The organism is Pseudovibrio sp. FO-BEG1 (genome assembly GCF_000236645.1).
Lineage (GTDB): Bacteria > Pseudomonadota > Alphaproteobacteria > Rhizobiales > Stappiaceae > Pseudovibrio.
The window spans coordinates 1,552,495-1,610,165 of the sequence record NC_016642.1 but is presented as its reverse complement, the minus strand read 5'-3'; the positions used below and the strand labels follow the sequence as shown (position 1 = coordinate 1,610,165).

At 51.6% G+C, this 57,671-nt stretch carries 47 protein-coding genes and 1 riboswitch (2 of these 48 only partly in view); of the genes, 31 read left to right on the top strand and 16 right to left on the bottom strand.

What is annotated here, in order from left to right; translation table 11 throughout:
* Positions 1 to 684, top strand: partial view of a DMT family transporter gene (locus PSE_RS07355; RefSeq protein ID WP_014284280.1) — the 3' portion only. The gene continues 207 nt to the left of window position 1, outside the view; 684 of the gene's 891 nt are visible here — the last part of the coding sequence; the start codon falls outside the window, past its left edge; it ends in the stop codon at positions 682 to 684.
* Here PSE_RS07355 and PSE_RS07350 read toward each other — a convergent pair.
* Positions 681 to 2,021, bottom strand: coding sequence for an MATE family efflux transporter (locus PSE_RS07350; protein WP_014284279.1), 1,341 nt, complete (start codon positions 2,019 to 2,021; stop codon positions 681 to 683). The genes PSE_RS07355 and PSE_RS07350 overlap by 4 nt on opposite strands.
* A gap of 193 nt (positions 2,022 to 2,214) precedes the next feature.
* Between PSE_RS07350 and PSE_RS07345 the strand changes: the two genes are divergently transcribed.
* Positions 2,215 to 3,075, top strand: coding sequence for a hypothetical protein (locus PSE_RS07345; protein ID WP_083841555.1), 861 nt, complete (start codon positions 2,215 to 2,217; stop codon positions 3,073 to 3,075).
* On the opposite strand, the gene PSE_RS07340 is transcribed toward PSE_RS07345, so the two are convergent.
* A complete protein-coding gene (locus tag PSE_RS07340) occupies positions 3,057 to 3,518 on the bottom strand; it encodes a nucleoside deaminase (RefSeq protein ID WP_244421366.1) in 462 nt (153 codons plus the stop codon). The genes PSE_RS07345 and PSE_RS07340 overlap by 19 nt on opposite strands.
* Positions 3,519 to 3,882: 364 nt before the next feature.
* On the opposite strand from PSE_RS07340, the gene PSE_RS07335 reads away from it, so the two are divergent.
* The 5 genes from PSE_RS07335 (at position 3,883) to PSE_RS07320 (ending at position 10,271) form a co-directional block, all read left to right on the top strand.
* Positions 3,883 to 5,085 (top strand): leucine-rich repeat domain-containing protein, encoded by a 1,203-nt coding sequence (locus PSE_RS07335; protein WP_014284275.1) that lies wholly within the window; start codon positions 3,883 to 3,885, stop codon positions 5,083 to 5,085.
* A gap of 430 nt (positions 5,086 to 5,515) precedes the next feature.
* Positions 5,516 to 7,543 carry a pseudouridine synthase gene (locus PSE_RS07330; protein WP_014284274.1) on the top strand — a complete coding sequence of 676 codons (2,028 nt, stop codon included), beginning with the start codon at positions 5,516 to 5,518 and terminating at the stop codon, positions 7,541 to 7,543.
* Positions 7,540 to 8,100: a 16S rRNA (guanine(966)-N(2))-methyltransferase RsmD gene (gene rsmD / locus PSE_RS07325; protein WP_041768104.1), complete on the top strand. Its 561-nt coding sequence runs from the start codon at positions 7,540 to 7,542 to the stop codon at positions 8,098 to 8,100. The genes PSE_RS07330 and rsmD overlap by 4 nt, the downstream gene beginning before the upstream one ends.
* A gap of 169 nt (positions 8,101 to 8,269) precedes the next feature.
* Positions 8,270 to 8,542, top strand: a complete 273-nt coding sequence (locus PSE_RS27175) for a hypothetical protein (protein ID WP_148266105.1) — start codon at positions 8,270 to 8,272, stop codon at positions 8,540 to 8,542.
* 427 nt (positions 8,543 to 8,969) lie between these two features.
* A complete protein-coding gene (locus PSE_RS07320) occupies positions 8,970 to 10,271 on the top strand; it encodes a porin (protein ID WP_041768102.1) in 1,302 nt (433 codons plus the stop codon).
* Positions 10,272 to 10,363: 92 nt separating this feature from the next.
* Here the strand turns inward: PSE_RS07320 and mutL are convergent, their stop codons facing one another.
* Positions 10,364 to 12,325, bottom strand: a complete 1,962-nt coding sequence (gene mutL / locus PSE_RS07315; RefSeq protein ID WP_041768913.1) for a DNA mismatch repair endonuclease MutL — start codon at positions 12,323 to 12,325, stop codon at positions 10,364 to 10,366.
* Between the two features lie 234 nt (positions 12,326 to 12,559).
* On the opposite strand from mutL, the gene PSE_RS07310 reads away from it, so the two are divergent.
* A complete protein-coding gene (locus PSE_RS07310) occupies positions 12,560 to 13,414 on the top strand; it encodes a TIGR01459 family HAD-type hydrolase (RefSeq protein WP_014284270.1) in 855 nt (284 codons plus the stop codon).
* 94 nt (positions 13,415 to 13,508) lie between these two features.
* On the opposite strand, the gene PSE_RS07305 is transcribed toward PSE_RS07310, so the two are convergent.
* Complete coding sequence (locus PSE_RS07305) at positions 13,509 to 14,183, bottom strand: protein phosphatase CheZ (RefSeq protein WP_014284269.1); 675 nt, start codon at positions 14,181 to 14,183, stop codon at positions 13,509 to 13,511.
* A 178-nt stretch (positions 14,184 to 14,361) separates the two neighbouring features.
* Positions 14,362 to 14,745, bottom strand: coding sequence for a response regulator (locus PSE_RS07300; protein ID WP_008552155.1), 384 nt, complete (start codon positions 14,743 to 14,745; stop codon positions 14,362 to 14,364).
* A 280-nt stretch (positions 14,746 to 15,025) separates the two neighbouring features.
* Here PSE_RS07300 and PSE_RS07295 point away from each other — a divergent pair, with 280 nt between their 5' ends.
* The 9 genes from PSE_RS07295 (at position 15,026) to PSE_RS07255 (ending at position 26,515) form a co-directional block, all read left to right on the top strand.
* Complete coding sequence (locus PSE_RS07295) at positions 15,026 to 15,472, top strand: MaoC family dehydratase (protein WP_037037988.1); 447 nt, start codon at positions 15,026 to 15,028, stop codon at positions 15,470 to 15,472.
* A 233-nt stretch (positions 15,473 to 15,705) separates the two neighbouring features.
* On the top strand, positions 15,706 to 16,707 hold the full coding sequence (locus PSE_RS07290; RefSeq protein ID WP_014284267.1) for a bifunctional riboflavin kinase/FAD synthetase: 1,002 nt from the start codon (positions 15,706 to 15,708) through the stop codon (positions 16,705 to 16,707).
* A gap of 24 nt (positions 16,708 to 16,731) precedes the next feature.
* Entirely contained in the window at positions 16,732 to 17,670 is a 939-nt protein-coding gene (locus tag PSE_RS07285; RefSeq protein WP_014284266.1) for a DMT family transporter, read from the top strand.
* A gap of 163 nt (positions 17,671 to 17,833) precedes the next feature.
* Positions 17,834 to 18,808 (top strand): DMT family transporter, encoded by a 975-nt coding sequence (locus tag PSE_RS07280; RefSeq protein WP_014284265.1) that lies wholly within the window; start codon positions 17,834 to 17,836, stop codon positions 18,806 to 18,808.
* 338 nt (positions 18,809 to 19,146) lie between these two features.
* On the top strand, positions 19,147 to 22,080 hold the full coding sequence (ileS, locus tag PSE_RS07275) for an isoleucine--tRNA ligase (RefSeq protein ID WP_014284263.1): 2,934 nt from the start codon (positions 19,147 to 19,149) through the stop codon (positions 22,078 to 22,080).
* Positions 22,081 to 22,106: 26 nt separating this feature from the next.
* Complete coding sequence (gene lspA / locus PSE_RS07270; protein ID WP_008552123.1) at positions 22,107 to 22,613, top strand: signal peptidase II; 507 nt, start codon at positions 22,107 to 22,109, stop codon at positions 22,611 to 22,613.
* A gap of 198 nt (positions 22,614 to 22,811) precedes the next feature.
* Entirely contained in the window at positions 22,812 to 23,549 is a 738-nt protein-coding gene (locus tag PSE_RS07265; protein WP_148266103.1) for a hypothetical protein, read from the top strand.
* A 187-nt stretch (positions 23,550 to 23,736) separates the two neighbouring features.
* A complete protein-coding gene (locus tag PSE_RS07260; protein ID WP_041768099.1) occupies positions 23,737 to 25,146 on the top strand; it encodes a pitrilysin family protein in 1,410 nt (469 codons plus the stop codon).
* 13 nt (positions 25,147 to 25,159) lie between these two features.
* Positions 25,160 to 26,515 carry a pitrilysin family protein gene (locus PSE_RS07255; protein ID WP_014284260.1) on the top strand — a complete coding sequence of 452 codons (1,356 nt, stop codon included), beginning with the start codon at positions 25,160 to 25,162 and terminating at the stop codon, positions 26,513 to 26,515.
* 44 nt (positions 26,516 to 26,559) lie between these two features.
* Here PSE_RS07255 and PSE_RS07250 read toward each other — a convergent pair whose 3' ends face one another.
* Positions 26,560 to 27,987 carry an EAL domain-containing protein gene (locus PSE_RS07250; protein WP_014284259.1) on the bottom strand — a complete coding sequence of 476 codons (1,428 nt, stop codon included), beginning with the start codon at positions 27,985 to 27,987 and terminating at the stop codon, positions 26,560 to 26,562.
* A gap of 425 nt (positions 27,988 to 28,412) precedes the next feature.
* On the opposite strand from PSE_RS07250, the gene PSE_RS07245 reads away from it, so the two are divergent.
* The 5 genes from PSE_RS07245 (at position 28,413) to PSE_RS07225 (ending at position 33,781) form a co-directional block, all read left to right on the top strand.
* Complete coding sequence (locus PSE_RS07245) at positions 28,413 to 29,819, top strand: sigma-54 dependent transcriptional regulator (RefSeq protein ID WP_014284258.1); 1,407 nt, start codon at positions 28,413 to 28,415, stop codon at positions 29,817 to 29,819.
* A 174-nt stretch (positions 29,820 to 29,993) separates the two neighbouring features.
* Entirely contained in the window at positions 29,994 to 30,566 is a 573-nt protein-coding gene (locus PSE_RS07240) for a hypothetical protein (RefSeq protein WP_041768097.1), read from the top strand.
* Positions 30,567 to 30,944: 378 nt separating this feature from the next.
* Positions 30,945 to 31,232: a co-chaperone GroES gene (groES, locus tag PSE_RS07235; RefSeq protein WP_008552275.1), complete on the top strand. Its 288-nt coding sequence runs from the start codon at positions 30,945 to 30,947 to the stop codon at positions 31,230 to 31,232.
* Positions 31,233 to 31,295: 63 nt separating this feature from the next.
* Positions 31,296 to 32,948: a chaperonin GroEL gene (gene groL / locus PSE_RS07230; protein WP_008552213.1), complete on the top strand. Its 1,653-nt coding sequence runs from the start codon at positions 31,296 to 31,298 to the stop codon at positions 32,946 to 32,948.
* 422 nt (positions 32,949 to 33,370) lie between these two features.
* The gene (locus tag PSE_RS07225; RefSeq protein WP_041768096.1) at positions 33,371 to 33,781 is read left to right on the top strand and encodes a hypothetical protein; all 411 of its coding nucleotides are present in this window, start codon (positions 33,371 to 33,373) and stop codon (positions 33,779 to 33,781) included.
* 1,206 nt (positions 33,782 to 34,987) lie between these two features.
* Here PSE_RS07225 and PSE_RS07215 read toward each other — a convergent pair.
* Entirely contained in the window at positions 34,988 to 36,376 is a 1,389-nt protein-coding gene (locus PSE_RS07215) for a sugar porter family MFS transporter (protein ID WP_014284254.1), read from the bottom strand.
* Positions 36,377 to 36,659: 283 nt separating this feature from the next.
* Here PSE_RS07215 and PSE_RS07210 point away from each other — a divergent pair, with 283 nt between their 5' ends.
* On the top strand, positions 36,660 to 37,127 hold the full coding sequence (locus tag PSE_RS07210) for an N-acetyltransferase (protein ID WP_014284253.1): 468 nt from the start codon (positions 36,660 to 36,662) through the stop codon (positions 37,125 to 37,127).
* A gap of 107 nt (positions 37,128 to 37,234) precedes the next feature.
* Positions 37,235 to 37,864 carry a peptide-methionine (S)-S-oxide reductase MsrA gene (gene msrA / locus PSE_RS07205; protein ID WP_014284252.1) on the top strand — a complete coding sequence of 210 codons (630 nt, stop codon included), beginning with the start codon at positions 37,235 to 37,237 and terminating at the stop codon, positions 37,862 to 37,864.
* 59 nt (positions 37,865 to 37,923) lie between these two features.
* Here msrA and PSE_RS07200 read toward each other — a convergent pair whose 3' ends face one another.
* Positions 37,924 to 39,168, bottom strand: coding sequence for a sorbosone dehydrogenase family protein (locus PSE_RS07200; protein WP_051125889.1), 1,245 nt, complete (start codon positions 39,166 to 39,168; stop codon positions 37,924 to 37,926).
* 284 nt (positions 39,169 to 39,452) lie between these two features.
* A riboswitch (SAM-I-IV-variant riboswitch) is annotated at positions 39,453 to 39,583 on the top strand.
* Positions 39,584 to 39,630: 47 nt separating this feature from the next.
* On the opposite strand from PSE_RS07200, the gene PSE_RS07195 reads away from it, so the two are divergent.
* A complete protein-coding gene (locus PSE_RS07195; protein WP_148266102.1) occupies positions 39,631 to 40,011 on the top strand; it encodes a hypothetical protein in 381 nt (126 codons plus the stop codon).
* 30 nt (positions 40,012 to 40,041) lie between these two features.
* On the opposite strand, the gene PSE_RS07190 is transcribed toward PSE_RS07195, so the two are convergent.
* From PSE_RS07190 to PSE_RS07160, 7 genes are all read right to left on the bottom strand, one after another.
* The gene (locus PSE_RS07190) at positions 40,042 to 40,491 is read right to left on the bottom strand and encodes a group III truncated hemoglobin (protein ID WP_244421365.1); all 450 of its coding nucleotides are present in this window, start codon (positions 40,489 to 40,491) and stop codon (positions 40,042 to 40,044) included.
* Positions 40,492 to 40,523: 32 nt separating this feature from the next.
* On the bottom strand, positions 40,524 to 40,952 hold the full coding sequence (locus PSE_RS07185) for an acyl-CoA thioesterase (protein ID WP_014284248.1): 429 nt from the start codon (positions 40,950 to 40,952) through the stop codon (positions 40,524 to 40,526).
* A 59-nt stretch (positions 40,953 to 41,011) separates the two neighbouring features.
* On the bottom strand, positions 41,012 to 41,425 hold the full coding sequence (locus PSE_RS07180; protein WP_008552085.1) for a group III truncated hemoglobin: 414 nt from the start codon (positions 41,423 to 41,425) through the stop codon (positions 41,012 to 41,014).
* A gap of 80 nt (positions 41,426 to 41,505) precedes the next feature.
* Positions 41,506 to 42,195, bottom strand: coding sequence for a Crp/Fnr family transcriptional regulator (locus PSE_RS07175; protein WP_014284247.1), 690 nt, complete (start codon positions 42,193 to 42,195; stop codon positions 41,506 to 41,508).
* Between the two features lie 219 nt (positions 42,196 to 42,414).
* Entirely contained in the window at positions 42,415 to 43,212 is a 798-nt protein-coding gene (locus PSE_RS07170) for a ChbG/HpnK family deacetylase (protein ID WP_208982433.1), read from the bottom strand.
* Positions 43,213 to 43,293: 81 nt separating this feature from the next.
* Positions 43,294 to 44,799, bottom strand: a complete 1,506-nt coding sequence (locus tag PSE_RS07165; protein ID WP_014284246.1) for a glycosyltransferase family 39 protein — start codon at positions 44,797 to 44,799, stop codon at positions 43,294 to 43,296.
* Positions 44,800 to 44,883: 84 nt separating this feature from the next.
* Positions 44,884 to 46,032 carry a glycosyltransferase family 2 protein gene (locus PSE_RS07160; RefSeq protein WP_014284245.1) on the bottom strand — a complete coding sequence of 383 codons (1,149 nt, stop codon included), beginning with the start codon at positions 46,030 to 46,032 and terminating at the stop codon, positions 44,884 to 44,886.
* A 260-nt stretch (positions 46,033 to 46,292) separates the two neighbouring features.
* Here PSE_RS07160 and hisS point away from each other — a divergent pair, with 260 nt between their 5' ends.
* The 6 genes from hisS (at position 46,293) to PSE_RS07130 (ending at position 57,074) form a co-directional block, all read left to right on the top strand.
* Entirely contained in the window at positions 46,293 to 47,813 is a 1,521-nt protein-coding gene (gene hisS, locus PSE_RS07155; RefSeq protein WP_008552122.1) for a histidine--tRNA ligase, read from the top strand.
* 1 nt (position 47,814) lies between these two features.
* Entirely contained in the window at positions 47,815 to 48,936 is a 1,122-nt protein-coding gene (locus tag PSE_RS07150; RefSeq protein ID WP_083841554.1) for an ATP phosphoribosyltransferase regulatory subunit, read from the top strand.
* The gene (hisG, locus tag PSE_RS07145; RefSeq protein WP_014284243.1) at positions 48,936 to 49,901 is read left to right on the top strand and encodes an ATP phosphoribosyltransferase; all 966 of its coding nucleotides are present in this window, start codon (positions 48,936 to 48,938) and stop codon (positions 49,899 to 49,901) included. Before PSE_RS07150 ends, hisG begins: the two co-directional genes overlap by 1 nt.
* A gap of 257 nt (positions 49,902 to 50,158) precedes the next feature.
* Positions 50,159 to 53,926 carry a calcium-binding protein gene (locus PSE_RS07140; RefSeq protein ID WP_014284242.1) on the top strand — a complete coding sequence of 1,256 codons (3,768 nt, stop codon included), beginning with the start codon at positions 50,159 to 50,161 and terminating at the stop codon, positions 53,924 to 53,926.
* Positions 53,927 to 54,208: 282 nt separating this feature from the next.
* Positions 54,209 to 56,029, top strand: a complete 1,821-nt coding sequence (locus tag PSE_RS07135) for a calcium-binding protein (protein ID WP_014284241.1) — start codon at positions 54,209 to 54,211, stop codon at positions 56,027 to 56,029.
* A gap of 196 nt (positions 56,030 to 56,225) precedes the next feature.
* A complete protein-coding gene (locus tag PSE_RS07130) occupies positions 56,226 to 57,074 on the top strand; it encodes a GNAT family N-acetyltransferase (RefSeq protein WP_208998107.1) in 849 nt (282 codons plus the stop codon).
* A 60-nt stretch (positions 57,075 to 57,134) separates the two neighbouring features.
* Here the strand turns inward: PSE_RS07130 and PSE_RS07125 are convergent, their stop codons facing one another.
* Positions 57,135 to 57,671, bottom strand: the 3' portion of a protein-coding gene (locus PSE_RS07125; RefSeq protein WP_014284238.1) for a DNA-3-methyladenine glycosylase I. The gene runs 120 nt beyond the window's last position; only the last 537 of its 657 coding nucleotides appear in the window; its start codon lies off the right edge, out of view — the gene reads right to left on this strand; it ends in the stop codon at positions 57,135 to 57,137.

The window sequence follows — 57,671 nt, the reverse complement described above, 5'->3', positions numbered from 1 at the left end:
TTCAAGCTGCCTTTGTCCGGTTGGTTGCTCGGAGTTGGTGGATTGTTTGGTTTCCATGCGCTTTACTTCGTGGCCCTGCAGAATGCGCCTGCAGTTGAGGCGGGGCTGATTGCTTACATCTGGCCGCTGCTCATCGTGCTATTTTCTGCGCTGTTGCCGGGGGAGACCATCACGCGGTGGCATGTTTCTGGCGCGCTTGTGGCGCTGGCTGGATACTGGGTGTTGCTTGGATGGAAGGATACTGCTGGCAACTTGCAGTGGGAGTATCTCATCGGCTATCTGGCCGCTGCGGGCTGCGCGCTTATCTGGTCTAGCTATTCCGTGCTGAGCCGCCTGATCAAGAACACCTCTTCGGATGCGGTGATCGGCTATTGTGCGCTGACCGCTGCGTTTGGCTGGCTCTCACATTTTCTCTGGGAGACCACAGCAGTTCCAGCTGACCCGCTGCAGATCTTTGCTGTTCTCGGCCTCGGTTTAGGGCCCGTTGGTGTTGCCTTTTATACCTGGGATTTTGGCGTGAAACACGGCAACGTTCAGCTTCTCGGCGTACTCGCCTACGGCGCCCCGCTGATCTCGACGCTGCTGTTGATCCTGTTCGGCGAAGGCACTCTGGAAGCCAACGTGATTATTGCTGCATTGGCAATTGCAGGCGGTTCCTTGATTGCGGCGAAGAGAGTGGCTTAAGCCTGCAACTTTCCCGGTGTCCTCTGCCAGAATAGATACAAACATATGGTTAGGCTCACGATTTCAGCCAATGGCAGTGCAAGAATGACCATTCCACCGTCAAACAGCATATGGAAAACAATCATGAATATCACTGGGAACACCAAGGACCGTGACAAGGCAACAATGGCAGCCCGAGATGCACTCTGGATGGCAACAAAATAGCAGGAAAGGGTGATATTGATGCCATTGAAAATGAAGATGGGCCACAAGTAGTTGGAGAACTCTTCTGTCAGATCAACAACCATCATTGACGCCATATTCAGGAAAACCGTGCTGATGAACACAGGGAACAGAAGAATGAAGATCGCAAGCCCACCACCGACTAAAAGGTTTGCAGACAACGCATAGAAGAGGAAGGTTTTAATTCGGTCGTAGCGGTGAGCGCCCAGATTTATCGAGATGAGCGGGCCCAGGGCCTCCCCAAATCCATAGAAGATCATGATGGACAGGAAAACCAGATAGTTCAGCATTCCAAACGCGACGATACTGTCAGTGCCCAGCTCCAAGATCAAAATCCAATTGCTTACAAAGACAATCACCCCCGTAGAGATCTCGTTTATGAACTCGGCAAGTCCGGTGTAAGCAGCGCGCAACATGACACGCCATTTCCCATCAGGACGGAGCAAGCGCATAATCCCTGCCCCTCTTAACAGGTGCGGTAGTAACACAAGCACCACCACCACCTGAGAGCTTCCTGTCGCGATGGCAGCACCTGTTACGCCCATCTCAAGTTCAGCAACGAGTACATGATCAAGTGGCACGTTAAGCGCTGTCCCTAAAACGATTGCCAGCAGCACCAGAGCAGGCCGCCCATCAATCCGCCCAAAGGTGGTAAGAACGATGGCACACCCTATGAGCGGAAATGCCCAGGCAAACACTTTCAGATAGTCTGCGATGTAATCTGATGCTTCAGGGTCGAATGCGACGAGTTCGACAATATCCTTGATAAACACGAGAATAAGAATAGTCAGCGCAAACCCAAGGAGAATGGTCGTCAGCAAGGTCTTGATAAAGACCTGGCAGGCGGCTTCCTCTTTACCTTCTCCAACGTACTTGCCGGTGATGACAGATGCGCCGACAGCTATCATCAACATGAGACCATAGATGGCAGTAATGATTGGAAGGGAGAAATTTACAGCTTCAAGCGCATGAGGGCCAACATAGTTTCCCAAGAAGTAGGCATCAACAATTTCAGCTATCGCCAATGCCAGTAAACCGAATGTCGACGGGATCGCATAAAGCAGAAACTGCCTGAGAGGTGCACCCGTTAAGACCTGTTTTTGGCTGACTAGCATAAATTCTTAGACCATGACGCGTTCACAATCATTTTGGAAAGTTTACGTCACAGGCGCTAAGCGATGCATAACAAGGGAGGTAAAGCCGATGTTACTTTTTAAAGAATTAGATGCCGTTATTTCGGGCATTTGCTGATAGCTTGTTTGAGTTATCTTCTCATTTCATACAAAGCTCGTCTCACCTCGGAGAAGCATGGAAACACCCGTAATAACGGCATCGCACCTTAAGCCAATTGGACGACTTTCCCGGGCTGACGAGCATGGGGTATTGCCGCGTATTGGGAGAGCTCCTGAAGAGCCTTTGTTTTCTGAGCTTTCTCAGTTTGCGGAAAAGCTCAAGCTAGAGCTTGGGGAACACTTTCATTGTCTGGCAGTTCGAGGATCAGCATCCCGAGGAACGTTCGTTAAAGGGGCTTCTGATATCGATCTGATTGTCTTCGCTTATGGTCCTGCTTTGCAGACCTTGTCTCCAGAGCACTGCATTACTCAGGCAACCGACATAGATCTTGAATGGTTTGAGCCCGAGGACTTCCTGCAATCTTCCAGATACCAGTGGCTCAAGTTCTCGCTCAGCTACTCGGGATATTGCTTCGGGCCTCAAAACCTTCTTACGGAGTTACCAGCTCCAACACTTGGCTCTCGTGCGATTGCTCATTTGCATCGCGTGGATCGGTGGGCAAAGGCTTGGCCGACACACCTTGCCGACGCGAAGACAGATGGTGAGCGGAAACGGGCCTGTAGTTGGCTGATGAAACGTATTGTCCGCTCGCTCTTTGAAGCAGAAATGCTGAAAAGGAACGTCTATTCCCGAGACATCTACCCGTGTGCTGAGATCGCCTCAGAGGCGTTTCCTTCTCATGCGCCTATGATTTGGCGTGCAGCTGAACTTGCTGTGGCGCCAACCTCAGAACTATCTCTCATCAGGGAAGTCGCAGATTGCCTGCTTCCTGAACTCTTAAATCTTCAGTCACGCCTTAGGAGAGACATGGAGCACGTACACTCCGAAACCCCTCAGTTGCCACTGCTCTTTACCACTCAATCCCGCTTCACTTGAAAGAACGTCTTCAGCATGGCGGCGGAGTCGGTTTCGGCTAGGCCGGAGTAGACGTCGGGGGTGTGGTGGCAGGTTGGGGAGGAGTAGAAGCGAACGCCGTGGTCTACGCCGCCGCCTTTTGCATCCCCTGCCCCATAATAGAGCCTGCGAATGCGGGCGAAGGAGATCGCAGCCGCGCACATTGGGCATGGTTCCAGCGTGACGTACAGATCGCAGCCTTCCAGACGTTGGGAGTTCAGCTGCTTGCCAGCTTCGCGAATGGCCAGCACCTCGGCATGGGCGGTTGGGTCATTCAGCTCCAGCGTGCGGTTACCTGCGGCGGAAAGCACCTTGCCATCTTTGACCACAACACAGCCGATGGGCACTTCCCCTCGTGCTTCTGCCGCGCGGGCTTCGTTCAATGCCATATCCATAAAGGTTGAGTTCAATGTGGGCGTCTTCATGTGCGCCAAGCTAGTGCCATTTGCAGAAAAGGGGAAGCTGATTTGCGGACAAAGATATGCAAAACAAGAGATAAAGCAGCTCCTCCTGACTTGCCTGAGCAAGAGTTGCTTCTACTCTGAATGCTAAAGTGCCCTCATTTATGAAAGTGATCAAAGAGCCCATTCCGCTCAATGCTGCGCTCTGGATGCATGACCGCATTCAGCTACATTGGCGATTTTCTTTGGACCTTGTTGTCGCCGCATTGAATTCACATTTTCGCCACAAAGCGCTGCAAAATTGAAAAAGTGGAAGTTTCGTAGGTGCGCTTCAATATGGTCTGCCAGCTCGAAATCACACATTCTCTTTGCTTGAAGGATACGTGCGATGAGGCTGTTGGTTCATTGTATTTTGTGGACTATGCTGATTGCGCACCAAGCCGTCGCGCAATCGGATAATTGTGTTCAGATAGGGTCCCAATGCCAAAAGCGCACAGATCATAGTCTGATCATACGAAAAGCAGCCGATCTTGCGGATTTGAGTGCAGTCGCAGATGCGCCATGGATCAGACTTCTGTCCATTTCCGGTCGTGAAAGCACAGAGAATCAAATTGATCTCAGCGTCATTGCGCACCTCACGCAACTCGAACGGTTGGATTTGACAGATCTTGGGGCCTTTGATGCGTCGGGAATCCAAAATGAGTCCCTGACCTCGCTGTCTATCCGAAACAGTCGGCCCCTGAGTTATGACTTCGCAGCATCGCTTGAGAAGCTCCAAACTCTTCAAATCAACAATGCAATAGATTCGATTTCTGAACTTCCCCTCAACAAATTGGGGGCTCTTGAACAGCTTTCGATCATCAATTCGGGTGTATCGTCGCTCGAAGGCATAGAAGCATTGCAAAACCTTGAGGCGATTGCACTTACTAACAATCCCGTGCGTGATCTTGGCCCCCTTGCGCAGCTGAAGTTGCGACGTGTCACACTTGTCAGCAATCAGATAACGGACCTTTCGCCACTTGCCCGAAGCACAGAAATCACACATCTCCGTATTGGTGGTCCGAGCATTGCCAGTCTAAATGGCCTGCGGCTTGGTCCATCTTTGGTTCATTTTGATGGCTCAAAAAGTGGCCTCCGTGACATCTCGGCGTTGGCCCCGGCAACAAACGTGAAACGGGTGCTGCTTGAACAGGCAAACGTTACAAATGTCGCGGCACTTCGGGGCAAATTCCGGCTTGAGCAAATTGACCTGCGCAAAAACCCGATCTCAGATCTCTCTCCATTGGTTGACCTGCCAAACCTGACAGTTCTTGACCTGAGCGATACAATGGTCTTTGATCTTGCACCCTTACGACACCTCAAAAGCGTTAAAAGTGTGAGCCTTTCGCGCATACCTGCCGAGGACATAAGCCCGCTTGTCGGTATGATCCGCGTTGAGGGGTTGTGGTTGAATGATACTTTGGCTTCAGACCTATCTCCGCTTCTGGAGATGCCTTCGTTGGACACCTTTGTCGTGGACGATCAAAAGATGTTAACCAAGGACAACCTACCAACCTACATGGAAACGCGGCTCAAGCCGAAAAAGGAATAGACCTTTTGCGGTATGCTGAAGAGAGCAGCCAAGGCTGAAGCGAAAGACCGTTCCGTCCCGCGTTTAAGCCCTCGCCATATTAGACTTCATTACTCTCCTACAGGTACGCTGTAACCCAACAAAAGCAGAAAAAATGGCATGAGTCTGCTTTTGCCCCTTTGCCAACGGGCTCCGCTTAGGTTATGACCGGTTTCAGAGTATGTTCGCGTCCCGAAAACATCCACGCAGCACGCTCCGACTTCTTTTTTTGAGCGAGTTCCTGTCTTCTGATTGAATCAATCAAACGGAATGCGCTTTGACGACATTCGAATATTGTGTGGCATCTGACAGACTGCTGGGCAGCCAAGGCGGTGACGCCTATGCGAGCTCATCCAGTGTATCTGTACAGAGTGTAGAAAGTTAAAGGCCCCGGTTCGCCGGGCAAGAGCCAATGAAAAACAGCGGTAAAACCCCCAAAAGCTCCCCCCGCAAATCCGGCGAGCAGACCAAGAAATCCTCCGGCAAAAAGAAACAGGAACAGACAGTAACCGTTACTGGTGAGCGTATCGCGAAGGCGATGGCACGTGCTGGCCTGTGTTCACGCCGTGAAGCAGAAACATGGATTGAAGCCGGCCGCGTGAGCGTGAACGGCAATGTGCTGGACACACCAGCTTTTACCGTGACCCAGAAAGACAAGGTGTACGTGGATGGCAAACCTCTGCCAACCCGTGAACGCACCCGTCTGTGGCTCTTCCATAAACCTCGGGGCACTGTTACCACCAACAAAGACCCTGAAGGCCGTAAGACTGTTTTTGACATTCTGCCAAAAGACATGCCACGCGTAGTGACTGTTGGCCGTCTGGACATCAACACAGAAGGCCTTTTGCTGCTGACCAACGATGGCGGCCTTTCCCGCGTGATTGAACTGCCTGCAACCGGCTGGCTGCGCCGCTATCGCGTGCGCGCGTTTGGTAAAGTGACACAAGAGCAGCTGGATGCCCTGAAAGATGGTGTTGCCATTGACGGTGTTCTGTACGGCGCTATTGAAGCGACGCTGGACACTGAAAAAGGCGACAACGTTTGGCTGACCATTGGCCTGCGTGAAGGCAAGAACCGCGAAGTGAAGCGCATTCTTGAGCACCTGGACCTTTCCGTGAACCGTCTGATCCGCATCTCCTTTGGTCCGTTCCAGCTGGGCGACCTTGGTGAAGGTGAGCTGCAGGAAATCCGTGGTCGCGTGCTGCGTGACCAGCTGGGCGAGCGCCTGGTTTCTGAAGCCGATCTCGATTTTGATGCGCCAATCATCAACCAGATGGATGCCCGCACCAGCAAAAAAGCCGAGATGAAGAAGAAAAAGAAATCTTCCGGTGGTGCTGGTGGCGGCTGGATCAGCGCGAAAGATGCAGCGGCTGTTCTTGCCAAGCACAACAAGAAGCCAATGCGCCATGGCGAAGACAAGCGCGATGGTGACGGTGAAAGTTCTGAGCGCAACCCATTTGGTGATCGTAAGCGCGTTGGCGTGAAGCCAACCTTTGGTGATCGCGATGGCGGAGAACGCAAGTCGTTCGGTGATCGCGGTGAACGCAAATCCTTTGGAGACCGCGACCGTGGTGACCGCAAGCCATTTGGCGATCGCGGCGAGCGTAAATCCTTTGGCGACCGCGACCGTGGTGATCGTAAGCCGTTTGGCGATCGTGACCGCAAGGCGGGCCCTTCCCGCTATGGCAGCAATGAGCGTGGTGGCGACAGCAAGCCGCGCCGCGTGTTCAGCGCTGACGGCACCGTAGACACCTACACACCTTCCTTCGAGGACGGCGACAACCGTCGTAACGACGAAAAGCGCAAGCCAGAAGAGCGCCGCTTCGGCACCCGCACCAAGCGTGGTGGTTTCGATCTGGCACATGGTGGCACCAAGCGTTCTGCAGAAGATGCGCCAAGCCGTGAAGATCGTCGTGGTGGCCGCTTCAACCCGGCAGAAAACGCGAAGTACACCGGCGATACTGGTCCAACTGAGGGCGAGCGCCGCTTCTCTAATCGTCGCTCCCGCGATGATGCCCCATCTGATGAAAAGCGCGGCGGCTTTAACAAAGGCCCACGCGGTGGTCGTGATGGTGAGAAGCGCGGCTTTAGCAAAGGCCCTCGTGAGGGTGGCCGCGATGGCGAAAAGCGTGGCTTCAGCAAAGGCCCTCGTGAAGGCGGTCGTGATGGCGAAAAGCGTGGCTTTAGCAAAGGTCCACGCGATGGCGGCCGTGATGGCGAAAAGCGCGGCTTCAGCAAAGGCCCTCGTGAGGGTGGCCGTGATGGCGAAAAGCGTGGCTTCAGCAAAGGTCCTCGTGACGGTGGCCGTGATGGCGACAAGCGCGGTTTCAGCAAAGGCCCTCGTTCTGGCAAGAGCTTTGGCGGAGATAAAGCACGTGGTGGTCGCCCAGGCGGTGATCGTGGCGCGCCTCGCGGACATAAAGGTGGCAGAAACTCGTGAGAATTGTTGCTGGACGATTTCGGGGAACAGCGCTCGCTACACCCAAGACGCAGAATACGCGGCCAACCACTGACCGGATGAGAGAGACCATCTTTAATGTGCTCGCTCATGCCTATGGCAATCCGGTTCAGGATGCCCGTGTACTGGACCTGTTTGCAGGCACTGGCGCTTTGGGTTTGGAAGCGATGAGCCGCGGCGGCAAATACTGCGTGTTCGTTGAGGACGCCGTGGAGCCACGCGGTCTGATCCGCCGGAATGTGGAGACCACCGGTCTGATGGGCGCCACGAAGATCCTGCGCCGCGATGCGACTTCTCTGGGACATGCCGGCACCATGATGCCGTTTGATCTGGTGTTTCTGGATCCACCCTACCGGCAGGAGCTGGGCGAAAAGGCTCTGGCAAGTGCCGCAGCCGGTGGCTGGCTCAATGAAGGCGCGCTGTGCATCTGGGAAGAAGATGCGAGCGTTTCGCCGGTGATCCCTGATGGGTTCGAGGGGCTGGACGTGCGCCACGCTGGTGACAGCCAGATCCTGATTGTGCGGTACATAGGTCTGTAGAGCGACCTTTCGGCATGCGGTTCCGGTCACAGGTTCGGGTCTGAGCTTGAAGCGAAGATTCTGAGCCTGCTGCGGACATAGAGCTGAGCGCGGTGCGTGCTCGTTCAGACCGTCCTTATATATAAAGAGTAGAAGAAGGCCTTCCCGACGTGGTTCGGGAGGGCCTTTTTTGTTTGGACTGGGTGATGTGGCGTGGGGTGAAGCTTCACGGTGGTGGGTGGATTGCTGGGGCGCGGCTGAGTGGGGTGGCAGCGGAGGCTGTCTGACACGGGGTGTCGAGGTGGTTTCGGCGGTGGTGGTTGTAGGAGTTATCCTCGCGGCATGGTTGGGGCCGAGATCTCCGGGATTTGAGGGGATCGGGTTCACAGTTCACATAGCAACGCGTCACACCTCAAAAGAACGCAGAATTCCCCAAACCAACGCAAAACACGAATACTTGTAATTACTATCACTATACTTATGAGGGAAAGCCTGAATTTTCCAGATTTGGCGCTCAGCGAGTCTTTGATTCGAATGACGCAGATTGCATATAAAAAGGCTAAGGAATCTGCGAAACAAACTTTTAATAAACAATAACAAGCACTTAATTCACGGAGATCGACCCCGATTTCGTCTTTGTTACATCTACCTAGTTTTGGATAAAAGCGTTGCAGGAATGAAACAGCGGTTTCGATTACTTTGATAACTCTAGGTTATTTTTAGAGTTATTATTGCATCAACAAGGATGTGCTGGCATCAATTGCTGCAGGGAATTCGCGTACACAAAAATAAAATCAGTTTTGCTTAGGCAGCATTTGGGCCGCCTTAAGTAGTTTTGTCAATTAACCTTGTTTGAGGAGTGGGTTTCAACCCGATTTAGGAGTCGAATTATGCGCCACTTTACAACTAGCGCCGCAGCAGCGCTTATGATGAGTGCCACTCCGGTCCTTGCAGCCGATCTTCCCGTTGCACCGGAGCCCGTAGAATACGTCCAGATCTGTGACGCCTACGGTACTGGATATTTTTATATTCCAGGCACTGATACCTGTTTGAGAATTCGCGGTCGTGTTCGTGCTGAATACCGCTTCAACAACTTTGGAGCTGGCCCAAGCGACTGGTCCGAGCGGACAAGAAATTCAACCTCCACTCGTGCACGTGGCTACCTCCGCATGGACGCACGAACTCAAACAGAATACGGTCTGCTTCGCGCTTACATCGATTTGTTTGGAACAGTTGACACTCCTGGCTTTATTCAGGATGACAGCTCCGTTCCTAACGTGAACAACCCAGTCGGCTCGTTTGGGGTTGAGCAGGACAACACTGTTATGACGCTTGATTATGCGTTCGTACAGTTTGGCGGTATGACCATTGGTCGTGCGCAGTCCTTCTATGACTTCTGGACCGGTTATGCATATGGTGCGATCACCACCGTTGCATACTCTGACCAAAACCTCTGGCTTGCCGGTTACACATTTGACCTTGGCAATGGCCTTTCAACCAGCTGGTCTGTAGAAGACAGAACCGCTCGCCAGCAGAACCTCTTTACTGGTGAGTATCTTAACTCTACAGGATTTAACCAGGGCTACGGCGGTATGCGCTTCCCGGATCTGGTCGCAAACATCCGTTTGGACCAAGGTTGGGGTTCTGCCCAGATCATGGGTGCTCTGACAGAAGTTCGCTATCTTGAATCTTATCCTTCCGGCCTTCTCGGTTGGGCCGTCGGTGGTGGTGTAGAATTTAATCTACCATTCTTCACCAATTATCTCTCCGGCTTCCAGGGTGTGGTTCAGGCAACCTTCTCTCAAGGCGCACTCGGTTACGTGAACAGTGACTGGCAGAACGTCATCTGGGATGCAACTTCTCTTACAGATGGTGAAGACGGTATTGCTACCGGTTGGTCCATTGCTTGGGGTTTCCAGGCAGACTTCTCACCTGAATGGAACGCAGCTATCCAGGCTTCCTTCGCCAACGCTCGCTCTAAGTTCCTTTGGAACCAGAATCAGTGGGATGTTGTCGGTAAGATCGGCTGGACACCAGTTAGCGGTTTCGAAATCGGTACGGAAGTTGCCTACCGTAACGTTGGATTGGGTGATCTGTATCCAGACACAGCCGTTAACGGTGGTAACCCAACTCGTCCGCTCGGTCAGCAGGATATCATCTCTATCCTACTCCGTGTTCAGAGGGACTTCTGAGGCCACATGTCAGAACCCATCGATTACTTAGCGTAGTCGAGAATACGAACCGGAAGGGGCGGATCATTGATCCGCCTCTTTTGGTTGTGAGATCAATGACGCCCAAAAAGGCGTTCAATGTCGTGAAGTTTTAACTCGATCCATGTTGGGCGGCCGTGGTTGCACTGGCCGGACTTTGGTGTCGCTTCCATATCTCTGAGCAGATTGTCCATCTCTTCAGGGCGCATGCGGCGGCCTGCTCTGATTGAGCCATGACATGCCATCGTGGCAGCCACCAGATCCAGCTTCTCTCTGATGCGTGTTGAACTGTCGTACTCAGCAAAGTCATCCGCCAGATCCTGCACCAACGCTTTGATATTCAAACGCTTCAGCATGGACGGGGTTTCTCTGACAGCGATTGCTCCGGGGCCAAAGCGTTCCAGAACGAGGCCGACTTCCTCCAGTTCAGAAGCACGCTCTTCCAGACGGGCGACGTCATCTTCTGGGAGATCGACGATCTCAGGAATTAAGAGCATTTGTCTTGGGACATCCCGCTTTGCGAGGTCTTCCTTGAGCTGCTCATAGACAAGGCGTTCGTGCGCGGCGTGCTGGTCCACGATAACGAGACCGTCTTTCGTCTGCGATACGATGTAGGTTTCGTGGATTTGCGCTCGCGCTGCTCCGAGCGGGAAGTTTTCTCTGTCTTCTGGCAGTTCATGCGCATGCGCGCGCGAATCCGCTGATGGTGCGTCGACGAGATTGTAGGCTTGTTGTCCTTGCGTAGCGGCAGAATCTTGCCTCATGGAGGGCTCTGGCGAAGCCGTATATGGTGCCGTTGCTTCCATTAGGCCCAGTTGTGTTTCCTGAGTTCCTGCTTCCGGGATATCTGCAGCGCTCCAGACTGAGGGAGAGCTTTCTTCAGGGCGATAGGCTGATTGTTGCCAGGAGTAGTTTTGCGCTGCTTCTCCGTGACCTTGTTGGGTATGTGCCGAAGCGCCTGAATGGACGTTGAAACCTGTCCCCTGCCCCATTGGGCGGATGGCATTGATAGCAGATTGCGTATTTGCCGTAGACGCACGGAAACCAGATTGAACAAACGCGTTCTTAAGTGCGCCGATCAGCAACCCTCGAACGAGCTGCCCATCGCGGAAGCGAACATCTGCTTTTGCGGGGTGTACGTTCACGTCTACCTGATGCGGATCCAGGTCGATGTTCAGCACAACGATTGGATGGCGGTCTCTTGAGAGAACGTCTGAGTATGCGGCTTTAAGTGAACCGAGTAGGAGCTTATCACGCACAGGGCGGCCATTTACGAAGAAGAACTGGTGCTGAGAGTTGGCGCGATGGAATGTAGGGAGGCCAGCATATCCATAAAGATGTACCCCCTCCCTCAAAGCCTCGATTTCCATTGCGTTCTTTGTGAACTCTGCACCGAGGATTTGGCCGATGCGCGCGAGATCTGCATCGTCGCCAGTGCACGCCGGCAGTTCAAGTTGTCTACGATCGGAGCCAGAAAGAGTGAAGCGGATGGTTGGATTTGCGAGTGCAATACGTTTGATGATTTCGGTAATCGCTGTGGCTTCAGCGCGGTCTGATTTCAGAAACTTCAGGCGAGCTGGAACAGAGAAGAAGATATCTTTGACTTCAACACGTGTTCCTGCATTCAAGGCTGCTGGTTCAACTTCGCTATTCTGACCACCTTCTACTTCGATTTTCCAAGCGTGTGGTTCCGATGCATGGCGGGTTGTGATTTCCAATCTGGAGATCGCGCCAATGGATGGCAGCGCTTCTCCGCGGAAGCCCATGGTTCGGATGTCCATGAGGTCATCTTCAGGCAGCTTGGATGTGCAGTGACGGCGGACAGCGAGTTGCAAGTCTTCCTTGGTCATACCTGCGCCATTGTCGGTTATGCGCAGGAGACTCTTGCCGCCAGTTGCAGTCACGATCTCGATGCGCGTGGCGCCAGCATCAACCGCGTTTTCAACCAACTCTTTGACGACGCTTGCAGGCCTCTCGATTACTTCACCCGCGGCAATTCTGTTGATCGTCGTATCGCTAAGTTGTCTTACCGCCATAACCGCTCCGTTGTTCATTTGCCCTGCTTTCACCATCGAAAACCCGCCGAGTTTCGGGAGTGCATTTACATGGCGCATCCGATCTGCATTTGTGACAGTGATTTACGCTCATAATGATACAGGGTGAGCAGTGATAGTAACTACTTGTCGTCGCCAGCTGCTCAGGCTATGAGGATTTGGCTCAAGTCTGCTCTTTTTTCAAGAGACTATCAAACTTCCTCCAAGAGAACATCCATGCAGCAACAATCCCCCATCACTGGCCTTAGCCAGATCGCAGATCAGTTTAATGGCATTCTATGTGATGTCTGGGGTGTTTTACATAATGGGATGAGTGCCTTCCCAGCTGCAATTGAGGCTCTTGAGACTTACAAAGCAAACTACGACAGACCTGTGGTGCTGATTACAAATGCACCGCGACCAGCCAACGAGATTGAAGAGCATCTTCGTAATTTGGGAGTACCACGCTCTTGCTACGACTCGATCGTCTCATCCGGGGATGTGGTTCAGGCTGACTTGAGAGCGACTGATCATGCCAAGGTCTATCATATCGGTCCAAAGAAGAATCATAGCCTATTTCATGGTGTTAGCTTTGATTTTGTAAAGCCGGAAGAGGCTGACATTATTGTTTGCTCCGGTTTGAATGATCGACGTGTAGAAGAACCGGAGGACTACCGTTCTCATTTTGAAGACTTGCTGAAGCTGGATCTCACTCTGATTTGCGCCAATCCGGATATTGTAGCGGAGCAAGGTGACAAGCTGGTTTGGTGCGGCGGTGCACTGGCGAAGCTTTATGAAGAGATGGGCGGGCGCGTGGTTATCACCGGCAAACCATTTCATCCGATTTACGACATGGCCCGTGCTGAGCTCAATGCTCATGCGGGTAAACCGCTTGAAACCCATGAGATACTCGCGATTGGGGATGGGTTTCCGACAGACATCAAGGGTGCAAATGCGCAGGGCATCAGTGCTTTGTTTCTGACAGACGGCATTCATGCGGCTGATCTTGAAGGAAATTCAGAAGCTGTGGTGAAGATGCTCGAGGCTGAAGGCATGCAGGTGCATAGCTTTATGGGCCGTCTGAGCTGGTAATAAAAAAGCAGTTTGCGCCTTGTTGAGGACAAGCAAACTGCTTTTGTCTTTTATTTCTGCGGTCCGAGTCCGCAGGCAAACTTAACGCATTTGATCAGGCGAACAGTTTGTCGATGTCGTCCTGCTGCACGTCGCCGAGCATTGCGTCGATCTCATCCTGAGAAACGCCCTCTCCTTTGTGCTGAGGGCCGTGAAGGATCAGCTCACGTTTGCGGCGTTCTTCATCAGTCTCTTCACCCTGATGTTCCGCCTGAGCTTCCTGCTCAAGACGCAAACGCTCAACGAAGTTGGAGACGCGCTCGTCAATCGTGTTCAGTGTGCTGACAACCTTGGAAATACGCTGTCCGGTGATGTCCTGAAATGCGCAGGCCTGGAAAATCTCCATCACCTGATTGTTGACCGTGTCCTGGTAAGCTTCAGTGTCTTCCGGATCAGCAGCCATAATGGCTTCAGCAGCTTCCATGATGGAATGTGTTGCCTCTTCTGTTGAGGAAACAATCGCATCCAGCTCCCGGCCAGCCTCAGGGATATGGTTATCCCTCATATCTGCGACGCGAAGCTTACTGATTTCGGCTTTCATCCGCGCGATTTCTTCGCCGATTTCTGCCAGTTCCATGGTCACTGCAGGTTGGATATGTTCAATGATGTCCCCCATTGAACCTGTCATAACCTCAGCCAGCCCCATAACGTCAGTTAATGTGACTTCGCTCGACTTCTCACGGCTTTCTTCCAGAAAATCGATGAGTTGCTGAATATCAATTTTGGTCAAAACTACACTTTCCCTTTATTTGAGTAGGGAACGTCTCCTCCAGCAGACGAAATGTCTGCCAGGCCGGAGCTCTACCCGACCTTGTAACCGGTCAGTTGGGTGCACGAAAGGGTTGGGGCGCAATCGATATGGCGTCCTCACCCCAGCCCAAATTCTTCAATGTGCGCGCAATGCAAAATTAGTCAGCGAAAACCGCTTCGATTTTGCCTTTAAGAGTTTGCGCGTTAAACGGCTTAACGATGTAGTTGTTAACCCCTGCCTTCTTAGCAGCGATCACGTTTTCCGTTTTAGACTCAGCTGTAACCATGATGAATGGCGTCTTACACAGAGCCGCATCCTGTCTGACCTGCTTCAGCAGCTCATAGCCAGTCATAGGTTCCATGTTCCAATCCGAGATGACCAGGCCATAACGGCGCTGCTTCATTTTCTCGTAGGCCTCAGTGCCATCAGCCGCATCATCGATGTCCGTAAAGCCAAGTTGCTTCAACAAGTTCCGAATGATTCGAATCATGGTCTTATAATCATCGACAACCAAAATTGGCATCTGAAGATCAAGGGCCATGTACAACTCCATATTCTCAAGAGGCTGTCGTTGCCTCTCTGCTATACTCACGGCGACCACGACATTTTTAGGTCACACTGGACGCAGGTGTCCTTCCAATAAAAGGGGTCCCCACCAATTCAACTTTCGCGAAACTAACCGCCCTACGTTATAGTTAGGTTAATTTCTCCAATACGATTTCAATAATGCTAAAAGCCTAATTGTTTTTTAGAGGTCCGCTTACTAGCGTTTCTGCGCGTTTTACCGGCAATATTGCCTGTGGTTAATCCGAGGAAACACTATGCTCAGCCTTCGTCCGCTTGCTTATGAAGACCTATCAGTCGGCATGACCGAAGTATTCGTTAAGCACGTCAGCTCTCAAGACATCGTAGGATTCGCAGAGGTTTCCGGTGACAGAAACCCTATCCATTTGTCGGAGCATTTTGCAGCAAAGACCCCTTTTAAAACTCGTATCGCGCACGGTCTTTACACCGCGAGCCTTATCTCAGCCGTACTTGGAACGCGATTACCGGGCCCAGGTGCAATTTATTTGTCTCAATCTTTAAATTTTCGCGCGCCTGTGTATATCGGCGACGATATTGAGGTTCGCGTGAGCGTTGCGGAGCTGATTGACAAAGGCTGCAGAGCCCGTCTGGACTGCAAGTGTCTTGTGGATGGGAAGGTGGTTCTGGAAGGGGAAGCGATGGTGAAAGTCCCTGCCCGCGCCGATATGGATATTCCGCTTTAAGCCGAAATTCCTGCGAAGAACTTGCAGTTTCTTGTGTCCGGCCCGTCAAACCTTATCTGAAGAGCTTGACGGGGCGGGCTTCTCACGGCACCGTCTCGCAAAATTCTGGAAATTTGGAGTATGTTGCGCACTCGGCTTTTGTGCAGCAAACTCTAAATCTTTATTTTCACGCGTATTCTCATAGGAAAACCGGAGCCTCTTATCGGGATACGCTTTAGCGGGAAGTACAGTTCATGGGTGAGCCGATCAAGCAGGCGCATTCTTTTCAGCATATTACCGACCTTGCGCAGTTTCCTGACAAGCTGCGCGGCGGTGTTGTTGCGATCGGAAATTTTGATGGTGTGCATCGTGGACACCGGGCTGTACTTGATCTGGCACGTGATGAAGCAGCAAAGCGCGGTGTTCCTGCGCTTGCCATGACGTTTGAGCCGCATCCGCGTACTTTCTTCCGCCCTGAGCAACCTGTGTTTCGTCTAACACCAAGCCATATCAAGGCCGAGATTCTTGAGGCGGAACACCTGGATGGTGTGATCGAACTGCCTTTCACCAAAGAGTTTGCCAGCATGGCTGCTGAGGATTTTGTGAAGGACATACTGGTGGATCGCCTTGGGATCTCCCAGAGCATCACCGGCTATGACTTCCACTTTGGCAAAGGTCGTCAGGGAACACCTGAGTTTTTGCGCGAAGCAGGCGAGGCTCATGGGTTTGCTGTAACTATTGTTGGGGCTGAAGGTGATGAGGGCGGTGAAGTGATTTCCTCCAGCCGTATTCGCGCAGCTCTTGGTGAAGGCGATCTGGCGGTTGCCAATGGTCTGCTGGGCTACCGTTATTTTGTTGAAGCGACTGTTCAGCATGGTGAAAAGCGTGGTCGTGAGCTGGGCTACCCGACTGCTAATCTAAAGCTTGCTGACAATTGTGAGTTGAAGGAAGGCGTTTACGCCGTCCAGATCAAGATTGACGGCGAGATGCATGATGGCGTTGCCAGCTTTGGGCGTCGACCGACTTTTGATGATGGTGCTCCGCTGCTCGAAGTGCATGTGTTTGATTTCAGCGGGAACCTCTATGAGAAGCTCGTCACCGTATGCTTTATCGGGTTTATCCGCCCTGAACTTAAATTTGACGGTATTGACGGTTTAATTGCGCAGATGGATCAGGATAGTGCAGAAGCGCGGGCGATGATTGCTTCGATGCGACCACTTTCTCATCTGGACCAAATGCTCAACACCGACGGATAATCTCATTCTTTAGAAAGACCTAGTATGACATCAGCGGCTACGCGGGCTGGCGCTGCCAGCTCTGACAATGTGTTGCACGGCGTACTGCTGATGATGTTCGGGTTGCTCATCCTTTCGAGCACCGATGGCGTGGTGAAGTATCTTTCTGAGTTTTTCTCGCCTTTAACTGTCGCCTTCTTCCGCTTTGCTGTTCAGCTTGCCATCATTCTGGCGATCGCTCCTTTTCAGAAACGGAGTTTGCGCAGTCTGCTGCAGGAAACCACCCTCCCCCTGTTCTGCCGAGGCCTTTTGCTGGCCGTTGGATCGGTGTTCATCGTCTTTGGACTGAAGTACCTGCCACTTACTGATGCGACTGCGATCTTCTTTGTACAGCCGGTTATTCTGGTAGTTTTGTCAGCGATGTTTCTGAAGGAAAAAGTTGGCGCTAAGCGGTGGCTAGCGGTGTTGATTGGGTTTGCCGGTGTGCTTGTCATCATGCGGCCGGGGACTGGTGTGTTCCAACCAGCAAGTCTGCTTATTCTGGCTGCGGCGATTACGTTTGCCTGCTATCTGATGCTGACGCGTAAACTCTCCGGGCAAGCCTCTCAGCTGGCCATTCAGTTCGCAACTGGCTTTGCAGGCAGTCTCTTTATTCTGCCAATCATCTTTTACGCATGGCTGACTGGCTTTGGCGGCGATCTGGTGATTGCTGATCAGGAAGCAGATTTCACGCTCCCGACCATTTTTCTACTCTGCCTTGGTGGGACGGGACTGTTTGCGCATGTGTTGCTGGTCAAGGCTTTTGAAAGAGCCCCGGCTTCTGTTTTGGCTCCTATCAACTACGTGGAAATTATCTCCGCAACCACAATCGGTTATCTGGTCTTCAACGAGATTCCGGATGAGTTTGTCTGGGTTGGCGTCGGGATGCTCGTCTGCAGTGGGTTGATACTGGCGAATGCGGAGCGAAAACCGTCGCCCTCATAATGTTGAGTGGCGGAACAGATACTCTTTAGATAACTGCACTGAATAGACTTTGACGAATACTTTCTTTTTCTTGCGCGAAAGAATAGCTGGTGCGTCAATATAGGCCCTTACCCTGATCGCTGGCTTTGATATGTCAGCGTATCCCCCATTTTCCGAGAGCAACATGACAACAACAACCGCCTCGACAGACAGTCATAGTTCCAATGCCGGGCTGCATGGCATCCTGTTTATGGTCGCCGGGATGTCTCTGGCACCGCTTATGGATGGCACTGCCAAGTATCTGAGCAGTTTTATCTCTCCGGTTGAGGTATCACTTGGCCGTTTTCTTTGTCAGGCGCTGATTGTTCTTTTGATCGCTGTTTTCATGGGGCGCTCGTTTGGTTCGCTGATGAAGGAAGTGAACCGCATTCAGCTGATCCGCGGTGCATGTCTGGCGATCTGTTCAATCTTCTTCTTCAGCTCTCTCAAGTACATGCCGCTGGCAGATGCGATTGCGATCTTCTTTGTGCAGCCAATGATCCTGACAGTGCTTTCTGCTGTGGTGCTTAAGGAGAAAGTGGGTGTTCGCAGGTGGTCTGCTGTTGTTGTCGGCATGGTGGGCGCGCTTATCATTATTCGTCCAGGCTCCAGTGCTTTAGGCTGGCCTTCCCTGTTGCCGCTGGCAGCAGCGACTTCGTTTGCAGCCTACCTTGTTTTGACGCGCAAGCTCTCTGGCAGCGCGTCTCTGCTCGGCATTCAGTTTGCGACCGGTGTGGCTGGTGTTTTGACGCTGACGCCGCTGGTGGTTATCGCAAGTCTGTTTGGGTTTGAGGCAGCAGCCTGGACAACACCGGATCTTACTCATTTGCCTCTGTTTGTGCTGATGGGCATTATCTCCTTCGCCTCACATGGCTGCATTGTGCTCGCCTTTGACCGTGCACCAGCCTCCGTGCTTGCGCCGCTGAGTTATACGGAAATCATCAGCGCGACCATCGTTGGCTTTGTGCTGTTTGGCGATATTCCAGACATGTTTGTCTGGCTGGGTGTTGCGCTTATCGCAAGCGGCGGACTTTACATTGCACACCGTGAACGGACTGCAGCGAAGCGTCAGGCGGAGAGTGAGGAGCTGGTCGACAGTTCTCCCAAACGCCATTATTGACGCGGTACGTTAGCTTCGGCCTTCAGGAAAATTACTCTTGGTCTTGAGAATATTGAGCTTTGTTGTTAGAGGCTCTTTATTCCTTACATAAGCGCTGCTAAAAGCACTCATTATGTTAGCCAAGTTTGAAGATAACAGGACTGCTCCTTTGACCTCTTTCAAGGTGTGCCAATTTCGAATTATTGGCCCGGCCTTCAGCTGAGACGCCCGCTGGCGCCCTGAAGTACCGGGAGACCTCCAACCGTCACCGTGGTGGCGGGACTTTCAAGCTTGCGCAAATCCCTGCGCTTTACCAAATGCCTATGGGCAAACAGATGCCCACATAAGCGGACTGCCAAATGACCGATACTACGAGCCGCGATTATTCGGAAACGCTCAACCTGCCTAAAACTGATTTCCCAATGCGGGCAGGCCTTCCAAAGAATGAACCTAAGATCCTTGATAAATGGAAAGACAAGGATCTTTACAAGGTGATGCGTGATCAATCCGCTGGTCGCCCAAAGTTCATCCTGCATGATGGCCCTCCATATGCAAACGGTAACATCCATATCGGCCATGCGCTGAACAAGACCCTCAAGGACATCATCAACCGCTCCATGCAGATGCAGGGCTTTGATGCCAACTATGTTCCTGGCTGGGATTGTCATGGTCTGCCGATCGAATGGAAGATCGAAGAGCAGTATCGCAAAAAGGGCAAAAACAAAGACGCTGTGCCGATCAACGAATTCCGTAAGGAATGCCGCGACTTCGCGGACAAGTGGATCGACGTTCAGCGCGAAGAATTCAAGCGTCTTGGCATTGAAGGTGACTGGGACAACCCATACCTGACCATGCGCTACGACAGTGAAGCTGTGATCGCGAACGAACTGATGAAGTTTGCGACAAGCGGCCAGCTGTACCGCGGTTCCAAGCCTGTCATGTGGTCCATCGTTGAGAAGACTGCTCTTGCTGAAGCGGAAGTGGAGTATGAGGACCATACTTCCCACACCATCTGGGTGACCTTCCCGGTTGTTTCCGGCAATGAAGCGCTGATCGGCAAGAAGGTGGTGATCTGGACAACCACTCCATGGACCATCCCTGCAAACCGCGCGATCTCCTTCTCCAAAGATATCAGCTATGGCATCTTCAAGGTGACTGAAGCTGCTGAAGACAACTGGGCGAAGGTTGGCGAAGAGTTCATCATTGCTGACAAGCTTGCTGAGTCTGTTTTCGAAGCGTCCCGCGTTGATGCCTATGAGCGTGTGTCTGACGTTGATGTGAGCACCATCGAATACTGTGCGCACCCGCTGCGCGGTGCTGAAGGTGCTGGCGACTACTTCGATTTCAACGTGCCGATGCTGGCTGGTGATCACGTGACTGACGATGCTGGTACTGGCTTCGTACACACCGCACCGGGTCATGGTCAGGAAGACTTCCAGATGTTCCTGGATAACCGGGAAGCCTTTGCGAAGGCTGGTACTGAGCAGGTTCCAATGACCGTTCAGCCAGACGGCTCTTACTACCCGCATGTGCCCCTGTTTGAAGGCAAGTACATCCTTGACCGTAAAGGCAAGGAAGGCTCCACCAACAAAGCCGTTATTGAGAAGCTTGTTGAAGTTGGCGGCCTGATGGCTCGTGGCCGTGTTAAGCACTCCTACCCGCACTCCTGGCGCTCTAAAGCTCCTTTGATCTTCCGTAACACGCCTCAGTGGTTTGTTTATATGGACAAAGAGCTCGCTGAAGAAGCGAAGGGGGACACTCTGCGTTCCCGCGCTCTTAAAGCGATCTCCGAGACACGTTTCGTGCCTGCAACCGGCCAGAACCGTCTGAATGCGATGATCGAAGCTCGCCCTGACTGGGTTCTTTCCCGTCAGCGTGCATGGGGTGTGCCGATTACTGTGTTCGTGAACAAGGAGACCGGTGAAGTTCTGAAGGACGATGCGGTCAACGCGCGTATCTTCGAAGCTTTCCAGAATGAAGGCGCGGATGCGTGGTTTGAGGAAGGCGCAACGCAGCGCTTCCTTGGTGAAGGCTACAAGGCTGACGACTTCGAGAAGGTCGATGACATCCTCGACGTATGGTTCGACTCCGGTTCCACTCACGCGTTCTGCATGGAGCGCCGTGAAGACCTGAGCCCGAAGCGTAAGGGTCTGGGCGGTGACGACTACGTTCTTTATCTGGAAGGTACTGACCAGCACCGCGGTTGGTTCCACTCTTCCCTGCTGGAAAGCTGTGGCACCCGTGGTCATGCGCCATATGACGCTGTTCTTACCCACGGCTTCACCATGGCTGAAGACGGTCGCAAGATGTCCAAGTCTTTGGGCAACACCATCGCACCTCAGGACGTGATCAAGCAGTACGGTGCTGACATCCTGCGTCTGTGGGTTGGTTCTGTCGACTATGCAGAAGATCAGCGTATCGGCCCTGAGATCATCAAGACCAACGTTGATGCTTACCGCAAGCTGCGTAACACCCTGCGCTTCATGCTCGGTTCCCTCGGTCACTATGAAGGTGAAGAGGTTGCTCTTGCTGACATGGAAGAGCTGGAACTGCTGATGCTGCATCGTCTGGCTGAGCTGGATGTGCTGATTCGCGATGCTTACATGGCCTTCGACAGCAAGCGCGTGTTCTCTACTCTGTTCAACTTCATGACTGTTGAACTGTCTGCGTTCTACTTCGACATCCGCAAGGATGCGCTGTACTGCAATGCACCGTCTTCCAAGAAGCGTAAGGCCTCTCTGTACGTGATCGAGCAGCTGTTCCGTCATCTGACCATGTGGCTGGCACCAATCCTGCCGTTCACCATGGAAGAGAGCTGGGGCTATCGTTACGGTGAAGCCACCACGTCCGTTCACCTGCAGCAGTTCCCTGCTGTTTCTTCTGCATGGAGAAACGATGAGCTGGCAGCGAAGTGGGAGAAGGTTCGTGCGGTTCGCCGTGTGATCACCGGTGCTCTTGAGATCGAACGCCGTGAAAAACGGATCGGTTCTTCTCTGGAAGCCCACCCAACCGTCTTCGTTTCTGACGCAGACCTGATGGGCGCACTGAATGGTCTTGATATGGCTGAAATTGCCATCACTTCCCAGCTGAACCTTTCTGCAGACGGCGCTCCTGAAGGTGCGTTCGTTCTGGAAGATGTTGCTGGTGTTGGCGTGGTGCCGGGCCTTGCAGAGGGTAACAAGTGTGCCCGTTCCTGGAAGATCCTGCCAGAAGTTGGAACAGATGCTGAGTATCCAGAGCTGACTCTGCGCGATGCGGACGCAATGCGCGAGCTGGATAGCGCTGCTGTTTAAGCAAACAAAGTGACGAGGGAATTGCTTTGAAGAAACTAAAAGTTTGGGGACATCACAGTTCCCTCGTCCTGCTTCTTGCCATTGTCGGTCTGGTCGTTGATCAGATCGCAAAATTCTGGGCTGTCGGCCACTTTTCAGTTGGAGGCATTCCTCCGATTTCCGTTGGCCCGTTTCTTGATTTGGTTCTAGTCTGGAACAAAGGCGTTTCTTATGGCCTCTTCCAGCAGACGACCGAGATTGGTCGCTGGGGGCTAGCTGCCTTTACAGTTGCCGCTTCTGTTTTCATCTGGTTCTGGAGTGCGCGGGCGATCAACCGACTGGAAGCCATCTGCCTCGGTCTGGTTTTATCCGGCGCGCTGAGCAATGGCTTTGACCGCCTCTATTATGGCCAAGTCGTCGATTACCTCTATTTCCACGTTGGGGAATTTTCTTGGTACGTCTTCAATCTTGCTGATGCATGGATTGTTATTGGCGCTGCCGGGTTGCTGCTCGACACCTTATTTATTGGCAAAAATAAGGATAGCCGGCCCTAAAACTGCCTAATTCCCAATTATATGTGGGGAAGATCGGGTGCTTCTGGGCATAACTACACACTTAGGGCCTTCATGGTTTCGTGATTCCTGTTTTAAGGTGGCATCACTGGATTATGAGGACTACAGATTTCGCAGGCTGTCATATGACCCGTGAAGCCTGTCAAACGCCGCTTTGATGGTGATCGGGAAACAAGGGTAATGAAATTGCAAAGCCGTAGCAAAAAATTCGTCGTTCGCGCCTCTTTTGTTTGCGGGCTCTCTCTCGCACTATCTGCCTGTATGACAGGAAATGGTGACTTCAGCGATGGCACCGAAACCACCGAAACCAGCTTGATGACCGGTGTATTGAGTGCAGTTGGTCTGGAATCCCAGCGCAATTCGGATATCGAGTACAAAGAGCGTGCGCCGCTTGTTATGCCAACACAGGCAGGCAACCTGCCTCAGCCAGACGGTCGTAAGCTTTCTGAAGTAGCAAGCAACTGGCCAGTTGACCGCTCCAAGGAAGAGCTTGAAGAGATCCGCGCGTTCTACAAGGTTGAACCAGGCGAGCCTTTGAGCATTGAGCAGATGCGCGGCCACCCTGCTTTGAAAAAAGCTGCTGCCCGTCCTCGTGACTTTGCTGCAGAGAAGCGCCAACAGCAGCTTCTTGACGGTGACAAGCTGAGCCCTGCAGAACTGGCTGCCCTTGGCAAACAGTATCAGGAAGCGAAAAAGCAGCTTGGCGGTAAGGATGTGGAAGCTCCAATTTGCTCCCCTGAAGATCCTACCTGTAAGCCTACCCGCAAATATCTGACTGAGCCTCCAGTCGCATACTCCACTCCTGTTGCAGGCGTAGCCTTTGCAACGCCGGAAGTGGATGAGAGCGAGCTTGTACGCCAGAAGCGTGAAGCGGCTGCGATTGAAGACGGTGCTCGCATCGACATGAGCAAGCAGTAAGAGAGATCTCTCTCAGGGCGCTAAAAGCCCGCTGAAAGCCTTAGTAAATTATGAAGCAAGCGCGACGATGTTCGCGCTTTTTTCATTATAGCTGCAATAGATTACGAATAATTCACGAGGAGATTAACCACAATCACGCTATAGGTAGGGCAGCTGTGTCCTGCTCATTTTAAAGGGAGCCCCCTACGTGACTGGTCGATCTCTCACGCTTAAAGCCCTCGCTTTAAGTCTCGTTGTTTTCGCAAGCCCAGTATTGCCCGTGGCTGCGGATACAACAGGGAAAGCTTCAATCGAAGACTTCTCCAAAATTCGCATCGGTGGAACCGATGTCTCTCAAAGCACGCTCGACAACGGCCTTCAGGTGGTTGTTATCCCAGACCGCCGTGCACCTATCGTAACGCATATGGTGTGGTACCGCGTTGGTGCTGCTGATGAAGAACCCGGTAAATCGGGCCTCGCGCATTTTCTAGAACATCTCATGTTTAAGGGAACCAAGAATACACCGGAAGGTGAGTTCTCCAAGATGGTTGCCCAGGTAGGTGGTCAGGAAAACGCTTTTACCTCTCAGGATTACACCGCTTACTACCAGCAGGTTGCCAAAGAGCATCTGGAGATGGTGATGGGCTATGAAGCCGATCGCATGTCCAATCTGATCCTGACCGAGAAGCAGGTTAACCCGGAACGCGACGTGGTGCTGGAAGAGCGCTCTCAGCGCGTGGATCGCAGCCCGGCAGCTCGCCTTTCAGAGACCTTTGATCAGGTCCTGTTTCCAAACAGCCCCTATGGTATTCCGGTTATCGGGTGGAAGGATGAAATCCAAAGCCTGAACAAAGATGATGCAATCGCGTTTTACGATAAGTACTACACCCCGAACAACGCCATCCTGATTGTGGCGGGTGATGTGACCTCCGAAGACGTTCTGGAACTTGCCAAGAAGACTTACGGCAAGGTGGAGCAACGCGCAGAGCCGGGTCCTCGTGACCGTCCGCATGTCCAAATCGTTCCGGGCAACCGTGAAGTGAGCCTGCGGAGCGATCAGGTTGCCCAGCCAAGCCTGCAGCATGGCTGGATTGTTCCAAGCTCTACCACCGCAGCGCCAACTGAATCTGAAGCTCTGGAAGTTCTCTCAGACATTCTGGGGGGTGGCGTTAACAGCCGCCTGTACCAAGAGCTGGTGATTGAGGGCGAAATGGCGACCAGTGCAGGCGCCTGGTATCAATCTACCGCTTTGGATGACACCCGTCTCATTCTTTATTCCTCACCGAAGGATGGCGTTTCTCTGGAGGAGCTAGAGAAGAAGGCGCTTTCCATTGTGAATGACCTTCTGGAAAACGGTGTCACTGCTGAGGAAGTGGAACGTTCCAAGCGCTCCATGCTGGCCTCTGCAATCTATGCCCAAGACAAGCAGGATGTTCTGGCTCGTATTTTTGGCACCGCACTGACAACAGGTGGTTCTGTCGACAAAGTACAGACATGGCCTGCACGGGTTGCGAAGGTGACACCTGAACAGGTTCAGGCCGTTGCACAGAAGTACCTTACTGAAACCAGCGTGGCGAGCTATCTGATGCCAGCTGCACAAGCAGAAAACGTAGAGTGAGAGGGGACGCTCCATGAAAGCTAAAGTTCTTATGGCAGCTTCTGCCTCCGCTTCCCGACTGACAGCAAGCCTGTTTGCTCTGATGGCTCTGTCATTCCTTATCGTTGCCAGCTTTGCGCAAAGCAGTCAGGCGATCGAGATCAAAGAGGTCAAGAGCCCCAGCGGCATCACAGCGTGGTTGGTGGAAGATTACACTGTGCCAATCATTGCGCTGAACTTTGCGTTTGCGGGTGGTAGCTCTCAGGACACAGATGCCAAACTTGGCGTGACCAATCTGCTGAGCACAATGCTTGATGAAGGCGCTGGTGATCTGGATTCACAGGCTTTTCAGGGTCGCCTTGAAGACCTGACCATGAGCCTTTCCTTCAGCACAGGTCGTGACTTCTTCTATGGCTCCTTCCAGAGCCTGCAGGCGAACAAAGACCATACCTTTGAGATGCTGCGTCTGGCGGTCAATGAGCCTCGCTTTGATGCTGTTCCGCTGGAGCGCATGAAAGCACAGACCATCTCTGGTATTCGTCGCAGCCTGAAACGTCCTGATGCGCTGGCGGGACTGACCTTGTCCAAGACCATCTTCCCGGATCATCCTTATGGCCGCCCTAGCCGTGGCACTGAGAACACCGTTTCCAAGCTGACTTCTGATGATCTGAAGGCACAGCGTGCGAAGATCTTTGCAAAGGACTCTTTGAAGATCGGTGTTGTTGGTGCAATCAGCGCAGATGAACTAGCCGAGGTTCTAGACAAGGTCTTTGCAGACCTGCCTGAAAGCGGTGATCTGGTTGAGATTCCAAATGTGGAACCTGTAACGGACAAGAATGTGCATGTGGACTTTGAAAGCCCGCAGACCTCCATTCAGTTCGCTCTGCCGGGTTACAAGCGTCATGACCCTAAGTTCATGTCTGCGTTTGTGATGAACCACATTCTGGGCGGCGGCACGTTCTCCTCATGGCTTTACAACGAGATCCGTGAGCAGCGTGGCCTTGCTTATTCTGTCGGTTCCTATCTGGTTCCTTACCAGCACGCTGCTCTGCTGATGGGTTCCACGGGTACACGTGCGGATAAAGCTGGTGAAGCGATTGATATCATCAAAGCGCAAATGGAACGCATGGCGCAGACTGGCCCTACTCCTGCTGAGCTTGAGGAAGCCAAGTCTTACCTGACCGGCTCTTATGCGCTTAACTTCGACAGCTCCAGCAGCATTGCTCGTCAGCTGACAGGCATTCAAACTCAAGGGCTTGGTATCGATTACATCGACAAGCGCAATGAGATGGTTGAGGCAGTCACGCTGGAAGGTGTTCGCGAAGTTGCGCGGGACATGTTTGATGGTATCGAGCCAACCTTCGTTACAGTTGGCAAGCCGCTAAACTGATCCTGAGAGAAATCAAGAAATTGCAGCAGGCGAGTTGATGAAAATCAGCTCGCCTCTCTTTTTAACGGGCGTGGGTTTGGAGCCCCCTGCAGAACATCCGCACGAACCGGACGTGGCGGCGAAAACAGGAAGCCCTGCGCGCAGCGTACGTCCATTTCCAGAAGTTCCAGCACAGCGCTTTCGCTTTCCACATGATCAACGATCAGCTCAATGCCATAGCGCTGCAACAGGCTGCCAAAGTCTGCCGGGTGGATGTTGCTCTTGGCCAGATCATCTTCATGCAACAGCAAGCGGGATGCGTGCAGCTTAGCAAAGCGGAAGCCGCGATCTGCCAGCGCACGGAAGTCCATGCGCAGATCAGTAATGCGGTCTACGGAGAACCGGAAGCCCAGTTCAGCGAGTGCTGCTAGGCTTTCGTATTCAATCGCGCTCATGACAGCGACATCGGCCTGCGAGAATTCGAAGATCAACAGGTCAGAGTACGTGTCGTTGGCACGCACAAACTCAAGGAAGCCCGGGAAGAAGTTTTCATCCATGAGCGTGCTTGGTGACAGATTGCAGAACAGGCCTGCTTCTCTGTTGCGTGTTGCCAAGCGCTTGAGGATCTGGAGAGAACGGAACAGCAGGATGTTATCGATCGCTGGCATCTGGCCGGTGCGATCAGCTTCCTGCAGAAACTCGATTGGTTCCAGCGTGTCCCCATTGGCTTTGCGCAGACGGGTCAACGCTTCGTAGTAGCGGACGCGGCGCTGCGGCAAAGTCACGATTGGCTGGAGGTACAGATCTACCCTGCCCGCTTCGATACTGGCGCGGATTTCCTCAGCCAGCGCTGCATTTGGATGATGCATACGCGGTGCGGCTGGACGCTTCATCTCTCGCGCGCGGGTTTCAGCAAATGTTTCCTGCGGTGAGGCCACAGGCTTGCTTGCAGCACTCGCAAAGGCAGCAGCTGCCTGACTTGCCAGATCGACAGATGGTTCCTTGGCTACAGTCGCTTGAGGAGATGCCAGACGCTGTGCTGGTTGAGGCTGCAGCATGGCCTGTTTGGTGCGCTGGTCCTCAATTGCAATGCCCTGATCCTCGATGCGGGTTTCCATATCCGCCATGGCTTCCGCCATCTGCTTTACGAGGGAGCCAATGACTTCGACCTCTGCGAACAGCGGATCAATCTCTTCACGGGTACGGCGCGGGATGTTGTGTTCGACACCGGTGAGACGGCCTTCGAGATTTCCAACATCATCATCGATGACCGCGATACGCTCTTCCAAGCGATTAACGGCTTCAGATACAGCGGATTTTTCCTGAGAGCGGGTCAGCATGAAATGGATGAAGATCATGGTGCACATCGCCGTGAAAGAAACGGTGATGGCTTCGCCAACGGGACGCGCAAAAAGATAGACCATCACTGTGCCGCAAGAGGCTGCAATGGCCGAAATAGAAAACAAAATGGAAATGTTCGCCAAGCGCGTCATAACCTCAAGAGTACCTGTTGGTCCGAATCAGAGAATACATACCTGAATTTTGCCGCATTTACCGAGGCCCTTCGAACCCTATACCCATCATATTTCTAGGGAAAACCCGTGTTGTCCCCGCAAGAATGACAATCAAGCTACATATATCATCAATGCATACGATTTTCGTCATAATCACGAGCTGAACTTGGGTGTGTGATTCCGCCTCATGGTGAATTTTATCAGGCGAGAAAGTTGCCTGAAGCGTTCTGGGCAGTAGAAATTAACTGCATAATGCAACCAACCTCAAAAACGAAAAGGGTTTGTTTACCCTGTTTGCACAAACTCAGGGTGTCGAATGATTTTCGACCTGATGTATTGATTTTTGAGGTTGCCTGCCAATGGGATCCCCCAAAGCTAACAATAGGTTTTTGAACGCCTGTGTCGTGGACACCAATCGCACAGAGGCTCGCAAAACCAGCAGCGCTTTGTCGAAGTACGTGACCAGCGGACAACCTGCGCATATTCTTTCCAGCAAAGAGCATGCGGTTGCTTTTCTGCGGCATACCCCAATCAATATCGTCATTGTCGACCTTGAATGCATTGGCGGAGAAGCTGAACTTTCAGAGATCGTTGCAGCTGCTCCACGCGCAGTTTTGATCGCTGTGAGCGCCAAAGGTTCTGTGAGCCGTGCCATGAATGCTATGCGCAACGGTGCGCACGACTTTTTGACCAAGCCTTACACCAGCGAAATGCTTCTGGAGAAGCTTGAGGCGCACCTCGGTGTCTTCAAATCCGCAGCACCATCGCCGTCCGTGACAGCATCTACTGGTTCCGACGCGATCGTCTCTGGTGAAGTATCGGGCACCTCCTCTCAGTTTGAAGGGTTTGTTGGCTCTTCCAACCGTATGCAGAGCGTTTATGCGCAGATCAAACGGATGGCGACATCCAGCGCACCTGCGTTCATTACTGGGGAATCAGGTACAGGCAAGGAACTGTGTGCACAGGCGCTTCACGCCAGATCTGCGCGGAAAGCTGGGCCTTTTGTCGCAATCAACTGTGGAGCGATTCCAGCCAATCTGATGGAGTCTGAAATCTTCGGCCACGCACGTGGTGCCTTTACCGGAGCGGACGAAGCCAGAGCCGGTGCAGCTGAGCTTGCCGACGGTGGAACACTGTTCCTGGATGAGATCGGTGAGATGGAACTTTGCCTGCAGAGCAAGCTGCTGCGCTTCCTGCAAACCGGCTCTATTCAGCGCGTTGGCGAGCACAAGATCCGTTCGCTGGACTTGCGTGTGATCTGTGCGACGAACAGAGATCCAAAGACTGAAATTGCAGCTGGTCGCTTCCGTGAAGATCTGTTTTATCGCCTTCATGTATTGCCGATCCGTTTGCCAGCTCTTCGTGAGCGCCGGGAGGATATTCCGTCCCTCGCCCTCACCTTCCTGAAGAAGTACGCAGAAGAAGAAAACCGCAGGTTTCAGCGCTTTTCAACTTATGCGGAAACGCTTCTGCTCCAACATAACTGGCCGGGTAACGTGCGCGAACTGGAGAATGTCATTCGCCAGCTTGTGGTGATGAATGACGGTGATGAGGTCACCGAGCTCATGCTTTCTCCGTTGCTGCGTGAGCAGACTGTGCCGGTGCTCTCTGAGATCGCCTTTGGCACTGCTGAACCTGCTCCAAGCATGGGGCGCTCCATTGAGCCGCTCTGGTTCCAGGAGAAGCAGATTATTGAGACGACGCTGGAGACGTTTGACGGCAATATCGCGCTTGCGGCAGCGGCGCTGGAAATCAGCCCTTCTACCATTTATCGCAAGAAGCAGTCCTGGGCTGAGCGCGCCAACGCGTGATGGTTTGCGTGGTAATTGCTTAACCATCGCATGAGGAATGTCTTCACGACGCATATCTAAGCTGCCTCAGGAATTGGGGCAGTATTGTCTCCCTTAGATTTAAGAGTTATACCACCGCCAAGAATCAGGTGAGTGCCGCAGATTTTGTGTTCTGCTGGCTCTAGGGGGCTAAGAATGCCATTTACAGTGAAAGGGATGTCAGCTGCAAAAGCTGCGACCTGTTCCATCTTTGCGGTTGCTTTGTTGGGTAGCACCGCATCTGCTGAAGAAGCGACGGCGCTGAGCGCTGACTTTAAAGCTGCACAAGATGCATATGCCGTTGCCTGGCAGCAGCAGCCACTCGCTTTTACCGCAGCCAAATTCATTGCATTGCCAGCCGAGAGTTACGGTTCTTACACGCCTCTGGAAACTGCTGAGTTCCAGAGCGGAGATCTGTTGACCGTTTATGCTGAGCCTGTTGGCTTTTCCTACAAGGAGACTGGCGGCAAGTATGCGATTGATCTGAGCGTGGATTTTGAACTGCGCAACACCACCGGTCAGGTGCTGGCTTCTCAGGATGGGTTCACCACCCTGCATTCTGAGAGCTTCAACCAGATCCGCGAGTATCAGACTTCCCTCAGCTTCAACCTGACTGGCTTGCAGACAGGTGAGTATGTGCTGAAGGTTCGGTTCAACGACGAGAACTCTGATAAGTCCGGCAGCTTTGAGCTTCCGTTCTCCATGACAGAGGCAGCTCTTCAGAACTGATTGGCTTAAGCCTTACACAGACCATTCAAAAGCTGGCTTTGATCTTAAAGCCGGCTTTTCTTTTGCTCTGATTCCGATTGATTACATGCGATCAGCATAGACAGTCCATTGGTATAATCTGGGTTGAACTTGCACCCAGCTTACCCCCAAATTCTCGCAGTATTCCTATATTTTTTGCCGTTCAGATTATTTTTTTGCTGCTCTCTCCTTGACTATACAGAGGCGTGAAACTACATCATTTCCCGGTTGTTAGCACTCTGCCTTTGGGAGTGCTAATCACTGTGGGGCCGCAAGGTTTCACCCACTCTCAAAGTTTTTAACCTTCGCGTCCGGGCGTTGCCTAAAAGGGACGCTCGCGTATGAGAGGAAGAGCCAATTATGAAGTTTCGTCCGCTACACGACCGTGTTGTCGTTCGCCGTATCGAGTCTGAAGAAAAGACTGCTGGTGGCATCATCATCCCTGACACTGCAAAAGAAAAGCCACAGGAAGGCGAAGTAGTTGCAGTAGGTCCTGGCGCACGCAAGGACAACGGTGAGCTGATCGCTATCGACCTTAAAGCTGGCGACCGCGTTCTGTTCGGCAAATGGTCCGGTACTGAAGTTAAGATCGACGGTGAAGACCTGCTGATCATGAAGGAATCCGACATCATGGGCGTTCTGGCTTAATTAAAGCCATCGAGCAAACCCTCGTTCCTTCTGTAATTACAAGAATTTAAGTGAGACAAACAAATGGCTGCAAAAGAAGTCAAGTTCGGTTCTGACGCTCGTGAGAAGATGCTTAAAGGCGTCGACATTCTTGCAAACGCTGTAAAAGTTACCCTCGGCCCTAAAGGTCGTAACGTTGTTCTGGATAAAGCATTCGGCGCACCACGCATCACCAAAGACGGTGTTTCTGTTGCGAAGGAAATCGAACTTGAAGATAAGTTCGAAAACATGGGCGCACAGATGGTGCGTGAAGTTGCTTCCAAAACCAACGACATCGCTGGTGACGGTACAACCACTGCTACTGTTCTGGCACAGGCTATCGTTAAAGAAGGTGCTAAGTTCGTTGCTGCTGGCATGAACCCAATGGACCTGAAGCGCGGCGTTGACATGGCAACTGCTGCTGCTGTTGCAGACCTGACTGCACGTTCCAAGACCATCTCTTCTTCTGACGAAGTTGCACAGGTTGGCACCATCTCCGCTAACGGCGACACTCAGATCGGTGCAGACATTGCTGAAGCAATGCAGCGCGTTGGCAACGAAGGTGTTATCACCGTTGAAGAAGCTAAGTCCCTTGAGACTGAGCTTGAAGTTGTTGAAGGTATGCAGTTCGACCGTGGTTACCTTTCTCCATACTTCGTCACCAACGCTGAAAAGATGATTGCTGACCTGGAAAAGCCACTCATTCTCCTGCACGAGAAGAAGCTTTCCAACCTGCAGCCAATGCTTCCAATCCTGGAAAGCGCTGTTCAGTCTTCCCGTCCACTGCTGATCATTGCAGAAGACGTTGAAGGTGAAGCACTTGCAACTCTCGTAGTGAACAAGCTGCGCGGTGGCCTGAAGATCGCTGCAGTTAAAGCTCCTGGCTTCGGTGACCGTCGTAAGGCAATGCTCGAAGACATCGCTATCCTGACTGGTGGTACCGTGATCTCTGAAGATCTGGGCATCAAGCTGGAAAACGTAACCATCGACATGCTCGGCACTGCAGACAAGGTGAACATCTCCAAAGAGAACACCACCATTGTTGACGGCGCTGGCGACAAAGCTGACATCGAAGCACGCGTTGCTCAGATCAAAGCTCAGATCGAAGAAACCTCTTCCGACTACGACCGTGAAAAGCTGCAGGAACGTCTTGCTAAGCTTGCTGGTGGTGTTGCAGTTATCCGCGTTGGCGGTGCAACCGAAGTAGAAGTTAAAGAGAAAAAAGACCGCATCGACGACGCTCTGAACGCGACCCGCGCTGCTGTTGAAGAAGGTATCGTACCAGGTGGTGGTACTGCTCTGCTGCGCGCTAAAGCTGCTGTTGAGAAAGTATCTTCCGAGAACGTTGACATTGAAGCTGGTATCAAGATCGTTCTGCGCGCTCTTGAAGCTCCACTGCGCCAGATCGCTGAAAACTCCGGCGTTGAAGGTTCCATCGTTGTTGGCAAGATCCAGGACAACATTGCTGATGAGACCTTCGGTTTCAACGCTCAGTCTGAAGAATACGTCAACATGATCGAAGCTGGTATCATCGACCCAACTAAGGTTGTTCGTACCGCTCTTCAGGACGCAGCATCCGTTTCCGGCCTGCTGATCACCACTGAAGCAATGGTTGCTGAACTTCCTAAGAAAGACGCTGGCCCAGCAATGCCTCCAATGGACGGCGGCATGGGCGGCATGGGTGGCATGGGCTTCTAAGCCAATCCCTCATAAGTCTATGAGAATTAGGGCGTCCCTCGGGGCGCCCTTTTTTGTTGCTTACACTCGCTCCAACTCACCTAACAAACGGCAAGGTATGCAATCATTTAAATCGACTTTCCCCAAGCAAACTATATTGAAAGGCCAAATCATCCTCTACAAATGGGGTCTTATTTCCATTCAGACTAGAGTTCAGCAAAAGCGTAAGGAATGTGCGAATAGCTTTGCACGGGACGTCTCGTACCTATGATAGTTAAGTGGATGATGTGCACAACTTTAGGACATTTCTTGAAGCAGAATAACAACTAGAAGTATACATATATAAGTTAATGCAATTAAATATACAGATCGGCAGTCAGCCCTCTCGTCGCAGGTAGCCTGATGTTTTGTAGTACTACTTTTCTCTGAGGTTTGGAATTTCCATGCAAATGCCTAACTCTATTAAATTATTTGAAAAACTCATTATATGGTCACTTGTCATTGGGATCATTAGCGGCCTTTTTTTCCCGCTTCAGCCTTTTCCAGCTGAAGCAACTCCCTTATTAATATTTGGCGGCTTATTGTTCCTTTTGGGCTTTGAAATAGGACTAATGTTGCTGGTAAGTAGGCTGCGTAGCGTCATCGCAAAATGGATCTGGATCATCTTGCAAGTGTTGGCTGTAGCGCTTTTTATCTATGACCTGCCTACCAATGATTATTCTAACCCGTCTACTTTTGCTCAATTTATTGTTACAGCTATGGGCATATATGGCACGATCCTGCTATTTACTGCTGATAGTGAAGAGTGGTTTCTAAGTAAGCAGCGCGAAAAGCTTCAACGCTTACTTCGGTAACTTGTGTGCGGTAAACTCGTTGCAGACGCAACAGGCTATCTTGTAACGCATGCCCTAACGTTTGGGCGTCGTACTTTTTGTCTGAGGATCAGAAATTTTATAGTAATGCCTAACTCTATTAAGTTATTTGAAAAGCTCACCATATGGTCACTGGTCCTCGGCAGTATTAGCAGTCTTTTTGTCCCAGTTGAGGCTCCAGTCGAAGTTTCTGCAGGATTTGTGCTCATAGCCGTACTCGTTTTTTTTGGCTTATACATCGGTTTGATGTTGTTGGTGAGCAGACAGCGTAGCGTAATCGCAAAATGGATTTGGATCATTTTACACGTGTGGATTACGATCAGAGTGATCATTGATATACCAACTGACAACCACTCTTACCTTTCCGCCATTATCACTTTTGTAACAACTCTTATGAGCCTTTATGGCATTATCTTACTCTTTTCTTCTGACAGTAAAGAATGGTTTATAAGCAAGCAACGCGAGAAGCTACAACGCTTACTTCGATAGGCTTTGAAGTGAATGTAGTGAGCATATAGAATTCTGATCTGCGGGTTGCATGGTTAGATATTGGAGCCTTAATTTAGTTTAACCAAATTTGTCATCGGTGTTTGTTATCCAATCATCAGGAGATCTCAATTCAACTTGAATTGAGGTTTGTTTGCCCACTTAAACAGATTGGTTCGTAAGTGAAATTCTTATCCCCCTCCTCTCAGGCTCCTGCATACTTAGCTCATGTTCACGTAAACGGGCAGCTGGCGGACCGACCGTCAGTGCGGCGTGGGCTGGGCGGGGCTACCGGGTGAAGTAACGCATCATCTGGCGGGTCCGTTGAAACACCCCTTGAAAGTCTTTAGTGCAGGGACCAAGCGGAAGCTGGTCACCCGATGGGCGTCTACACTGGCAGCTGCAGCTGTCACGGACAGGTCAAACTGTTCCGGATAGCAACTGCTCAGAGGGGGAGGTTCTGATCAAAGCCTTGTGCTTTGTGAGGGCTGATCCTGATGGGTAGGCACCTGCTCCCAATGCCTTTCGGTGGAGACCTTGTTTCATGCAAAAACGCCCGGGCAAGGCGAGCAGCCAATGCCGAAGAAACTTATTTAATTACAATGCGCAGGCACTGCCTGCTCGCCTTGCTCACCCCGTTCTTCGGGATCTTAGCTTCCCCGCTGCATGACAGGTCATGCGGTGCTTTTGGTGCTTGTTGTTTTATTCTCCTGCCACAGAGCCCTCAGCGGACGTTCCTCCGCGTTTATGGAACAAGTCGTAGATATCCTCGAGTGAGACGCCTTTGGTCTCTGGTGCGCGGCGTACGGCGTACACAGTGCCAATACAGCAGCAGATGCCGAAGAAGAGGAAGATCTCTGTGATGGAGAAGAGCTGGTTGAACTTGGGGAAGACAAACACCACCAGGAAGGTGAAGACCCAGTTCACCGTCACCGCAACGACCATTCCCTTAGCCCTCAGGTAATTCGGGAAGACTTCTGACATGTAGACCCACGGCAATGGGCCCATGGAGAGGGAGTATGAGATTACATAGAGGCACAGACCGGTGACGGAGAGAGCTGTGCCGATGCCATCGCCCATGATGAAACCGCCAACGATCAGGAACTGGGAGAAGGCGCAGGCGGGTAAGCCGTAGACCATGAGTGGGCGGCGACCGACACGGTCAATCAGGAGCAGGCTGGCAGCAGCGGCCAGCGCCAACGCAGAGCCGAGCCCGACAGTGGCAGACAGACGGCTTGCCTCAGCTGAAAAGCCGAGGTCGCCGAACAGTTCGGGAGCGTAAAGGATGACTGCGTTGATGCCGCTGAGCTGCTGGAACAGGAAGGTGAAGACGCAGAAACTGGTAATGGGGCGATTACGCGGGTTTATGAGATCCAGCCAGCCCCCCTTTTGGTCTGCGACTTCAGCGAGATCCTCTTCGATGCGCTTGACGTTGCCTTTGACCCACTCGACGGTTCGATTTGGCTCGATCTTTTCAAAGACCGCTTCCGCCTCCTTTGAGCGGTTTGCCATGACGAGCCACCTCGGACTTTCTGGCGCACTCCAGATACCGAAAAGCAGCAGTGCGGCCGGAATTGCAGAAAGGAGGAACATGAACTGCCAGCGGTTGATGATTTCAGCGGTGTAGCCGAGATCCAACGTAACCAGATTGGTGAGGTAACCGATCAACACGCCGAAGGAGATCATGAACTGAAACGCGCCAAGCATTCGGCCCCTGATTTTGCGCGGTGCGATCTCGGAGACGTATTGCGGGCCAGCCATGGAGGACAGGCCGATCCCCATGCCAATGAGAGAACGAGCGAATGTGAGGATGAAAAGGTCTTGCGCGACACCGGATAAGCCCGCGCCAGTGATGAAGAATAGGGCCGCGATCATGACCGTTGATCGCCTGCCGAACCTATCACTGAGGTAGGAACTCAAGTAAGCACCGATGAGACCACCAATGGACAAGGACGCGACCAACAGGCCTCCCCAATACGCAGAGAACGCAAACTCTGCTTTTATTGGCTGATACGCGCCGGCAATGACGCCCTCGTTGTAGCCATAGAGCAACCCACAGAGCACCGCGATACACGCCAGGAGGATAATCATGCGCAATCCTTTTCAAGAGTAACGCAGAGTATAGGTGATGGTCTCTAACCAACCGGAGGATTTGCAGCTCTGAATTGAATTGGTTTTAGAAAGGCCCCAATAACACTTCGCCACTTCACGGCAAGTTTGGGAGGCCAACAGGCAGATGACTGCTGCTGATCAGCGCCTGTTAGAAATCACAGTATTGCGCTTTGCGGTGTCTTTGCCTTCGATTAAGCTCAGTGATGCATGATCAGCGCAGGATATTTTGAAGCGCTCCCCTTTTTGCCAACCAGGACTTACCATGATTGTTCTTCAGGACTTCCCCGCCGACCGCTTTGATGAGTTTCAGATTATTTCCATCTCTGAATATGCGCAGGATCTGATGGCCAATCGCAAGATGGATGAGCAGGCTGCTCTAAAGAAAGCCAAGGAGAGTCTGGAGCAAGCTTTTCCAGCAGGCAAAAGCAATGAGCACAACAAGCTGCTGAGCATCCTCAACAAGACCAAAGGGCGTGAGGTTGAGGTTGGCTTTCTTTGGTACACGCTTCACGATGATGGCTCCGCGTTCATCATGGATTTTCTGGTGTACTCTGAACATCGCGGCAAAGGCTATGCCTCCAAGGCACTTCAGGTGCTGAAGACGATGTTTGAGGAACAGGGTCTTTCGCGGATCGGACTTCGTGTCGCCCCAGACAACCACGGCGCCATCCGCACTTATTACAAGGCGGGCTTTAACGTGACGGGATGGAACATGTCCTGCGAGCTGTAGTGCTCTCAAGACCTGACGTTTTGTTGATGTGACTTCATTTCCGTTGTGCTCTGGCGGCTGCTAGGGTTTTGGCAATTCCAATGCATGACCTGATTTAAGGATCTGAGATGATTGCACGCAAAGCTGCGAAAGCCCTTGCCGTTCTTCCTTTGCTTTATGCTGTGAGCCAGCCTGCCCACGCTGCGAAAACCGAAACTGCCATTTTTGCAGGCGGTTGCTTCTGGTGCATCGAGTCTGATTTCGACAAGATCGATGGCGTTCTTGAAACCACCTCTGGTTACACCGGTGGCCGTACCGAGAACCCGACCTACAAGCAGGTTTCAGCTGGTGGTACCGGCCATATTGAAGCGCTGGAAGTGAAGTTTGATCCGGCGAAGGTGTCTTACGAAGAGCTGCTGACTGCTTTCTGGCATTCTGTTGATCCAACAGACGCTGGTGGCCAGTTCTGCGATCGCGGTGAAAGCTATCAGACAACCATCTTTGCAACCTCCCCGGCTCAGCTGAAGAAAGCAAAGGCTTCCAAGAAGGCACTTGAGAAGTCCGGTGAAACGAACCGTCCGATTGTAACGCCTATCCGCACCGCGTCCACGTTCTACGACGCAGAGGACTATCATCAGAACTATTATGAAAAGAACCCGATCCGCTACAAGTACTACCGCTATCGCTGTGGTCGTGACCAGCGCGTGAAAGAGGTTTGGGGACCTAATGCCTACAAAGGTATCCCCGGAGAGCACTAAGGGCTTACGATAGAAGATGAGAAGACCAGAGGGATTCCTCTGGTCTTATTTGTTTTGGGCTACTTACCTTCGTAATACATGCGGTAGATGCCACCTGCGGAGTCATCTGAGATCAGCAGGGAGCCGTCGCCCAGTTCAACCACATCAACGGGGCGGCCCAGATAATCGCCACTGGCGTCGATCCAACCAGTTGCAACAATACTGGGTTCTCCAGCTTCTTCCTGCGCGTTGATTGGAACGAAGACCACGCGGGCGCCAATGGGCACGGAACGATCCCATGAGCCATGCTGCGCGATGAAGACGCCGCCTTTGTACTCATCAGGGAACATATCCCCCTGATAGAACGTCATACCAAGACTGGCTGCATGCGCATCCAGCTCGACTTCAGGATCGACCACACCGCTTGGTACTGGCTCATCGATGTAGTGCGGGGTTCTAACGGTTCCACCGCCATACCAAGGGAAGCCGTAGTTCTTGCCGGGTTCTGTGGCTTTGTTCAGCTCTTCAGGTGGAATGTCATCGCCCATGCCATCGACCTGATTGTCAGTGAACCAGAGGTTTCCGCTGTCTGGATGGAACTCCAGGCCTACGGAGTTTCTGATGCCAGTGGCGTAGACTTGGCGATCCATTCCATCGGTGGTGATGGAGATGATGCCACCGATGCCGAGACTGTCATAGAGCTTCAGCTTCATCTTGGGCGGTACGTTGTAGGGCTGTCCGAGAGAGATGTAGATGCGATCATCCGGTCCCCGATCGCAAACGCGGGCGGAGTGATTGTAGTTTTCTTCAGAAGGAGGAATAAGCATTCCCTGACCAACAAGCACCTTCACAGCAGGTTTGCCCTGTTTTTTGTTCTCCAAAGCATCTGGAAAGCTCAAAACGCGGTTTTGCTCGGCAAGGATCAGTGAGCCATCTTTGGTGAAGCAGACACCATTGGGGATGACAAAGGACTGATTTGGAGCAAACTGACGGACTTCAGCAGCTTTTTTGGTGTCTTCATCCTGCGTCACCACCCAGACTCGATCTGTGGTTGTGCCAACAAAAACAGTTTTACCATCTGGCGCGACTGCCATATGGCGCGCATCCGGTACAACGGCGTAAGGCTCTATGCGAAAGCCTGGAGGCATCACCACCACGCCAGTGTTGCGGGCTAGCGTTTTCTGGTCGTCGGTGTCCTGCTCGACATACTCGGTGGCGACACCATCAACAGTTTCGGTTTTTGTTGCTGCTAATGAAGTGGTTAGCAGCAAAGCATAAGCGCACCCTGACAGGACTCCATAGAGAACAGGTTTCGTGGTGCACATGGGTTTTCCTCCATAACGGCCTAGAAATTTGACTGAGAAAAGTTATCGCATTATTCGGAATGTTCTGCTGAGTGAGCTGTCACTATGCGCTCATTCAAAGTCTGAGGAGAATACTCAGATATGACGGGAATTCGGTTTATAGAACCACAAAAATTGAAGATATTCACTTAGCGGAAGTTGCGTTTTGTGGTGCTAGAATACGACATAACGTAAGTTTGAAAGTGTGGACAAAGAACAAAGGAAAGGTGCCCACTTGCATTTGCCTCATTTTCGTGCCAAATCCTACGCATCATCAAGAGAAGGGCTGGCGCCCTCGCCAACCTGCCTAACCGGGCAAGGTGGTCTCCGCCGAAAGGGATGTGGTTTCGAACTGAGGACGTCGTCTTCATCATTCGTAACAACCAAGCGGTAGTTTCAATGGATTTTGCGCCAGTCCTCCTCGGGAAACCGATGGAGGATTTAATGTTTGATCTTGCTAGTCAGCCTCAGTCTGCATGGCAATCGTATGTATCTGAATATGTGCCTCAATCCTTGAGGGAAGCCGTCGCTCATCTTGCCGACGAGTTTACCGCTGGCTATCTGCTCGACTGTTTAATCTTAGAAAAAGGGCTGCGCAGCCGTCTGCTTTCCAACTCAACGCGTCAGGCCAACACTCCCCTCACCACAGAAGAGCGTTCTGATCGTTTTGCGGTTCTGCTGCGTTTGTGGGCTGAAGGGTGCCATACGGTCGTTGACGAGCGTTTGTTCGCTGATACTGTGCGCCGCCGTCCTGACGAGCTGGAAGCGCTGCGCGAATACTTCAGACAAAACGCGCTTCGCTCGAAAAAGAAATTCCCGAGCTAAGCAAGCTGATCCATAATCAGTAGATGATATTCAAGCTGCGCGCGTGCCAAACCTGGCAGGAGGCGTTGCGAACGGATCTGCAAACATTGCCAGCCAGAGGCTCTGAGCTATGCGCTGTGCAGTCGCCAGCAGAAGAGGAGCGGCTTCCGGAGAGAAGATCGCATGGACCTCTTCTTCAAACAGATCCATCCATTCATGAAAGTTCTCGGTGGTCACGCCTGTGATTTTTGCGTGAGCGGGAACTGGTTTGCCTTTGTATGATCCGGTCTTCAGCAAAACGGAGGCCCAGAAATGCTTCATCTTATGCAGATGCGGCCCCCAGTCTTCGCCCATTTCTTTTAGGAAGATCGGCCCCAGCGTCTCGTGCTGGCGTACTCTGCCATAAAAGCTCTCAACCAACAGGTTGATCTGTGCTGGTGTAATGGAAGGATCAAGCGGTGTCCGTTCACGCGCTGACATAACGGGAATTTTGGATGACACAGCTTGTTTCCTCTTCCTGACCAGAGAGCTGATTAAACGTTGTTGTACTTTGCACGCTGCTCTTCAGAGATCTCGATTGGCTTACCGTTATCATCCACGGCAACAAAGGTGAACTGAGCATTTGTCACCTTTTCGCGGTAACCAAAACGATGCCGCAATGCCCAGGCTTCGATTGCCAGCGTAATTGAGGTTCTGCCAACACGGAGGACACGGGAGTAAACACACATCACATCGCCGACTTTTACAGGGCGAATAAACGTCATACTGTCGATCGCAACAGTCACAACGCGCTCCATGGCGCACTGGCTTGCTGCAATACCGGCCGCAATATCCATTTGAGAGACAACCCAACCGCCGAAGATATCGCCAGATGCATTGGTGTCTGCCGGCATCGCCATTGTGCGCGTGGTCAGCTCACCTACTGGCTGCTCTTCTTCGACAGCGTCTCTTGTATCATTCATAGTTTTAAAGCTCCGTCGATCCATCAGAGGAAATGCTATGCATGGCGAAGCTCAACTACTCAAGAAGGGATCATCGCCATATGGAAGCAATCAACAACCTGGGTCGCACATTTCATGGTATTGGCCCGAGCGGTTTCAGCAACACATTCTTCGACGGCATTCTCGAATAAATTCAACCAGCTGGCAATATCATCACCGCATACCTGCTTTGCAGAACCACGATACTTGCCAATCGGGCGACCGGAGTAGCTCTGGTCTTTCATGAGAGCGGAGCACCAGAAACGAACGGCCTGCGCTTCATAGTCTTCCCAGTCGCATTTCATGTTGCTCTGGTAGACGTTTGCCAGTGTATCATTCTGACGAAGTTTTTCTGAATGATTGGCGACCAGCGCACGGACCTGATCGTGTGTCAGGTCAGGGTGAACTGGAGTGCATTCGTCTAGTGGGCGAATGTCAAAGTGCTGATAAGTCATCTCGGTGTTTCAGGAGCCTTGCAGGGACAAAGCTCATGCCCTTGTTGTTACTTTGGGTCACTTTTACTCAAATACCGAGTTTAAAGCTCTGCGGCAGCTCGTAGCACCTCTGGCTTTTCGAGGCAGTAATATCCAGAGAGGCGACTGATGACGCCCTCACGTTTCCAGACGTTGAGCACACGGCTCACGTTCTCACGGGCACCACCAGCCATATTGGCGATCTCTGCCTGAGAGATCTTGTAGTGCACTAGGATCTTATTGCTGTCGACTTTTTTGCCAAAGGTTTCAGAGAGTTGCAGCAGGGTTTGAGCAACGCGACCATTAAGCGGAAGGAAGGAACGAGCGGCAAGAGCATCGTTGGACCGGCGCAAGCGAGTCGCCACAATCTGCAGCATGTGGCGATACACAGCGGGGTTCTCATCCGCATAACGATAAAATGCAGCTTTGGAGATAAATGCAAGCTGACTCGGCTTCAGAGCAGTCACTGTGGCCGAACGTTCACTGCCATCAAGCAAGGCAATTTCACCAACCAGAGAGCCCTGCCCCAAAACGGCCAGCAGCTGTTCACTGCCATCCAGCGAAACAACGGAGACCTTCATGCTGCCTTCGATGATTGCGTAACATCCATTGCCCGGATCGCCAGCCTTGAAGAGAACTGCGCTAGATTTCAATGACATAGGCTGGGCAATTTCAGAGAGACCATGTGCATGCTCCTCTGCCAAACCCGATAGTGAAAAGCTGTTTTGAAGGAGTTCTTTGAACTTTGTCATCTTGCCACAAGGTCCTGACGCGCCGTTGATTCAGTTTTTTAGTTTAAGCTGCATCAATATAATTGATGATTTTAATTAGGTCTATCATGCGGCCATTTTGTGACCGAAGTCACAGAGATATTCTTTAGTTTTAGGCAAATTAGGGGTGTTCATAAATACCCCAACGTTTATGGCAAATTCAAAAGGAACGATCTCTTCAACCGCAGGGAGAGATCGTTCTTAGAACAAGAAGATATCTTTTTCCATCAAAAGAAACGGAAATTCCTCACTAATCAGGAACTTGAGTTGGTTTTCACGAGACGAGCTCTGACGCATGTTTTTCTTTTTGACGGGTTGCGCCTGTTCTTCCGGATAAGACGGGCGACACAAGATCATCGCGGAATCCTGAGCTTCATTGATTCCATGCCAGAAGAAATCCCGAAGATCCGTATCTTCATCAGCCATCGGTAGATCTGGCCCGGAGAAAATCGTCTCCAACCCTGCTTTGGTTGCGCGCTTTGCAATGGCATTGCCAGTTCTGGAAACTCCGGCAGGCAACACAAGCGCTGGCTCGCGGCCTGTCATCATGCTGAGTACTGTGATCAGCGCAGAATGCACGGCAGGATGTTTTGCCAGATTGCCCTGAATGGCGACAAAGGCCGGCGGACGGGCATAGACTTCCTCGAACAAGTCTACCTGTGCCGCAATCTCAGCTGCGATTGCCTCTTCGGGCAGCATCTTCATGGGACTGCGGATTGCGTACCACCAGTTTGCCGGGAAGACATCTCCAAACACTGTGCGGCCAAAGTCAGTCAATGGCGCAGCGGGCTTTGTGAGGGTCACCGTGAGGCCAACCATGGTTTCGTGCTCGGCCCAGGCCACAACATCACGGAGCTGATAGAACTCTCTTGACCACATCTCTCCGGTAACAACGCAACCGACGGCAGAGAGGCGGCCCGCGATAATCAAATCGCAGATCGCTCGATCAACTCCGTAGCTTTGCCCAAATTCCAGACTCGTCAAGAGGATGCGCTTCATCGCGCGGATCTCCCAATCCAAAAGGTTCAGGAGTACATTTAACAAAGCCTGCAATTTTAACGCAACGGAATCTCAGCCCTCTCAGTTGGATTTCAGGGGTTCTTTGGCTCCTGATAACCGATAGATCCGTACATTTTCAATAGCTGTTTTTCCGAATAATCCCTTATTCTCTCGGGGGATGGTCTCCAGCAGCTCAACCTGATTGAAGTTGCTTTTCAGCTTTTGAGAGCGATCTCTTCTTTCCTCGGTGACATAGAGCATGTCACTATTTTCAGGATTTTGGAGATTATCGGGAATCATTGCATAGCGCATTCGCTCAGGAATTCCGTAGACCTTAAGACCTGAAGTCTTGAGCGCGTTCGACATTTGGCCAGTCAAACCATAGCTGGTGGTTGCAACCCAATCGATGTCATTGGCCTTTGCCAGCCGTGCAACTTCATCTCCGATTTGCTGCCACCCACGCATCTGATGGGTTGGATCTTTTCGGCCAAGAGATGTGTTCAGCGCTGTGAACGCATGCACATAGACCAAGCCAGCCAGGACAACGCCAAGCCCCACAGCGGTTGGCGCCAGAGCCTTGAACCAACGGCCGACATTCGCAGGCGGATAAGCTGCTACGATACCCGCAAACAGAGCCAATGTCGGGTACATTGGCGCAGGCCAGTTGCCTTGCACTCGCGAATGAAGGGAATGGAAGAACAGGTAGATCAGAAACGGCAGGACTGTCAGCACCAACAGACTGGCGGCATTGTCCTGCTTCAGCATCAGGCGGATAACGCGCCATGCTCCAACCATTGCAATGATGAAGACCAACGGATTGAGCAAGCCAGCAACCGCGCCAATAAACTCACCGATGTATTTGATTGAGTAGCCTTCAGGAACTGACCGACCAAACTGCTTTACGAAGGAGATCCACTCGTGCTGGGAATTCCAGTAGAGCACCGGAGAGAAAATCGCGATTGCCAGCGCACCACCAAGCCAAAGCTGCCACGACAGCAGATATCTACGGTTTTCAGGAACCCAGATCAGCCAGAGGATGATGCCTGCACCCAGAAACAGCACGGAATACTTGGAGAGGAGACCCAGGCCAGCGAAGATACCGACTAGGATCCACCAGTTAGCGTTCTTCGAGACTGACAGTTCCGCCATGCCCCAAAGAGCAAGGCCCCAGAAGAAGACCGAGGGCGCATCTGGAGTGGCGAGGAGAGAACCAACGCCGATTAAAAGGCTGGCATTGAAGAAGAGGACTGTCCAGCCAGCGACGTGTACATCGTACAAGATCTTGGCTGTGCGCCAGAGGACAAGAGAACCGATGGCCGCGGATAAGATGCTGATGAACCGCACGCCCAGAGCCGTATCACCAAACAGTGCCTGACCGAGCCAGATCCAATAAGCCACCATTGGCGGGTGATCGTAGTACCCCAAAGCCGGGTACAGTCCCCACAAGCGGTAATAGGCTTCGTCCTCAACCAGATCCACATTCATGCCGGTCACTAACCGTGCCAGAGACAGGACGGCGACAATCAGAATGAGGTTGGTTGGGCGCAACCAAAAGCTCAGGGGCTTTCCTGCGGTGTTATCCTGCATCTACGTGCATTCCTCTGAGAGCATCTGTTTTGGTCGTCAGCTTATGGAGAAGCAAAGAACAGACTTTGCTTCTCGCAGATGAGGTTAGCCTTTGCGCCATGTGAGCGCGTTGGAAACGATGTAGTTCCAGACCGCGCCCATGATGGCACCTGCGGCACCAGCAAACCACCAGATTGGCTTGTTCGTGTAGATGAGTTCTGCCACACCAACGTTTGCCAAAATACCAAAGCTACAAATCACATAGAATGTGAACAGACCTTTGACCCACGCAAACCCCTTCAAACGGCGGTCGCGATAAGTCAGACGGTTGTTGAGGAAGAAGTTTGAGCTCATCGCAACGAAGGTCGCTATCAGCTGTGCAACGCCGAATGGCAGACCGAAGAGAGCTAGCAGGATCTTCAGGGCGATGAGGTGAACGACGACACCGGTTCCGCCAACCATGGAGTACATGAGGAAGCGAACAGAGATCGTGTCATTGAAGAGTTTGGAGACCAGCAGACCGAGGTAATCCATTGTTACCAGCGTATCGAGCTTGCTCTCGCCGTGCTGGCGTTCGCGGAAGACGAATGGGAGTTCCTTCACTCGCAGAGCGCCTTTTCCGCTGGCAACGATATCCAACATGATCTTGAAGCCCTGAGACGACAGGCGCGGTGCCAGTTCTACAAACCGGTCCCGGCGCAGCATGAAGAAGCCACTCATCGGGTCTGACAGTTCCACTTTGAGGAACTTGCGCGCCAGATTGTTGGCAAGGTTGGAGCCCCATGCGCGAACAGAGGACAGACCGGTTCCGACATCCCCACCTTCCACATGGCGGGAGGCCACGCAAATATCGTAGTTTTGAGAACGGAGCGCTTCCAACATCTTTGGCAGAAGGCTTTCATCGTGCTGAAGATCAGCATCCATCACAGCCACATACTTTGAGCTGGAGGCCAGCATGCCTTCGATACACGCACCGGACAAACCGCGACGACCAATACGCTGGATGATGCGCACACGTGGGTCTTTTTGCGCAATGTCTGCGGTAACTTGTGAGGTTCCATCTGGAGAATTGTCATCAACAACAATAACTTCCCAAGCTACGCCAGCGAGCGCTTTATCCAGCAGCTCAACTACGATCGGGACGTTTTTGCTCTCGTTATAGGTTGGCAGTACAACGGTTAGCTCTGCCGGTCCGGTGACGCGGGCATCAGATTTGCTGATTTCAGTTTGTTCACTATTGGTGTTTGACACCATGATTTCTCCAGTGTGCAGACCTTCCTTCTCATACTTGAGAGAATGGCCCTTCCATTTTTTCGGGCGACCTTAGCCGCTCTTGACGCTATTGCAAGTATTGATTGGGAAATTTGCGCCGGATTGCGTCCCCTTCGCGCCTTGCCCTCCCCTGCTCAATGGGCTAGGAGACTGACAACAGCATACTTACCTTAGAGTGTTCTGAAGAACTTCTAGGGGTAGCTTTTGCAACCACCTAATTATTTCATGGATGAGACGGCCTCATGGCAAAAAAGAAAAGTGCCAAGCTCAAAGCTCGTTTGCCGCGCGGATTTGTAGATCGCGGTCCAGCAGAACTGCTGGCAATGGAGCAGATGATCTCTGTTATCAAACAGACCTATGAGCTTTATGGCTTTGAGCCCGTGGAAACTCCAATGTTCGAGTACACTGATGCTCTCGGCAAGTTCTTGCCAGATCAGGATCGTCCGAACGCTGGTGTGTTTTCGCTACAAGATGATGACGAGCAATGGATGAGCCTGCGGTATGATCTGACCGCGCCCCTCGCCCGTCATGTGGCGGAAAATTTTGAAAGCCTGCCAAAGCCTTATCGCAGCTACCGTGCTGGATACGTATTCCGCAATGAGAAGCCTGGACCTGGCCGTTTCCGCCAGTTCATGCAGTTTGATGCTGACACGATTGGTGCGCCTTCTGTTTCTGCAGACGCTGAAATCTGCATGATGGCTTCTGACACCATGGAGCGTCTCGGCATCTCTCGCGGTGACTATGTGATCCGCGTGAACAACCGCAAGGTTCTGGACGGTGTGATGGAAGTTATCGGCCTTGCCGGTGATGAACATGCAGATACTCGTCTGACTGTTCTGCGCGCTGTCGACAAACTTGACCGCCTTGGTGTTGAAGGTGTGAAAGCGCTGCTTGGTGAAGGCCGCAAGGATGATTCCGGCGACTTTACGAAGGGTGCTGGCCTTGGTGACGCTGAAGCAGAAAAGGTGTTGGCCTTTGTGGAAGCTGGTGGAGAAACCACCGACCAGACCATCGAGAACCTTCGCAGTTTGATCGCAGACAGCAAAACCGGTGCTGAAGGCGTTGAAGAGCTGGCGACCATGGGCAAGCTGTTTGATGCAGCTGGCTACACCGATGGCCGTGTTCTAATCGACCCTTCTGTCGTACGTGGTCTTGAGTACTACACCGGCCCAGTTTACGAAGCCGAACTCACCTTTGAAGTGAAGGACGAGAAAGGTCGTCCTGTGCGCTTTGGTTCCGTGGGCGGTGGTGGCCGTTATGATGGTCTCGTTTCCCGCTTCATGAGCCAGCCTGTGCCTTCTACCGGCTTCTCTGTTGGTGTTTCCCGCCTGATGGCTGCGCTGACTACTCTTGGCAAGCTTGGTCAGGATGAGATTGCAGGCCCTGTGGTTGTGTGTGTGATGGACAAGGACATTGATTCCATTGCGCATTATCAGGCCATGGTTCAGGACCTGCGCACAGCGGGCATCCGTGCTGAGATGTACCAGGGCAACCCAAAACAGTTTGGTAAGCAGTTGCAGTACGCTGATAAGCGCAACTCACCTTGTGCCATCATTCAGGGCTCTCAGGAGCGTGAAGAAGGCGAAGTACAGATCAAAGATCTCATTGAAGGCAAACGCCTTTCTGCTGAGATTGAAGATAACAAAACCTGGCGCGAGAGCCGTCCTGCACAGTTTGCTGTGAAACGGGATGAGCTTGTTGCAGAAGTGAAGAAGCTTCTGGCTGCTCAGGAAGAAGATCGCAAAAACCAAAGCGAGAACTAATATGACATTGGGGGATAACCGCAGCATGGCTTTGAGCCAGCTTTTTCGGGATGCCGGTTATGAAGAGGCTACCCCGCCAATCTTGCAGCCAGCCGATATTTTTTTGGATCTGGCTGGTGAAGATCTTAGGCGGCGCCTTTTCCTGACCACAGGAGAAGACGGACAAGAGCTTTGCTTGCGTCCTGATTTTACCATTCCGATTGCCCGACATTATCTGGAAACAGGTGAAGCGGGTCGTACTGCGGCATTCTCCTATGTTGGACAAGTTTTCCGACATCGACCTGGACAATTGGGCGAAACCATGCAGGCCGGTGTTGAATCCATTGGCCGTACGGACCAAGAGCAAGCAGACGCTGATATGCTGGCGCTTGCTCTTGAAGCATCTTCCAGCCTTGGCTTGTCCTCCCCCCGCATTCGCGTAGGCGATGAGGGCTTGTTTACGGCTGTTCTGCAAGCCCTTGAGATTCCAAAGGTCTGGCAGCGTCGTTTGCGCGATGTGTTTGGTGAGCGTGATCGCCTTGATCAGGTTATCAACCGCATGGGTGGCTCTGAAGCGAAACCGGACGCCAAGCTGGGCTTCCTTGCAGCTCTTGAAGGGCGTGATCCTGAAGCTGCTGTGGCCGTGGTTGAAGACGTGCTGTCACTTGCGGGCATTTCTGCTGTTGGCGGGCGTACAGCTCATGAGATTGCTGAACGCTTCATGGAGCAGGCTGCGCTTTCTGCAGGTTCCGGGATCGACAAAGACGTGATTGCTCGACTGACCGAGTATCTCAACGTGTCTGGTCCTCCGCCAGCCAAAGCAGTTGAAACCTTGCATGGTTTTGCCAAGGAAACAGGCCTTGATCTGGATGCTTCCATTGAGCGTCTGGCCAAGCGGACTGATTTGATGGCAGAGCGTGGCATCGATATCTCAGCACTCGAATACTCCGGTGATTTCGGGCGCCGCCTTGATTACTACACCGACTTTGTCTTTGAAATTCATCATGAATCCAGTGAACATCTGGGACAAGTGATCGGTGGTGGTCGTTACAACAAGCTGGTTGAGCGTCTTGGCGCGCCAAGCACTGTGCCTGCTGTTGGCTTTACAATCTGGCTGGACCGAGCTGGTGAGGGAGCAAACTAATGAGCTCTAATCTTATTCTTGCTATTCCTTCCAAGGGCCGCCTTCAGGAAATGACCCATGCGTTTTTCGCGCGTGCTGGTTTGAAAGTGAAGCGTCCAGGTGGTGATCGTAACTATCGCGGCACACTGAAGGGCGTGGACGGTGTTGAGATCGCTTTCCTTTCAGCTTCTGAGATCGCTCGTGAGATTGCGGCTGGTACGGTTCACTTCGGCATTACTGGGACGGATCTAGTCAACGAGAACATTGACCGCCCAGAGGAAAAGACCCACATCATCACCGCTCTTGGCTTTGGACATGCGGATGTTGTGATCGCTGTTCCAACGGCCTGGATTGACGTGTCCACCATGTCCGATCTTGCTGATGTTGCTTCAGATTTTCGGGCGCGGCATGGTCGTCGCCTGCGCATTGCAACCAAGTATGTGAACCATACACGGCAGTTCTTTGCCGAAAAAGGCATTGCGGATTACCGTATTGTTGAGAGTGCTGGTGCAACTGAGGGAGCACCTGCGGCTGGGTCTGCTGAGCTGGTGGTCGACATCACCTCAACCGGTTCTACGCTGAAAGCCAACAATCTGAAGATCCCTGAGGATGGCGTGATTGCCAAGTCTCAGGCGCACCTTGTGGCGTCCAGAACAGCGAACTGGGACGAGAAAGCGCTTCAGGCAGCTCGCTTGATGCTGGACCGTATCACCGCGCAGGATAACGCTCACAATTTCAAAGAGATGCGGACTGTTGTTGCCAATCCAGCAGGTGTTCTGGAGAAAGTGGCAGAGCTCGGCTGTGTGGCTCCGTTTGGAATCGAAGGCTCTTCTTTGATCCTGCATTGCCCTGCTTCCAGAGTTCCCGAATGTGCGGATAAGCTGCGCGAGGAAGGGGCACAAATGGTGACGGTGACGCCGCTGGAGTATGTCTTCCACACGGCAAACCCACTTTTTGAGCCTCTGGCACAAAAAGTCGCAGGCTAAGCCTTAAATCACTGAGAAATCTTTGAAAACGCACCTCTGTCCGGGGTGCGTTTTTTATTGCGTTGATTTGCGTTACTTATGAGAAATATGCGCATTTATGTTTCTTCTGCTTCATTACAGTAGTTTCAAAATACTTATCCATCCAATTTATGTAAATTTCACAATATCTCTGAGTCACCTAGACACAACCTTGGGGTGTATATCTTCGATGTGCGCAATGCATATATTTAAATATTTATGAAACTCGAGGAAAACAGATGGCTGCAGATAAAATGCCTCTCGAAGGCGACAACAGCTACGGTTTCAAGCGTGGTGTAGGCAAGGACTACTTTGGGGGAGCTCCTGGCATCACCACCATTCGTTTTGATGGTGACCTCACATTGAGTGATTTTAAGATTCGCCTGGAAGGTGGCGATCTGGTTTTTTATCTTATCGATCCGGCCAACCCAAACCAGCCGCTGAGCGATATTGCCGATGTCTTCTACTTCGACAACTGGATCGCAAACGATCATGGCATCGAACGGTTTGAGTTTTCTGATGGGACCACTCTTTCGAAGTTTACAGTTCAGAGTGACGGCCGATTGAAACTCTATGGCTCCGATGGCGATGATACCTTTGTCGGAACCTCTGGCAGAGATGAAATTTACGGCAGTGAGGGCGCTGATACGATTGATGGTAAGGGCGGAACCGATATCATCAACTACCTCCTGTCAGACGCCGGCGTGACCGTTAATCTGGCAACAGGCCAAGGTTCTGGTGGTTACGCTGAAGGCGATCAGATCTCAAACGTAGAGTCCATCATTGGCTCCTATCATGACGACGTTCTGATTGGCGATGATGGCAATAACAACCTGTTTGCACAAAACGGTAATGACCATTTGGAAGGCGGAGGCGGTGATGACCAGCTGAATGCCTATGGCTCGGGCGCAGACTACCTTGATGGTGGTTCCGGAAACGACACAGTACGCTATCGCTGGTCCCGGTCTGCTGTCACTGTCGACCTGACTGACCAGTCAAACAATGCCGGAGACGCTGCTGGTGATGTCTATGTTTCCATCGAAAACGTTATAGGCAGCAATAGCTATGGTGACCACATCACCGGCGATGCTGGTGCCAACAAGATCTGGGGCTACGGTGGCAACGATACTCTCGATGGCGGTGATGGCCACGACACTATCCTTGGCGGCAATGGAAACGACGTCCTGAAAGCCGGTAATGGTGACGATTATCTCGATGGCGGCGCCGGAGACGATGAGTTCCACTACGGTGAAGGCACCACCACTTTCCGCTATGACCTTGGCGATGGCAACGACACTATCCATGCCAACCACGATGTAGATGCTTCCTACAATGACAAAGTTGTCTTTGGCCCAGGTATCTCCCCAGCCGACGTTACAGTTACGCGTCAAGGAGAAGGCACAGACAAGTACGGTGATGAACGCGACAATCTTGATCTCCTGCTGACATTCAAAGATGGCGGTACATTGCTCATCAAGGAAGCTTTCTTCTACGGACCGAATGGCTTTGCCTTTGGAGAACTCCATTTTTCAGATGGCACTATCTGGAACTGGGAAAGCTTCAACAAGATGCGCTTTGAGAATGCGAGTGACGAAGGCGAGAAGCTGGCAGGCACCTTGGGCGATGACGTGATTGATGGCCGGGGTGGTGACGATGACATCATTGGTTACTCAGGAAATGATCACCTTATAGGTGGTGCCGGGAACGACACGCTTGAAGGAGCCGAAGGAAATAACCACCTGGAAGGTGGGACGGGCAATGACAGGCTAAAAGGTTGGACTGGCAACAACATCCTTGATGGAGGAGATGGGAACGACACTTTCTTTAGCCTGACCGATGGAGAGGACCAAATCATTGGAGGAAGTGGAGATGATGACATTTATGCGTTGAGTGGAACTGCTATTATTGATGGAGGGACAGGTGATGACGATATAGATATCGCTGGTTCAACCGTCACCATTCATTACGACCTAGGTGATGGCAATGATACCGTTGAAATCACGCACTCTGACGATAGCTCTTACAATAATAAAATTATTTTTGGAGCAGGCATCTCACCTGATGAGGTTACAGTTACACGTACTGGTAGTACTTCAACCAGCCTTCTACTGACTTTCAAAGATGGCGGAACGTTACGTCTCTTTGATGTTTTCCATTATGGGCCCAATCACTTTACATTTGGCAAACTCCACTTTGCAGATGGTACTGTTTGGAACTGGGAAACCTTCAACAAAATGCGTTTTGAAAACGCAGGGGATGAGAGTGAAGAACTCGCAGGCACCTTGGGCGATGACACCATTGATGGCCGGGGTGGTGACGACACAATCGACGGTTATTCCGGGGACGACCATCTCATTGGTGGAGCAGGAAATGATGATCTCTTCGGTGGAGAAGGTGATGATCACCTGGAAGGCGGAGCTGGCAACGATAAGCTGAACGGCTGGACAGGCAACAACATCCTCGATGGCGGAGATGGCCACGATACAATTTACAGCGCCTCTGATGGAGTAGACCAGATCAAAGGAGGAAGTGGCGACGATAAAATTCTTGCCTGGAGTGGCTCTACCGTTGTGGATGCTGGAACAGGAGATGATACAATTTTCATCTCAAATGCAAAAGTCACACTCCACTACAAGCTTGGAGATGGCAATGACACAGTTGATTTTGCGTACTCAGGCCAGTTGCAGGATGAAAGTCATAAGCTTGTCCTTGGCGAAGGTATCTTGCCAGACGAAGTTTCAGTGACACGCTTCAAAGGTACTTCAAAAAGCATCTTACTCACATTTAAAGATGGTGGAACAGTGAACCTGCTATCTGTTATCGACCCTGATTTACTACGACTACACCTCGATGAAATCGAATTTGCCGATGGCACAATTTGGAACTGGGAAAGCATCAATGAAAGGCTTCTTGGAGGCTTGAGTGATGAGGCAGACCATCTTCGAGGTACTACTGCTGCTGACACCATCGATGGGCTCGGAGGTGATGATATCATCTTCGGTGATGATGGAAATGATCATCTAATTGGCGGTGCTGGCAACGACAGATTGAATGCTGGCGAAGGTGATGATCATCTCGAAGGCGGAGACGGCGATGATATACTAGAAGCATCTAGAGGCAAAAATATCCTTGATGGCGGAGATGGTGACGATAACATCGTTAGCTTTTCAAGTGATAGCAATAAACTTCTTGGAGGTGCTGGGAACGACAACATAATCGCGAATGGCGGTTCATCCATAATTGAAGGCGGGACAGGCGACGACTTCATTATTTATCGCAGTAAAGATGCGACATTCCTTTATAATCTGGGGGATGGTAATGACACACTGGAAGCAACCTCTCCTACAGTTCAGCCAAACAAGATTGTGTTTGGCGAAGATGTTTCACCGAGCTCTGTTGTTGTTGCTTACGTGGCAGAGCAGGAGGAGGATCTCCTGCTGACATTTGCTGATGGTGGTACAATCATCATCAAAGAAGCTTTCAACCGTCAAACTTCGCAATTCGACTTTGGGGAGCTCCACTTCGCAGATGGTACGATCTGGACCGGAGATGACATCGACCAGAAACTTACTGGTGATGCTCCAACTACTGAAACAGCCACTACAATCACATTATTTTATGCTGACGACTTTTATTCTACTAAGTCCCACCATGATCACATTGTCTTTGCTGGTGCAGGCAATGACACCATCATCACTGATAAGGGCGATGATCAACTTTATGGTCAAGCTGGTAATGACACGCTCACTGGAGGCGAAGGCAACGATGCGTTCTACTTCAGTACAAACTTCGGCAAAGATGTCATTACAGATTTCACTGCGGGAGCAGGTTCTATTGACACCATCCACTTCAGCGAAGGCACTTTCGACAGCTATGCTGATGTCATTGCAGCAGCGAGAGAAGTTGAGGACGATATTGTTATTCAACTCGACAATGACAACTCTATAACTCTCCAGAATGTCTCAATCACTGATCTGCACGCGGACGATTTTGCGTTCGCTTCTTGAGTAATTATGTAATCAAGTGCTTTAAGCTCCGGCATTTCTATGCCGGAGCTTTACTGCAGGAAGTGGCAAATTTCGAAAAGGAGTTTTTTTTAAAAAACCCCCACTCATTATAGCAACATAATAACATTCACCCTCATACATGAAGTAAATAAACTAATAAAAAAATAAAAAATACATTAATTTATACATAAAAGCTACGCGCAAGCTACACGAAACACTATTTACATGAAGTTGCATACACCTAAACAACTTCACAAAGATAATATATAGTGGGATTTTATTATGGCGTATATTGACACCGATAAAAATAATGAAGGTTATGACTACGGATATGGCGGCCTGTACAACGGAACAGCAGGGAACGATGTTTTCGAAGGCACACTCTTTAATGACATCATGAATGGCTTTGGGGGTGATGATACATTTCGTGTTGGTACCGTAACAAATGGTGATCACTACATTGGCGGCACCGGGTACGACACAATCGAGATATATGATCTCCACCCATATTCCTCATATGCCAATGTTGAGATCATCACGATGTCAGGCATTGAAGAGATAAAAAGCACACTGACACATGTTGACACTTTCGTGCAGGTCGGGACGTCTCTTCCAGTATTATCAAATAATCCAACTGGTGGTTCCGAGAACGATCCTCACGTTTTAGATGTGCGAAATGTGAAACTCACCAATATTGCTGGACTACATGGCTCTTCGGGATCAGATGAAATCTTTGCAACAAACAATGACGATTATATTGAAGGAAAAGATGGTAGTGATACCCTTCACGGGGAAGATGGTGACGACATCATCTATGGCGATGATGCAAAAGAGCAAAAAATAAGCGGCAATGACACTATCTACGGCGATAAAGGTAACGACACTCTTTATGGTGGTAAAGGAGATGATCACCTTCTCGGTGGAGAAGACAATGACACCTACGTGTTTGAGCAGAACTTTGGCAAGGACGTTATCACCGAGACATCTGGAACAGATACTATCCGCTTTGAAGATGGCATTACACTGTCAGACCTTAAAGGCGTGATTGATGGTAATGACCTGAAGATCTATCTTATTGATCCAGCTAATCCAAACCAGCCACTTGACGAGATTGCTAACGTCATAACAATCAAAAACTGGAGTGCAGATAGCCCTCAAATCGAAAAGTTTGAGTTCTCTGATGGAACCACTCTTTCGCAGTTTCCAATCGAAGAAGGCGGTGTCCTCAGATACTACGGTACTTCTGGTGACGACACCTTCACCGGTACAGATGCGAACGAAGAAATCTATGGTAGTGCTGGTGCAGACACGATCGATGGTGGCGCTGGTCGAAATGCGATCAGATACACTCTGTCGGAAGAAGGTGTGTCAGTAAACCTAGCAACCAATGTGAACACTGGCGGTCATGCAGAGGGTGATCATCTGACAAACATCAGTCAGGTTTTCGGATCTCATTTTGACGACGTTATCGTTGGAGACGACGGAAACAACGGACTCTATGGCTTTGGTGGTAATGACCATCTAGAAGGCGGCGCTGGAGACGATTGGCTCAACGCTTACGGCTCAGGTTCAGACTATCTCGATGGTGGTACCGGCAATGATACAGTGCGTTATCGTTGGGCAAGTTCTGCGGTTACTGTGGATCTGACAGATCAGAGCAACAATACCGGTGATGCTGCTGGGGATGTTTATGTTTCCATCGAAAACATCATGGGCACTGATAAGCATAGCGATCATCTGACGGGTGATGCCAATGCTAACAAGATCTATGGGTATGGCGGCAACGATACCATCTTTGGTGGCGCTGGCGACGATACCCTCCTTGGAGGTGATGGTGACGACACCATGGAAGGTGGAGCGGATAGTGATACGTTCTATTTCCGGTCAGACTTTGGCAATGACATCATCACTGATTTTGTAGCTGGTGCAGGTACTGATGATGTGCTGCAGTTCTCTGAGACATTTGAGAGTGTTGCAGAAGTTCTTGCTGCTGCAAGTGATGTTGGTTCTGATACTGTTATCTACGTCGATGACAGCACGTCCATCACACTGAAGAACGTTTCTGTTGCCGATCTTCACGCGGATGACTTCGACTTCATCTAAGTGATTGGCTAAAGCTTTATCACGAAGCCTCGGCGTGTTGCGCCGGGGCTTTTTTGTGTGTCGAGCCGGAGTGGCTTGCCTACTCGTAAAAAGTGTCTAGTGGGTAACAACGATTGGGGGACTTGGCGGATGGGTGGACTTTTTCTTGATAAGCCTGCAGGATTTCAATAGCTATGTTTTGATTTTGAGTAATGGATTGAAGGTAAGCGGTATGCGTGATGAGCGGGATTTGGCAGAGACGCTGGGGGTACAGAGCAACCTTCTTGTTGGGCGGGGAGTGAGTGAGATTGAGGCTCATCCGGACCGGATTGTTTTGCGCATGCCAGAGGAGCCTTTTTGCTGGTCTGGGAATATGGTTTTCTTCCGAGCCAACAAGGTGGATCCGGAAGCGCAGATCGCTCAATTCCGCAAGGATTTTCCTAGGGCTGCGCATACCATGTTTGGTTGGGATACGCCGGATATGACAATCGGAGCGGAGCATTCGGCTTTCACGGATCTTGGGTATGAGCTTGAGCAGATGGATGTGCTGAGCCTGACCGGTTCGCTCAACCGGTCTGCAGTTCCAGTAGGGATAGTGATCCGCCCAATCGTTTCTGAGGAGGATTGGGAGCAGGTCATCGCTCTTCAGATCGATACAGCAGTTGAGCAAGGCTATGATCGCGATAGTTTTGGGTCGTATACGCGTACTCGATTTGATGCACGTCGTCGTCAGGTCCAGGAAGGATCGCTGAACTGGTTTGGCGCATTTGATGGAGATTTGCTTGTCGCGGATCTGGGCATCTACCGGGATGCGGTTGTTTCGCGTTTTCAGGAGGTTGAGACACGTCCAAGCCATCGCAAGCGTGGTATCTGTGCGGCTTTGGTGACTACTGGCGTGGATTGGGCGAAAGCGAAGTTTCCGGCAACTGTGCCGGTGCTGCAGGCTTTCAGTGATGGCCCAGCGGGACGGATCTACCGGCGCTGTGGGTTTGAGCATCGTGAGACGCTCGTGATGGCTATTCTTCCGCCTCAGGGGACTTATGAGCGCCCTGAGGAAGATGCCTGATAGGAGGCGTTAGAGGGGAGAGATCTCCTCCCCCTTGCCGCTTGGCCTGACAATGGCTCTTTACGCTTTCACAGGCCGTGTCAGAGCTTCTCGCTTTGCTTCCACCACGTCTCGGCAGCAGCAGCCTTCCAGGTGGTCGTTGACCATTCCCATGGCTTGCATGAAGGCATAGACGGTGGTTGGGCCGACGAAGGACCAGCCGCGTTTTTTGAGGTCTTTGGAGATGGCTGTTGAGATCTCCGTTTTGCCCAGTTGGCGCAGGTTGGCGTAGTCGCAGATCTGCGGACGCTGATCCGGGGTTGGTTCCCACTTCCAGAAGTAAGCTGCCAGAGAGCCGAACTCTTCACGCATTTCCAAAGCACGGTTGGCGTTGTTGATGGTGGAGGTGATCTTACCGCGATGGCGGATGATGCCCTCATCTTTCACAAGTCGTTCGATATCGTTTTGCGTGAACTTCGCAACTTTCTCAAAATCAAAGCCAGCAAAGGCAGCGCGGAAGTTTTCGCGTTTGCGCAGAATGGTGATCCAGGACAGGCCGGACTGGAAGCCTTCAAGGCAGATCTTCTCAAACAAACGAATGTCGTTGGTGACCGGGCG

Bases quoted from the DNA above. Each gene is read 5' to 3' on its own strand.
- PSE_RS07350 (WP_014284279.1), bottom strand. From the start codon at position 2,021: ATGCTAGTCAGCCAAAAACAGGTCTTAACGGGTGCACCTCTCAGGCAG.
- PSE_RS07345 (WP_083841555.1), top strand. From the start codon at position 2,215: ATGGAAACACCCGTAATAACGGCATCGCACCTTAAGCCAATTGGACGA.
- PSE_RS07340 (WP_244421366.1), bottom strand. From the start codon at position 3,518: ATGAAGACGCCCACATTGAACTCAACCTTTATGGATATGGCATTGAAC.
- PSE_RS07335 (WP_014284275.1), top strand. From the start codon at position 3,883: ATGAGGCTGTTGGTTCATTGTATTTTGTGGACTATGCTGATTGCGCAC.
- PSE_RS07330 (WP_014284274.1), top strand. From the start codon at position 5,516: ATGAAAAACAGCGGTAAAACCCCCAAAAGCTCCCCCCGCAAATCCGGC.
- PSE_RS07320 (WP_041768102.1), top strand. From the start codon at position 8,970: ATGCGCCACTTTACAACTAGCGCCGCAGCAGCGCTTATGATGAGTGCC.
- mutL (WP_041768913.1), bottom strand. From the start codon at position 12,325: ATGGCGGTAAGACAACTTAGCGATACGACGATCAACAGAATTGCCGCG.
- PSE_RS07310 (WP_014284270.1), top strand. From the start codon at position 12,560: ATGCAGCAACAATCCCCCATCACTGGCCTTAGCCAGATCGCAGATCAG.
- PSE_RS07300 (WP_008552155.1), bottom strand. From the start codon at position 14,745: ATGGCCCTTGATCTTCAGATGCCAATTTTGGTTGTCGATGATTATAAG.
- PSE_RS07295 (WP_037037988.1), top strand. From the start codon at position 15,026: ATGCTCAGCCTTCGTCCGCTTGCTTATGAAGACCTATCAGTCGGCATG.
- PSE_RS07290 (WP_014284267.1), top strand. From the start codon at position 15,706: ATGGGTGAGCCGATCAAGCAGGCGCATTCTTTTCAGCATATTACCGAC.
- PSE_RS07285 (WP_014284266.1), top strand. From the start codon at position 16,732: ATGACATCAGCGGCTACGCGGGCTGGCGCTGCCAGCTCTGACAATGTG.
- PSE_RS07280 (WP_014284265.1), top strand. From the start codon at position 17,834: ATGACAACAACAACCGCCTCGACAGACAGTCATAGTTCCAATGCCGGG.
- ileS (WP_014284263.1), top strand. From the start codon at position 19,147: ATGACCGATACTACGAGCCGCGATTATTCGGAAACGCTCAACCTGCCT.
- PSE_RS07265 (WP_148266103.1), top strand. From the start codon at position 22,812: ATGAAATTGCAAAGCCGTAGCAAAAAATTCGTCGTTCGCGCCTCTTTT.
- PSE_RS07255 (WP_014284260.1), top strand. From the start codon at position 25,160: ATGAAAGCTAAAGTTCTTATGGCAGCTTCTGCCTCCGCTTCCCGACTG.
- PSE_RS07250 (WP_014284259.1), bottom strand. From the start codon at position 27,987: ATGACGCGCTTGGCGAACATTTCCATTTTGTTTTCTATTTCGGCCATT.
- PSE_RS07240 (WP_041768097.1), top strand. From the start codon at position 29,994: ATGCCATTTACAGTGAAAGGGATGTCAGCTGCAAAAGCTGCGACCTGT.
- groES (WP_008552275.1), top strand. From the start codon at position 30,945: ATGAAGTTTCGTCCGCTACACGACCGTGTTGTCGTTCGCCGTATCGAG.
- groL (WP_008552213.1), top strand. From the start codon at position 31,296: ATGGCTGCAAAAGAAGTCAAGTTCGGTTCTGACGCTCGTGAGAAGATG.
- PSE_RS07225 (WP_041768096.1), top strand. From the start codon at position 33,371: ATGCAAATGCCTAACTCTATTAAATTATTTGAAAAACTCATTATATGG.
- PSE_RS07215 (WP_014284254.1), bottom strand. From the start codon at position 36,376: ATGATTATCCTCCTGGCGTGTATCGCGGTGCTCTGTGGGTTGCTCTAT.
- PSE_RS07210 (WP_014284253.1), top strand. From the start codon at position 36,660: ATGATTGTTCTTCAGGACTTCCCCGCCGACCGCTTTGATGAGTTTCAG.
- msrA (WP_014284252.1), top strand. From the start codon at position 37,235: ATGATTGCACGCAAAGCTGCGAAAGCCCTTGCCGTTCTTCCTTTGCTT.
- PSE_RS07200 (WP_051125889.1), bottom strand. From the start codon at position 39,168: ATGTGCACCACGAAACCTGTTCTCTATGGAGTCCTGTCAGGGTGCGCT.
- PSE_RS07195 (WP_148266102.1), top strand. From the start codon at position 39,631: ATGTTTGATCTTGCTAGTCAGCCTCAGTCTGCATGGCAATCGTATGTA.
- PSE_RS07185 (WP_014284248.1), bottom strand. From the start codon at position 40,952: ATGAATGATACAAGAGACGCTGTCGAAGAAGAGCAGCCAGTAGGTGAG.
- PSE_RS07180 (WP_008552085.1), bottom strand. From the start codon at position 41,425: ATGACTTATCAGCACTTTGACATTCGCCCACTAGACGAATGCACTCCA.
- PSE_RS07175 (WP_014284247.1), bottom strand. From the start codon at position 42,195: ATGACAAAGTTCAAAGAACTCCTTCAAAACAGCTTTTCACTATCGGGT.
- PSE_RS07170 (WP_208982433.1), bottom strand. From the start codon at position 43,212: ATGAAGCGCATCCTCTTGACGAGTCTGGAATTTGGGCAAAGCTACGGA.
- PSE_RS07165 (WP_014284246.1), bottom strand. From the start codon at position 44,799: ATGCAGGATAACACCGCAGGAAAGCCCCTGAGCTTTTGGTTGCGCCCA.
- PSE_RS07160 (WP_014284245.1), bottom strand. From the start codon at position 46,032: ATGGTGTCAAACACCAATAGTGAACAAACTGAAATCAGCAAATCTGAT.
- hisS (WP_008552122.1), top strand. From the start codon at position 46,293: ATGGCAAAAAAGAAAAGTGCCAAGCTCAAAGCTCGTTTGCCGCGCGGA.
- PSE_RS07150 (WP_083841554.1), top strand. From the start codon at position 47,815: ATGACATTGGGGGATAACCGCAGCATGGCTTTGAGCCAGCTTTTTCGG.
- hisG (WP_014284243.1), top strand. From the start codon at position 48,936: ATGAGCTCTAATCTTATTCTTGCTATTCCTTCCAAGGGCCGCCTTCAG.
- PSE_RS07140 (WP_014284242.1), top strand. From the start codon at position 50,159: ATGGCTGCAGATAAAATGCCTCTCGAAGGCGACAACAGCTACGGTTTC.
- PSE_RS07135 (WP_014284241.1), top strand. From the start codon at position 54,209: ATGGCGTATATTGACACCGATAAAAATAATGAAGGTTATGACTACGGA.